Here is a 49,788-nt window from a genome sequence, read left to right as displayed (position 1 = left end):
GGTCGGCATGGGCGCGAATGGGCACCAGCCGGGGGATGGTGCCGTGCAGGGCCGTGCGGCCAAGGGCTGCGGCGGCCTGAGGGGCTGCCCCGTCTGGTGCAGCACTCCAGCTCCGGCGTGCAACCCCCATCATTCCGGCTGCCAGAGAAGCCGCAAACAGGTCTCTACGTTTCAAGCTGTATGTTCCTGATGTGTGTTTTAACTGGCGGATCAGGTGGCCAGCATAAGGGAGTTGTGTGTGCATGCGCTACCCCTGCTGCGGCAAAACAGGAGGTAGAGGCACATAAAAGTGCCCGGCAGGGTGGCTGCTCAGGCCGTGCGCTGTGTGGCCAGAGAGGCCGCCAGCGCCATAATAGCCGCCTGAGCTGAGGAAAAAATGGTGCCGCAATCACCAAGGACTGTTGCAATCATCAGGTTAACGGGCAGCCCAAAATCTTCCACCACCATTGCGTTTTCATCGACCAGCGTGGCGTGGCCATCGCGCAGGACCCTGTCCATGCTGCCTCCGCAGGCCAGCACGCGCTCGGGGTAGGAGGCCATGGGGGTGGCTGTGCTGGCGTAGCCAAAAACGGGCAGGCCAAGGGCATGGGCATATCCGATTTCAAACGCTGTGCCGTCATCCACATTGGGGCCACGGAATGGGCTCAGATCGGCAATAACACCGCAGCTTTGGCGTATGAGCGCCATATTGGCGCGGGCAATGGCCGTGGCAAGGGCTTTTGGGCTGGCATGGGCCTGCGGGTCCAGTGCTGCGTCCAGCGGGTAGAGGCCGCGCAGGCCCGCGCGGGCGCAGCTTGCCACCAGTGCTGCCCCGTGTGCGCGTGCATCGGGGCGGAAGACGCCTGGCCCTGCCAGATAAACAGCAGGCTGGGCTGCCGTGGGTTGCTCGGTCTGGTGGTGGTGTGGTCCGTGGTCTGGCATGGCGTGCGGTCCTGCTGGCGGTGGTGTCCGGGTTATGGTTGTCAGATTTTGCGCCTTCTGTCAGGCGCAAAGGCCGTGGGGTGGGTGCGAGTGTGCGCGGTGCTCTGGCCCGTTCGCTCCGTGGCAATGGGGGCGTGCTTTTTTTGTTTAGGGGGGGATGGCGCAAAAGCGGGCTATCGTATGGTGTCATACAGGCCACACCAGAGCGGGAGCCGCCCAGGACCATGCTGCATAGTTTTCAGTCAACCCGTGGGATGGTCACATCCCCCCACCATCTGGCCAGCCAGAGTGGTCTGGAGATCCTCAAAAAAGGTGGCACGGCGCTGGAGGCGGTCACCGCCATGGCCGCAACATTGTGCGCGGTTTACCCCCATATGACCGGCATGGGGGGGGATGCGTTCTGGCTGATCTCCTACCCCGATGGGCGCACGGAGGTGCTGGAGGCCTGCGGGGCCGCTGCCCTGCACGCCAGCGCTGCCGATTACACGGCGGCAGGGCATACCAGCGTGCCATGGCGCGGGGGATGGGCTGCCAACACCATGGCTGGTACCGTCTCGGGCTGGCAGGCGGCACTGGCGCGCAGTGCGGCGCTCCAGCCTGCTCTACCGCTGGATGCGGTGCTTGAAGATGCCATCTGGTATGCCAAAAACGGTTATGCCCTGAGCCTGAGCGAGGCCACCCTGCTGGCTGAAAAACAGGACGAACTCATGGGTAACCCCCATTTTGCCGCGGCATATGCGCCCGATGGGTGTCTGCCGCGTGCGGGGGATATCCGCAAGAACCCAGCATTGGCCGAGACCTTGCAAAGCCTGCTCCACAATGGGCTGGAGAGCTTTTACACCGGGGATGTCGGGCGCAGGCTGCTTGATGACCTGACCCATGCGGGCAGCCCATTACGTGCGGAGGACTTTGCCCACCACGCGGTGGCCACTCCCGCCGCCCTGCATGCGCGCGTGGCGGGGGCACAAGTGTATAACGCCCCCCCGCCAACACAGGGTGTGGCCTCCCTTGCCATTCTCAAACTGTTTGAAAAACTCAAAGTGCAGGAGGTGGACGGCTTTGCCTATGTGCATGCGCTGGTGGAGGCGACCAAACATGCCTTCCTCTTCCGCAACGCGCATGTGGGTGACCCGCGCTGGATGACTGAGAGCGCGCAGGGTTTCCTTGATGATGAGGCCCGCCTGAGTGCCATGGCCGCCAGCATTGACCCCCACCGCGCCATGCCATGGCCTGCTCCATCGCAGATGGGGGATACAACATGGATGGGGGCTGTGGATCGCTCGGGTGTTGCTGTCAGCATGATCCAGAGCCTGTATTTTGAATTCGGGTCCGGTGTGTTTCTGCCGCAAACAGGGCTGCTGTGGCAGAACCGTGGGGCGTCCTTCCAGCTGGAGGAAGGGGCGTGGAACGCCTTTGTTCCCGGCCGCAAACCGTTCCATACCCTCAACCCCGCTCTGGCCCGGTTTGATGATGGTCGGGTCATGGTGTACGGCACCATGGGTGGCGAGGGCCAGCCGCAGACACAGGCTGCCGTGTTCACACGCTATGCCATGTTTGGTGTGCCCATACAGCAGGCCGTCACCGCGCCGCGCTGGCTGCTGGGGCGCACATGGGGCAGCAACAGCCATTCGCTCAAGCTCGAAAGCCGGTTTGATGCAGGCGTGCTGGCCCGGTTGGAACAGGCCGGGCATGAGGTGGAGCGCGTTGCCCCCTTTACCAGCATGATGGGCCACGCAGGCGCTGTGGTGCGCCATGCCAATGGCCTGTTTGAGGGGGCGGCAGACCCGCGGAGCGATGGATGCGTGGCGGCGTTTTAGGCCGCCTCTGCACGGGTATGCACGACTTTGCCATTGACCCATGTTGCGCGGATGGCCCGGTCATCGCCCAGGACCATCAGGGTAAACAGGCGTTCGGCTAATGTGGTGGCGCGGGCGCTACGCTGGGCCATAAGCGGTGTGGCTTGGGGGTCCATGACGCACAGATCAGCCTCCATGCCCGGAGCAATATGGCCGATCCGGTCATGCAGGTGCAGGGCGTGTGCTGCCCCCGCCGTTGCCAGCCAGAGTGCTTGTGCGGCAGAAAGACGCGTATCCCCCGCCATGAGAGACACCTTGTAGGCCTCCCCCATTGTGGCCAGCAGGGAGAGTGATGTACCCGCCCCAATATCCGTCCCTAATGCCACATGCACGGGGCGGTCAGGCCTGAGTGCATCAAACAGGCGGAAGGCCCCACTGCCGAGGAACAGGTTGGATGTGGGGCAATGGACAAGTGTGCAGCCGGAGTGGTGGCAATGGGCAAAGTCATGCTCGCTCATGTGGATGGCATGGCCGAATATGGCGCGTGGCCCATCCAGCCCTGCTTTTGCATACACATCCAGATAGGAGCTGTGGTGGGGGAACAGGCTGCGCACGGCGGCTATTTCGTCCAGATTTTCGGCCAGATGGGTCTGCATGTACAGCCCCGGCGTGCGGCGTAGCAGGTCGCCTGCCAGTTCAAGCTGTTCGGGGGTGCTGGTTATGGCAAAGCGCGGGGTTACGGCATAAAGCTGGCGGCCCGTGCCATGCCAGCGCGCAATGAGTGCGGCAGACTGGTCGTACCCGCTTTGGGCTGTGTCCTGTAGGTTGGGGGGGCAGTTGCGGTCCATCAGCACCTTGCCCGCGATCATGCGGGTGCCAAGGCGTGCGGATTCCTCAAAAAACGCATCGACCGACTGGGGGTGCACCGTGCAGTACACCGCAGCCGTTGTGGTGCCGTTGCGCAGCAGCTCGGACAGGAACAGCCGCGCGGTCTGCCGGGCCACGTCCATGCTGGCGAACTGTGCCTCGGTGGGGAAAATATACTGCTCCAGCCAAGGCAGAAGCTGCTCCCCCCATGATGCAATGGCCGAAATCTGGGGGTAGTGCACATGCGCGTCTATAAAACCCGCACTGATCAGGCAGTCGGGGTAGTGGGTCAGGGGGGTGTTCTCCCCCAGATGTGCGCGCACAAGAGCATAGGGGCCGCAATGGGTAATGCGCCCGTGCTCCATAATGATCAGTCCATCCTCCTCCAGCACCAGCGCATCGGCTGCGGGGGCGGCAAACGGGTCCGCGCGGAAGGTTACGTAGCTGCCTCGTATGGCGTGGCGGGCGGGGGTGTGGGGCATGGCGGGGGCTTTCGGGCCGTTAGAACTGGTCGGCAAAAAAGTTTTCAATCTCGGTAATAATGAACCGTGCCGCAGTGGACAGCTGGCGGGAGCGGTCCACGCACAGGGCCAGTGTCAGGGGGGGGAGCTTGCGGTTGGCAATGGGGGTAAAGGCCAGTTGGCCCTTCTGCACCTCGTCATAGGCATCAAGATAACTCAGAATACCAACGCCTGCCCCTTCGAGCACCATGGACTTGATCATCTGGATATTGTCAGCCTTGGCCACGGTTGCGACCTTGACCCCTGTTTCCGCCTCCAGCACACCAATGGGCCGCCACAGGGCCAGCGGAGGGGTGGGGATGATCATGGGGTATTCGGCCGCAAGGCTGAAGCGTGCCTCCTTCATGTCCGCAATTTCGTGGGAGGGTAGGCAGACGAAGCCGAGCGGAATTTCCTTGTGGGTGCGCACACTCAGCTCACGCATGTGGCCGGGGTTGAACATGAGCGCAAAATCCGCATGCCCCTTGACCAGCAGTTCCCCCATGTCATGGCTTTTGCGCACATGCACGCTGACCATAATGCCCGGGTGCGTCTGGCGCAGCCTGCCCAGCAGGGTGGGCAAAAAGCCTTTGGTCAGGGCGTCGGGGATCAGAATATCCGTGGAGCCCTGCCGCAGGCCCTTGAGGTTATCAAGCTGGGTTTGCAGGGCGTTAAGGTCCCGCGACCAGCGGCGGCAGGAGGTCAGCAGCAGTTCCCCCGCCGTGGTCAGGCGCAGGCCCGATGGCAGGCGCTCGAACAGTTGGGTGCCCAGAATTTTTTCGCCCTGCAACACCTGCCGGTCTATGGCGGAGGCGGCAATATGCAGCTCGTCAGAGGCTTTTCTGATCGAGCCATGCTGGGCAACGGCCATAAAGTACCGCAAGAAGCGGGAAAAAACGGGCATCAGCTTTTGCTCTCTTTTTGCGAACGCACCATGCTGAATTAAGTCATATACAAGAACGATACGTGTGTGAAACAGTAAGTCTGATTTTATTTGCCGCGATCAGGAACCACGCAGGATTCCCGATGCGCATAACGTGGACTGATAAACAGGTATGGAACAGCTTAACAGACGCGTCCGGGACGACCTTGCCAAAATCCAGTTTGCCTCGGGCAACTGGTGTATTCCCCACCAACACAACGGCAAGGATGTGCTTGACGTTGCCATTATTGGTGGCGGGCAGGGCGGGCTTGCCACGTGTTTCGGGCTGCGGCGGCGCGGGGTGACCAACACCTGTGTGTTCGATCTGGCCCCACAGGGGGAGGAAGGGCCGTGGGTGACCTTTGCGCGTATGATTACCCTGCGCACACCCAAGCATGTGGTCGGGCCTGACCTTGGTATTCCCAGCCTGACCCCCCAGTCCTGGTTTGAGGCAAAATATGGCGAGCAGGCATGGCGTGATCTGGACAAGATTTCCCGCCATGACTGGCAGGAGTATCTGGTCTGGCTGCGCACGGTGCTGGACCTGCCGGTCCGCAACGAACACCGGCTGAGCGACATTGCATGGGAAGACGGTCTGCTCAGGCTGACCTTTGACTGTGCCGGGGGTGCCGAGCAGGTGGTGTGGGCGCGCCGCGTTGTGCTGGCAACGGGTATAGAAGGGGGTGGCGCGTGGCATGTGCCCGACTTCATCAGCCAGGGGGTGCCCAAAAGCCGGTATGCCCATACCTGCGAGCAGATTGATTTTGAGTCCCTGCGCGGCAAGCGCATTGGTGTTCTGGGTGCCGGGGCCTCGGCTTTTGACAATGCCGCCACCGCACTGGAGCACGGAGCCGCCAGCGTGGACCTGTGCCTGCGCCGTAAGCAGATCCCCACCATCAACCCGTACCGCTGGATGGAAAACGCAGGTTTTCTGAGCTATCTGGCCGACCTGCCGGACCTGCTGCGCTGGCGGTTCATGTACAAGATTTATGACCTGAACCAGCCGCCCCCGCAGGACACGTTCTGGCGGTGCCGCAAGCACACCAATTTTGCTTACCACACCGGCACGCCATGGACTGCCGCGCGGGAGGAAAACGGCGCTGTGGTCGTCACCACCCCGCAGGGTGAGATGACGTTTGACTTCCTCATTATCGGTACAGGCTTTATTATTGACCTGACCAAGCGGCCCGAGCTTGCACGTATGGCCAGCCGCATTGCCTTGTGGAAAGACCGGTTTGAAGCCCCGGCCGATGAGCAGAGCGCTCTGCTGGGCAGCCACCCGTACCTGAGCAACGCGTTCCAGTTCCAACCACTCGATGCAAACGACCCGCTCGCCCCGATGATGCAGTGCATCTACAACTTTACATTTTCCGCCATGCCCAGCATGGGCCTTGCTGGTGCAACCATTAGCGGCATGCGCTTTGGGGTGGAAAAACTGACCACCTGCATCGGGCGCAGCCTGTTTGTGCAGGACGGCGCACTGCACCTGCAAAGCCTGCTGGACTATAATGTGGATGAATTGACCAGCTTTGATCCGCCAGAGCAGACCTGAGAAAAAACAAGCGTAAAACGGGATAAAAATGACTCAGACATACCCGCGTGACATGATCGGTTATGGCGCTGCCCCGCCCGATGCACAGTGGCCCGGTGGCGCACGCATAGCCGTACAGTTCGTGATTAATTACGAGGAAGGTGCAGAAAACTGCATTTTGCACAAGGATCGCGGGTCCGAGGCCTTTTTGTCCGAAATGGTGGGTACAAGCTCCGTTGTAGGCGCGCGCTGCATGCAGATGGAAAGCCTGTATGAATACGGCAGCCGTGCGGGCTTTTGGCGGCTGCACCGCCTGTTTGCGGGTGCGGGCCTGCCAGTTACGGTTTTTGGCGTAGCTATGGCGCTGGCGCGCAACCCGCAGGTGGTTGCCGCCATGCAGGCCAGCGGGTGGGAGATTGCAACCCACGGTCTGCGCTGGATAGATTACCAGAATGTGCCCGAGGACGTGGAGCGCGCCCACATGCGCGAGGCCATAGCCCTGCACACGCAGGTTACGGGGGCCGCCCCCCTTGGCTGGTATCAGGGGCGCACCAGCCCCAACACCGCCCGGCTGGTGGTGGAGGAAGGCTGTTTTTTATACGATGCAGATTCCTACGCCGATGACCTGCCGTATTACGACCGGCAATACGGTAAACCCCAGCTTGTGGTACCCTATACGCTGGACGTGAATGACATGAAGTTTGCCGCCCTGAACGGCTTTACCGAAGGTGAGCAGTTCTTCCATTACCTGCGGGACACGTTTGACATGCTCTACCGTGAAGGGGGGCGTATGATGTCTGTCGGTCTGCACTGCCGCCTTGCTGGCAAACCCGCGCGCGCGCTGGCTGTTGCCCGGTTTTTGGAGCACGTGGCCGCCCATACGGATGTGTGGGTTGCCACCCGGGCCGATATTGCCCGCCACTGGCAGAAGGTCCACCCCGCATGATTACACTGGCAGACGTCAACACCATGCCACAGGCCGCCTTTGTGGAGGCATTTGGCGGGGTGTACGAGCACTCCCCCTGGGTTGCGCAAAAAGCTGCCCTCAGCCGCCCCTTTGCTGATCTTGGGGCTATGTGTCAGGCATTTTCAGCCGCCATGCATGGCGCGGGTGAGGCCGAGCAGTACGCCCTTGTGCGTGCCCACCCCGAGCTGGGGCATCGCCTTGGGGTGGACGCGGGGCTGACAGCGGCCTCCGCGCAGGAGCAGGGCGGGGCAGGGCTGGACCGGTTAACGCCAGAGGAATACGCGCGTTTTCGGGCTTTGAATGATGCGTACACGCAAAAGTTCGGCATGCCGTTTGTTATTTGCGTGCGCAAGGTTGGCGGGCATGCCAAAGAGGTTATAGCTCAGGCCATGGAGCGGCGGCTTGCCAGCACGCCCCAGGCCGAGCTGGCCGAGGCCCTGCACCAGATTGACGCCATAGCCGCGTTACGTCTGCACGATAAGGTGGTGGCATGAGCTCTCTTTCAACCCATGTTCTCAATACGGTTTCGGGGCGTCCGGCACAGGGCGTAACCCTGCGCCTGCGCGGTGCGCAGGGCATACTGTTTACAGGTGTGACCGACGCGGATGGCCGTTGCCCTGCACTGCGGTCGCTGGAACTTGCTGCTGGGGCATACTGCCTTGAGTTTGAGGTGGCGGCCTATTTCCGCCAGCAGGGCACACCGCTGGCTGACCCGCCGTTCCTTGACTGTGTACCCATTCATTTTGGCCTTGGCGGCAGCGGGCATGCCCATGTGCCCCTGCTGGTCGCCCCATACGCCTATTCGACTTACAGGGGGAGCTAAGTCCATGCAGCCTGCCAGCAAAACGCAAAATGCCGTTCATCCCGTGGACCAGATGCTTCCGGTCTGGAAGCTGGGGTTCTATGGCCTGCAACATGTGCTCACATTCTACGCTGCGGCGGTGATTGTGCCTGTTCTGCTGGCAGGTGCCATGGGTCTGCCCCGCGCCGCCCTTGAACACCTGATCGAGGCTGACCTGTTTACCTGCGGTATTGCCTCTTTTATCCAGTCAGCCGGGCTGGGGCGGTATATCGGGGTCAAGCTGCCGTTGTTGCAGGGGGTCACCTTTGTGGCCGTAACCCCCATGATCGCCATTGGCGTGGCGGCGGGCGGGGGCGTGCAGGGTCTGCCCCAGATTTTTGGGGCTGTCATTGCTGGGGGTATTTTTACCTTTTTGGCCGCCCCGTGGTTTGGCAGGCTGGTCAAATTCTTCCCTCCCGTGGTCACAGGCTCGGTCATTCTGGTTATCGGGCTGGCGTTGCTGCCGGTGGCCGCGAACGACATTGTCAACGGGCAGGGCACGGGGGTCATGCAGAACCCGGTCAACATGCGCAATGTGGCGTATGGTCTGGGTACGCTTGCGTCCATTCTGCTCATTCAGCGTATGTTCAAGGGGTTTGTCGCCAGCATTGCCGTGCTGTTCGGGCTGGTGGCGGGGACATTGACCGCGTGGTTTCTGGGGGATGCCAGCTTTAGTGGTGTGCTGTCCGCCCCGTGGGTAACCGTGGCCCAGCCTTTTTACTTTGGCATGCCCACATTCCATGTGGTGCCTGTGCTGTCCATGCTGGTGGTCATGATCATTACCATGCTTGAGACCACGGGCGATGTGTTTGCAACCGGCTCGATTGTGAAAAAGGACATTACCTCGGAGGACATTACGCGTGCGATCCGGGCCGATGGTCTGGCCACCATGATCGGGGGCGTGCTCAACTCCTTCCCCTATACCTGCATTGCCGAGAATGTGGGCCTTGTGCGGCTGACCCGTGTAACCAGCCGCTGGGTTGTGGTTGCGGCTGCCGTGATCATGATGGGGCTTGGCTGCCTGCCCAAGCTGGCGGCCATTATTGCCAGCGTGCCATTGCCCGTACTGGGCGGGGCTGCGCTGGCCATGTTTGCTGCTGTGGCCGTGGTGGGTATTCAAACCCTTGTCAAAGTGGATTTTGATAACCTGAACAACACGGTTATTGTGGGCACCAGCATCGGGCTGAGCATGCTGGCTACAGCCCAGCCGCATATTGCCGACCATTTTCCCGCATGGATGCAGGTTATTTTTGGGAGCGGCATTACACTGGGGGCCATGTCCGCCATTGTGCTGCATCTGGTGTTCAATTTTGGCAATCTGTGTTCCACGGAGCAGTCTGTCGCGCAGGATACCGTCATACTGGAGACGCCGGTGTGGAACGTAGTGGGCATGCAGGACAAACCTCAGGTGGGGGGTAATCCTGCGGGGCATACCCCTACGCCCTAAGCACGACCCGGCCGCACGGACATGCAGCCAGAGACGTAAAAAACAGCAGGCCGGGAGAGCACGCATGCGCCAGCACATCCGCTTTTATGTGGGGGATACACTCCACCATCTCTCTGACCTGCCGCCGGAGATGACCCTGCTGGACTGGCTCCGCGAGCAGCAGAGCCGCACAGGGACGAAGGAAGGCTGTAACGAGGGAGACTGCGGTGCCTGCACCGTGCTTGTCGGGCGGCTGGAGCAGGACAGGCTGGTGTGGCGTGCGGTCAATGCCTGCATCCATATGGTATGGATGCTCGATGGCGCGCAACTGCTGACTGTGGAGGACCTGCGCACGGCCAGCGGTACGCTGCACCCCGTGCAGCAGGCCATGGTGGACGAGCACGGGTCGCAATGTGGGTTCTGCACACCGGGGTTTGTCATGTCCATGGTCGCATTGTCCACGCGCGCGGATCTGGCGGAGCTGGAAGGCACACTGGATGGCGAGCGCGTGATAAACGAGGCCCTTGCAGGCAATCTGTGCCGCTGCACGGGCTATGCACCCATTGTGCGCGCCATGAAAAAAGCCGCCGCCCACTGTGCCCGCAATGGTGAACCCATAAGTGCGCGCCAAGAGGAACTGACCGCACGCCTGCGCGCCTTGCAGGATGGTAAAACGGTGGAACTGCGCAGCCCCAAAGGGCGCATAACGCTGCCCGCCAGTGTGGACGCACTGGCTACGGCCTATGCGCAGGACCCGGCGGCCGTGCTGGTTGCTGGTGGCACGGATGTGGGGTTGTGGGTGACCAAACGGTTGCGCCAACTCCCCCATATTATTGCCGTGCGGTCTGCACAGGACCTGCACAACATCCACACCCGCCCCGATGGCGCATTGTGGATAGGGGCTGCGGTCACCTATACCGAGGCCATGCCCCACCTGCTTGCACACCTGCCTGCGGCAGAGCAGACGCTGCGGCGCATCGGCTCAACACAGGTGCGCAATGCCGCCACGGTATGTGGTAATATTGGCAATGCCTCCCCCATTGGGGATGGCCCGCCCATTTTTATGGCGGCGGGGGCGCAGTTGCACCTGCGGTGCGCAGGCGTACGGCGCGTTGTGCCGCTGGAGGCGTTTTTTCTGGACTACGGCAAGCAGGATATTCAGCCCGGCGAGTTCATAGAAGGGGTTCTGGTGCCGCCACTGGCGCAGGGGAGCGTGTGCGCGGTGTATAAGGTTTCCAAGCGCTTTGATCAGGATATCTCGGCTGTGCTGGGGGCGTTTGTGCTGGTTATGGCCACGGACGGCACCATACAGCAGGCCCGTCTGGCCTATGGGGGGATGGCGGGCATACCCTGCCGGGCCAAAAAGGCAGAGGCCGCCATGCTTGGCCAGCCCAGAACACAGGCGACCCTGCGCGCCGCTCAGGCTGCCATACAGGAGGATTTTACCCCCCTGTCAGACATGCGCGCCAGTGCATGGTACCGCTCCACTGTTGCAGCCAATCTGCTGGCCCGCCTGTTTGAACCTGCGCCAGCCAGCAGCACAGAGGGCATGACCACAGGGGCTCCAACATTACAGAACTGGCAGGAACTGGCGGATGGTTGAGGTACAGAACACGGTGCAGGCTCAGAGCAATGCAACGCTGCCCCACGGTTCCGTGCCGGTTGCTGGGGGGGCATCTTCCTCCTTGCGGCACGAAAGTGCGCATCTGCACGTAGCGGGGGAGGCGCGGTATGTGGATGACGTGCCACTCCCCCCCAACGCCGTGCACGTTGCTCTGGGCCTGAGCCGGAGTGCTCACGCGCGTATCCTGAGCATGGACCTGAGTGCGGTCGAGGCCCACCCTGACGTGTTGTGCGTGCTGCGCGCACAGGACGTGGCGCATAACCAGATCAGCCCCGTGGGGGCGGGTGACGAGCCACTTCTGGCCGAAGATCATGTGTTTTTTTATGGCCAGCCCCTGTTTGCCGTGGTGGCCCAGACCCGCCATGCCGCCCGCCACGCAGCAGCCCTTGCGCAGGTCACGTACGAGGACAAGCCCGCCGCCCTGAGCATAGAGCAGGCACGTGCCCAGGGCGGCGCACTGGTCTGCCGCGCGCTGGAAATGACACGCGGAGACGCCCCGCAGGCTCTGGCCCATGCCCCACACAGGCTTGCGGGCCAGCTTGTGGTTGGCGGTCAGGAACATTTTTATCTGGAAGGGCAGGCCGCACTCGCCTGCCCGGGGGAGGATGGGGAGATGCGCGTGTGTTCCTCCACCCAGCACCCGACGGAAACCCAGCATATGGTGGCCCATGTTCTGGGCTGCCCCAACAACCTTGTGACCGTGGAAGTGCGGCGCATGGGCGGTGGTTTTGGCGGGAAGGAAACACAGGCCAACATTGTGGCCTGCCTTGCAGCCCTTGCCGCCGCCCGCACGGGCCGCCCCGCCAAACTCCGCCTCGACCGTGATGACGACATGATGCTCACAGGCAAACGCCATGACTTTGTGATCGATTATGATGTGGGGTTTGACGCACAGGGCCATGTGCTGGGGGTGGATATGGAGCTGGCCGCCCGTTGTGGCTGGTCGGCCGACCTGTCCGGCCCGGTTACGGACCGCGCCCTGTTCCATGCCGATAACGCCTATTACTACCCCGATGTACGCCTGCGTTCCCTGCCATTGCGGACCAACACACAGTCCAACACGGCTTTTCGTGGGTTTGGCGGCCCGCAGGGGGTTGCCGCAGCCGAGCGGATTATGGAGGAAATTGCCTTTGCCACCGGGCTGGACCCGCTGGATGTCAGGCTACGCAATGCCTATGGCACAACCGAGCGGAACCTGACCCCGTACCATATGACCGTGGAAGATTCCATTACCACGGAGGTGCTGAGCCAGCTTGCCATAGATTGTGATTATCGTAAGCGCCGTGAGCAGATAAGGGCTTTTAACAAGACAAGCCCGCATATGCGGCGCGGTATTGCCATTACGCCGGTTAAGTTTGGTATTTCCTTTACCGCCACGCATTTCAATCAGGCGGGGGCACTGGTGCATGTCTATACCGATGGCTCCGTGCAGGTGAACCATGGCGGCACGGAAATGGGGCAGGGCCTGCACACCAAAATGGTGCAGATTGCCATGCGCGAGTTCGGGCTTGCGCAGGAGCGTGTGCGCATTACCGCCACCACCACTGGCAAAGTGCCCAATACCTCAGCAACCGCGGCGTCCAGCGGTGCGGACCTGAACGGCATGGCCGTGCTGGCGGCTGTGCGCACAATCAAGGACCGGCTGGTAACATTTGCCGCCAGCCACTGGCAGACCCCGCCCGAACAGATACAGTTTACCGCCCAGGGCGTTGTGGTGGGGGCAGCACTGGTGCCGTTCGCAACGCTGGTCAATGCGGCGTATATGGCGCGTATCTCCCTCTCCTCCACGGGGTTTTACAAAACGCCTAAAATCTCGTGGGATGCGGCAACCGGGCGGGGGCGCCCTTTTTACTACTTCGCTTATGGTGCCGCCTGCGCAGAAGTGGCGGTGGACCTGCTGACAGGCGAGAACCGCATGGAGCGGGTGGATATTCTGCATGATGCCGGTCTCTCGCTTAACCCTGATATTGACATCGGGCAGATAGAGGGCGGCTTTGTGCAGGGCGCTGGCTGGCTGACCATGGAGGAACTGTTCTGGGATACGGCAGGCCAGTTGCGCACACATGCCCCCAGTACCTACAAAATTCCTGCCTGCTCTGATCGGCCCCGTATTTTTAATGTGCGCCTTATGGAAAACGTCCCCAACAGGGAGGACACCATCTTCCGCTCCAAGGCGGTGGGGGAGCCGCCTTTTGTGCATGGTGTGGCCGTGTTGCATGCCATTTCCGATGCGCTGGCCAGTGTGGATGACTACCGCACCTGCCCGGGGCTGAATGCTCCGGCAACGCCTGAGCAGATTTTGCGCGTGGCCGAACGCCTGCGCCAGCGCCGTGCGGGGGCAGATGCACAGGCTCGCGCCTGACGCCCTGCTCCGCCAGTGGCGGCTGGCCCCGCAGCCCCTTGTTGTGGCGCGTGTAACCCTGACGCGCGGCTCCACCCCGCGGGAGGAAGGGGCCTTTATGCTGGTAGGGCAGGCTGTTGTGGCAGGCACTGTGGGGGGCGGTGCGCTGGAACTGGCGTGTGAGCAGCACGCCCATGCCATGCTCTGCTCGGGCGAGGTGGTGCGCGAACACCAGATTGTGCTGGGGGGGGCAAATGTCAGCCAGTGCTGTGGTGGCCGTGTGGCTGTCAGGCTGGAGGTGCTGACCCCGGAGTTATGCACGGAGCTGGAGGACCGGCTTGCCCGCCAGAGCAACCAGCGGGTCAGCCTGTTCCTGTTTGGGGCCGGGCATGTGGGGCGCGCACTTGCCCACGCACTTACCCCCCTGCCGCTGCGACTGGTCTGGGTGGACCCGCGTGCGCATGAATTTGGTACCGTGCCCAGCGGGGTGGATGTGCGCGTAACATCCGACTGGGCCGGGGTGCTGGCTACGGCACAACCGGGGGCGGGGGTGTTGGTGCTCACCCCATCGCACACGCTGGACGCACTGATTGTGGAGGCGGCACTCCTCCAGCCCGGTCTGGCCTATGTGGGGCTGATCGGCTCGCGCGCCAAGCGCCTCCGGTTTGAAAAATCGCTCGCAGAAGTTGGAGTTTTGCCAGAGCATCTGTCAAAACTGGTCTGCCCCATAGGGGACCGGGGCGTGCGGGACAAACGCCCCGAGGTTATTGCCGCCCTTGTGGCGGCCGAGGTGGTGGAAAAACTGCTCCATCCCTCACCCCGGCAGCAGGTCTTTACAACGCAGGCGGGTGATCCCCCCCTTGCGTTACAGGGATAACGGGCAGAACAAGGGCGGAGGGGTGTTTGCTGTCATGCAGAATGGTTTGTGTGGCGACAAGCATGCGGTCGGACTGGCCAAACACCTCCCCGGTATTGGGGTTGGGTGCAAACTGCGGATAATCACTGGAGGAAATTTCCAGTCGTATGCTGTGACCTTTTAAAAACAGGTTGCTGGTTGGCCAGACTTTTATCCGGTATTCGTACACTGCGCCGGGGGTGATCAACTCCGGGGTGGAGAGTGAATTGCGAAAACGTGCGACCTGAATACCATTGTTCAGGTTAAGGGCCGTGCCATCGGGGGCGACATCCACCAGTTTGGCGGTAAAGTCCGTATCTGTTGCGGTGGAGGTGGCAAACAGGTCAACCGTAATCGGGCCGGTTACGGCCAAAGGGGCATCCAGCGGTTTGCTGGTATAGACCAGTATGTCCGGCCGTTGCTCAACTTGTGACTGGTCGTATTGTCCCTGCGGGCCAAAGCTCCACTCGCAGCAGGAATGTCCACCTACGCTGGGTACGGGGTTGTGTGGGTCATACACAAAGGTGTCGGTCTTTGTTGTGCTGTGTTTGTCCTGATGCTCAGGTGTCAGGCTACCATCGCCCATAACCGAGGATGCGCTGCGACCACTGCCCAGATACCACTTCTGGTACTGTGTTCCGGCAATGGGCCAGGAGGAGGCTGTGTGCCAGCGGTTCTCGCCCATGGTAAAGTAGTCCACGCGCGGGCCGGTCTGCACACCGTTGTCCATGCCTTTTAAAACATGGTCAAACCACAGGAGCATCAGTTCGTTCACCGGGCTGTTGGCCACGGGGCCAATGGCCTTGAGCCGTGGGCTGACACTGGAATCCGGGCGGCCCCAGCCAATGTGGTCCCACGGCCCGATGACAATGCGCTGGTTGGCGCGTGCAGCCGCCGAGCCACCTTGGGCTTGCATGCCGTTAAAGTTTTCCAGCGCGCCGCTCAAAAAGGAATCATACCATCCATCAAACGCCAGTACGGGCACGGTCACCTTGGCATAGCGGGATTTGATGTCGAACGCCTTCCAGTATGCATCAGATGTGGAATGTTTGACGGCATCGTAAAAATACGGGGCAACATTTTCGCCGTCCACCGTAAAGGGCGTAAAGGTGGCATAGGGGCGCTGGCGCATAAGTGCTGCCGCATTGTGGCCCTGTGCCGCCAGTTCTGCCGCCAGTTTTTTGTCCCCCCGGTTTTCTGCTGCGGAGGAGGCAATATCCTCCATCATCCACGGTTCAATAAACGCCAGACGGAAGGCGCCGTCCTCGTAAGTCCAGCCATCGCCGTAATCCGAGCCGGTGTTGGAGGGAACAATGGTGGCAAGTGATGGAGGTGTGGCGGTGGCGGCCAGCCACTGGGTCGCACCCACATAGGAGGACCCATACATGCCAACCTTGCCGGTGGAGCCGGGCAGGCGTGCGGCCCATTCCACGGTGTCATACCCATCATCACGGTCATTGCGATATTCGTAGAACACGCCATCGGATTTTCCCTGACCGCGAATGTCCTGCACCGCTACAATATAGCAGTGGGATGCAAACCAGTCGGGGGAGTGGAAGCGCGACGGGTCCGTCTGTGCGCCAGCCTTGCCATACTGCGTGCGCATGAGAAGAACAGGGACTTTGTCCTTTGTTACAGGCGTGTACACATCTGCGCGCAGGACAACACCATCACGCATGGTGGCAGCGACATCCGTCTGTTTGTGGACTGCGCAAGCCCCGCGTCCAATGGTGTCGGGTAACGTGCCTGCATGGGCATGGCTGACCGCAAGAGCGGCCAGCCCGCACCCCAAGAAAAGCAGAAACCTGTGCATGGGTGTTCTTTCGTACAATGTATCGGTACCGAAATGGTTGACCGTAAACGGACGAAAGAGCAACCTTAATATTACAACATTATACCATCTTGTGCCGGTCAGGCGGCCTGCTGCGTGTTGTGTGGGTAGCGCCCGGCAAGGCCTGCCTGCTCCAGTTTGCGTGCAAGGCTGAACAGGGCTGCCTCACGCCCGGGGGCGGCAACCAGTTGTAACCCAAGGGGCAGTGTGCCCGTGTTGCTCAGGGGCAGGCACAGCACGGGCAGGCCGGGCAGGCTGAGTGGCTGGGTGTACAGGCCCAGATTGGCACGGGCGGAGGCGGGCTTGCCCCCAACCATGATGGTCGGGTTATCCAGCAGAGGGGCCTCACACATGACGGATGGGGCAATCAGCACATCCACCTGCTCAAACGCAGCATGCACCTGCTCACGGAACCAGCGGCGGAAGCGCTGTGCCTGCACATAGGTGCTGGCGGGGAGCATGGCACCAGCCAGCAGCCGGTCACGGGTTGCAGGGTCGTAATCCTCTGCTGCAGCACGCAGGCGGGGCAGGTGCAGTGTCCCCCCTTCGGAAGCGGTGATGACAAAGGAGGCGGCCCGCGCTGTGGGTGTTTGTGGCAGCTCGGTGGTGCCCGTAAGCCCAAGGTGTGCGCAAACCCGGCTTATGGCGGCTGCCAGTGCGGGGCTCAGGTTCTGGGCAAACCAGCCGCCCAGACAGGCGACGCGCAGGTCCTGCGGTTCGGGCTCGGCAGGGGTATCTGCCATGATGTAAAAAATATTCCGCAGGTCTTCCAGCGTGCCGGTAAAATGGCCCACCACGTCCAGACTGGCGGAAAAAGGGTAGGCCCCTGCGCGCGGCAGGCGGCCAAGTGTGGGTTTGAGCCCCCATACCCCGCAAAGGGATGCGGGTACACGGATGGAGCCGTTGGTGTCTGTCCCCAGTGTAAAGGGCAAAAAGCCTGCGGCCACAGCGGCAGCAGACCCGCCGGAGGAGCCACCGGCCATGCGCTGCGTATCATGCGGGTTGCGGGTTATGCCGTAATGGGCATTATCCGTGGCAAAACCGTAGGCAAATTCATCCATGTTCAGCGTGGCTACGGGAATGGCCCCGGCTGTGCGCAACCGGGCGACAAGGGCTGCATCCTGTGCCGCAGGGGGGGTGTTACGCAGCACAATGGAGCCTGCGGTGGTCACATGGCCCTGAATATCAAACAGGTCCTTGACCCCGAAGGGCACACCGGCCAGCGGAGGGAGCGGCTCCTTACGCGCAACCATGGCATCGACCGCGTGGGCCTGCTGCATGGCCTGCTGGGCAAACAGATGCGTTACGCTATGAATGGCGCTGTCATGCTGGGTTATGGTGTTGAGCACGGCCTGCATGGTGGACGCAGCGCTGCGTTTGCCACTGCGGATGTCATGCGCAATGCTCTGAGCACTTGCAAAGCGGGTCATGGCGTGTAATCCCCCGCAGGTTCGCACGTATCGGGTAATGGAAAGTCCCTTATAAGGGCAGCATAGTTCTGCAACACTCTGGTGTTGGCAATAACACCGGCAACACAGGCAGGGGGGAGCGCAAGCTCCATAGCCTGTGCGCGGGCGGCAACAAGAACCTCGTCAGAGAAGGGAGGCGAAGTCACGGCGTGCTCCTTTCCTTACAGCGTGGGGCGTTCTGTTTCTGGCTGCTCGGCCATGATGGACACATGAGCTGCCAGAATTTTCCAGCCATCGGGTGTGTTGATCCATGTCTGCATCTGCCGCCCTGTGCGGGTGGAGCCGATGCGGCGGAATTCCAGACTGACAACCCCTGCATGGGTGCCAATGGGGGTTATGGTGCGGCGCAGCACGGTGCGTGCGGGTGAGCCCCCCGTGCGGTTACGGCGGAAGGCGGCAATTTCCTCCGCGCCGTAAAGGTTTTCTCCCACACCGTAGCGCACGGTCTGCGGACCCTGCCAGAACAGGGCATCCAGCGCCTCGACCCTGTTTTCGGCCAGTGCGTGTTCGTACTGGTCGGAGCAGTGGGTCAGCGCCACGATGGTCTGGGCATCATCGAGTTGCATGCGCTTTGCCTCCTTGTTGTTATGGACTGGCCTTTTACGGCCAGTCCGCCAGTGCCGCGTCCACCGCAGCACCGCGTGGCAGGGCATGGCCCTGTGCCGCAAGGCAGGCTTCCAGCGCGCCAAGGGTCAGCAGCACCTTATGTTTGACGGCGTTGTACCCCATGGTGCCAATGCGCCAGACGCGGCCTGCCAGCGGGCCAAAGGCCGTGCCGATTTCTATGCCAAAGTCATCGCGCATGCGGGTGCGTATAGCCTCGCCGTCCACACCGTCTGGAATCCATATGCCGGTCACATTGCTCATGCGGTGTGCGTCATTGCCAAAAAGGCGCAGGTTCATGGCGCGCAACCCCGCAATCAGGCACGAACTGGCCTGTACGTGGCGGGCAAAGCGGGCCTCCAGCCCTTCTTCCAGGGCAATACGTGCGGCTTCCCGCGCGCCGTAGAGCATGGTTGTGGCCTCGGTATGGTGGTTGAGGCGCTTTTCCGACCAGTAGTCCATGACCATGGCCAGATCAAAGTAATTGGACAAAATGCGTGCACGGCTGCCGTTGTGCACACCCTCGGCGCGAATACCCGCCTCCACGTGGCGGCGGGCCATAATGTGCTCGGCCGCCCGGTCGGATATGGTAATGGGGGCGGAGCCGGGGGGGCCTGCCATGCATTTTTGCAACCCGCCGGAGACCACATCAATCCCCCATGCGTCTGTCCTGACCGGCATGCCCCCCAGTGTTGCGGTTACATCCGTGTAGGACAGCACACCGTATTTGCGGCACAGTGCGCCCACGCCATCGAGTGGCTGTGCCATGGTGGTGGAGGTGTCCCCATGAATACAGGCAAAAACTTTGGGCTTGTGGGTTTTTAGCGCGTCCTCGATCTGGGCCAGTGTGGCCACTTCCCCCCATGGCAGGTCCAGCGAGCAGATGGTGGCGCCAATACGCTCGGCTATTTCGGACAGGAGCAGGCCAAAGCGCCCGGCCCGGACAAGCAGAATTTTGTCGCCCGGTTCCACCAGAGAGACCAGAGCCGCCTCAATGCCCGCGCGCGCCGTGCCGTCCACCAGAAAGGTCCACTGGTTCTGTGTCATGAAAATCTGACGGTACAGAGCCATGGTTTCGTTCATGTACTCTGTCATTTCCGGGTCGAACTGGCCCAGCATGTCCGCAGACATGGCGCGCAGCACGCGCGGGTGTGCGTTAATGGGGCCGGGGCCCATTAACATACGCTGGGGCGGATCAATCTGCCGGAAAAAAGAGGAACTCATGCAGAAAACTCCGTTGGTGTTGGGGCCGGGGTGGCGGCAAGTGCCTGTATAAAGTCGAGCATGACCAGCAGGGCCGTGTGTGCATCATCATGCCGCACGGCTTCGGCCGGGTTGTGACTGATCCCTTTATGGCAACGTAGGAACAGCATGCAAACCGGGGTGAGTGCTGCCATGACCATGGCATCATGCCCCGCACCGCTGACCAGCCTGTGTGCGGGCTGGCCGGTAACATGGGCAACGGATGTTGCCAGACGCGCGGTCAGCTCCGGGTCGCACGGGGTGGGGGCCAGATCGTTCTGGAGTTCAATACGCAGTGCCACGCCACGGGTATCTGTAATATCTTGCAAGGCTGTGCGGATTTTGGCAGCGGCCCGGTCGCGCACGTCCGCCGTACCTGCGCGGATGTCCAGACTGAAGGTGACCTGCCCGGGCACAACATTGCTGGCCCCCGGCCCCACGTGTAGCTGGCCAACCGTTGCCACCAGATCGGCCGGGCCACTGGCGCCAATGCGTTCGATTTCCACAAGGGCCTGTGCGGCGGCGGCCAGTGCATCCTTGCGCAGGGACATGGGCATGGTGCCTGCATGGCCCGCCACCCCCACCATACTCACCTTAAAGCGGTATTGCGCGGCAATGGCCGTGACCACGCCAACGCTCATGTCCGCCGCCTCCAGCACCGGCCCCTGCTCTATATGCGCCTCCAGATAGGCGACAACCTGTTTGGGGGTGTAGGCGGCCTCCCTGTAGCGGGCGGGGTCAAGCCCTGCGTGGTGCAGCACATCGGCCAGTGTGCTGCCGCTGGCGTCCACCGCGTCCAGCGGGAGGGTGTCCAGCGTGCCAGCCACCGCGCGGGAGGTCAGCATGGAGGCGGGAAAGCGCGAGCCTTCCTCGTCCCCAAAGCCGATCACCTCTATGGCAAATGGCAGGCGTTCACCCCGCTCGGCCAGATGGGCTACGACTTCTATGCCCAGCATAACACCCAAAGTGCCATCATACCGGCCCGCGTTACGCACGGTATCCAAGTGTGAGCCAATAAGCAGCGCGGGTGCGCCGGGTAACTGCCCCTCGTACCGGCCGATCAGGTTGCCTGCGGCGTCCGTGCGCGTGGTCATGCCTGCGGCGTGCATCCACTGGGCAACCTGCTGGCAGGTGCTCCTGTGCGCATCGGACAGATACGCGCGGAACAGACCGTCCTGCGTGTCGGAAAAAGGGTGCGCGCCCAGATGGTCACACCGGCTGACCGGGCGGGAGACCACTGTGGCGGCCTCTGGCAGGCCGGTGGGGAAGGGCGGGGTTTGGGAGATTTTTTTCGTCCTTGGTGTGGTGGGCCGGGTAGGGTTTGCCAAAGTGGCTGGTCTGCTCAGGCAATTATAGACGGGTTTGTTCCGTTCTCCCAAAAGCAAAAAAAGCAATTTCGCGTTGCAAAATTGAGCGCGGCCCCCGTGCTGAAAAAAGCAATGAGAAAGTGCTTTTTTTTATTTTGTGAGAAAGGGAACTCATAATTATATATCGGAAACGTATCGTTTTTGGGCAGTGTTCTAAATCCATCCCCCCGCTCAGGCATGTTCACCAAGGGGGCCGACCGCGAATAACGCCTTTATGTCGCTTCATTCTGTTTTTTGGGAGACTACGCCATGCCTTCCCGATTTTTTTTCGTGCGTCGCCCTGTCGGTTCCGCGCTGACATACCGGCAGCGCCTTGCCACCCTGACCTGTCTGGCCAGTGTTGCTGGCCTTTGTGCAAGTGGTGCAGAGGTAGGGCAGGCGCGTGCCGCCGCCAGCCAGAGCGCGCCAGTGGCGGGCAAGGTCGGGCATGGTCCGGCCAAAGCGGGCAAAACCGCCAAAGCGCGGAATAGCTCGCTCCAGTCCTCCCGCGCGGAAGAGATTTCAGTCGCCTCCAACCGTACCGCCCGCTCCGGTGGTGGGGGCATGATGCGCCTGGAAGTGGCGCCCCATGCTGTGCAGACCGTTACCAAAGACTACATCAACATGCGCAGCCCCACATCCACCCCGCTGGATCTGGTCAAGAACCTGCCGAGCCTGAACGTGATGACCCCCGATGCATCGGGTATGCAGGGGGGGGCCATTCAGTCACGCGGGCTGACTGATCTGGACATGGGGCTTATGGTGGATGGCGCACCTGCGGCTGCGGCCAAATACATGACCGAAGACATTGATTCGGAAAATCTGGACGAGGTGAGCGTAACCCCCGGTAGTGCATCACGCGACCTGCCCACCATGTCTGCTGCGGGCGGGGTTCTGAACTCACGCACCCATCTGCCGTCGAGCAAAATGGGCGGCATGGTCGATTTTTCCTACGGGACCAACAACCTCTCGCGCGAGTTCATCCGTCTGGAATCGGGCGAGATCGGCAAAACCGGGATCAAGAGCTACTTCTCCTTCTCCAATACGCATGACCGGAGCTGGATGGGGGCTGGCACCAACCAGCGCAAGCACATCGACTTTGGTGTGCGCAAAGACTGGGAGAACGGGTCCAACGCCCATCTGTTCCTGTCATGGAACTCTGAAGACTTTGTTATCGACAACTACCCGACCGCAGACCAGTTTTACGCCTACAAGCACACAGGCAATGGCTATGGTCGCTCGGCTGATCCGGGGAATGTCAACTACTGGAAAAACAATAACGACCACTGGAACCAGATTTTTCTGACAGCTCCGGTGCATGTTGTTCTGCCCCACAAAATGACATTCGACATCCAGCCCTATTTCAGTATGGGGCAGGGTTGGGATGCATCTCCGGGGGGTGTTATCGGCACAACAAACCCGGCAACCAATAAAACGGTTACAGCGAGCTCCGGTGGTACGGCACTGCAGTCTGGCAATCTCACAAACTTCTTTTTGGAAAACGAAGCCCGTCAGGTCGGGGTTGTGGCCAAGCTGGGGTATGACATTGACCGCCACAACCACCTGAGCTTTGGATACTGGTATGAAAACAACCAGACCATTCAGGCTTACCCCCAGAGCCTGACCATGGCCAATGGTGCTGCCGCCAGCCCCAACTGGGCCCAGTATCAGGTTAACACGCCCATGTATGGCCAGACCGCAGGGTATGAGCTGCACTCGCTGTTTATTCAGGATCAGGCACGGTATCTGGACAACCGTCTGGTTATGAACGCGGGCTTTAAGTTTGTCATGTCCAATGCGTGGAACAAAGGCTGGAGCGGCAATGACCGGAACCTGATTTCGGGCAATAGTTCTGGTTCAAACACGACCGCGCCGCTGCCGCAGTTGTCTATTAGCTACCAGATCAATGACAACAACCAGATTTACGTGAACGCGGAAGGTGATTACCGCCAGCCCAGCGCGACCGACATGGGGTGGATGAGTGCCAGTGGTCCAATGCTGAAAAACCAGTATTCCATCAAGGAAGAGCTGGGGTATCGCTACCACAACAAATACGTCATGGTGGACATGTCCCTGTTCAACTACAATGTGACAAACCGCATTGTGGACCAGTATATGGGTATGAACCAGTTCAGCCCCATGTCCATTGGTAACCAGACCATGCGTGGGTTTGACCTTATGGTGGCGGGCACGTCCATCCACGGCTTCAGCCCCTATGCGTCCATCGAGTATCTGCACGCTACGCAGGACAGCGATGTAAAGGACCCGTACGATAATACGTTGATCCATTCCAAGGGCTCGCAGGCCATTATGGCGCCCCGTGTTATGGCCAACTTTGGTTTGACCTATACGTATAAAGGATTTTTTGCCAACGGTGCCGTGCATTATACCGGGCCGCAGTCCGTCTCCATTGCCAATGACCAGCGTATTCCGGGCTATGTGACCAATACGCTCTCTCTGGGGTATCACTTCAAGCCGTTTAGTTTCCTCAAATCCCCCACGTTCAAGCTCAACTTTACCAATCTGACCGGCTCCATTGTCCGCACGGGTGCCATGGGTGCGGTTTACCGTGGCAGCGACCTGAACTCGCATCCGGTTTGGAGCGGGAGCAACGCTGCGGCTGCAGGCTATGGCAACTCCTTTATGGTGGAGCCGCGCTTTACCATGGTAGGTTCTGTTTCCACGTCTTTCTGAGTTTACGACAACAACACCCGGCTTGCCGGGTGTTACAGGAGTTTGCATGCCACGCCGCACCCTGCTGACAAACATAACCAGACTTGTGTGTATGGATGATGCACGCACCGAACTGGAAAACGGGTGGGTTCTGGTAGAGGGGCGGCAGATTGTAGCACTCGGTGGGGGGGCGGAGGCGCCTCCGCAGGGTGCCGAGCACATTATAGACCTGCAAGGCCATGTTGTGCTGCCGGGCATGGTCAACACCCACCACCATATGTACCAGTCGCTCACACGGGCTGTTCCGCAGGCGCAGGATGTCTCGTTATTCGGCTGGCTTAAAACGCTTTATCCGATCTGGGCGGGGCTGACGCCGGAGATGGTGCAGGTGTCCACCCGCACGGCCATGGCGGAGCTGCTGCTTTCAGGTTGCACCACAACCAGTGACCACCTCTACATTTTTCCCAACGGGTGCAGGCTGGACGACCAGATCGAGGCCGCCTTTGCCATGGGCATGCGCTTTCATGCCTGCCGTGGGGCCATGAGCGTGGGCGAGAGCAAGGGCGGCCTGCCCCCCGACACGCTGGTGGAGCGCGAAGCTGACATTCTGCAGGACACGCAGCGGCTGATCGAGACGTACCATGACCCCGAACCGCTCGCCATGCTGCGGGTGGCGGGCGCTCCATGCTCGCCTTTTTCGGTCAGCCGGGAACTCATGCGCGACATGGCGGCACTGGCGCGCGCGACCGGTACCATGCTGCACACACATCTGGCAGAAAACGACCATGATGTCAGCTACAGCCGCGAGCGTTTTGGCCAGACACCGGCAGAATATGCCGAAGGTCTGGACTGGCTCGGGGCCGACGTGTGGCATGCACACTGCGTTAAGCTGGATGCGGATGGTCTGGCCCGCTTTGGGCGCACCCACACGGGGGTCGCCCACTGCCCGTGCTCCAACATGCGGCTGGCCTCGGGCATTGCGCCAGTGCGGCAGATGCAGGCCTCTGGCATACGCGTGGGGCTGGGGGTTGATGGCTCGGCCTCCAACGATGGTGCCAGCATGCTGGGAGAAACACGGCAGGCCATGCTGCTCTCCCGCCTGTTGCCACAAACCCCGCAAACACCGGGGATGATGAGCGCGCGTGATGCTCTGGCCCTTGCCACGCGTGGCGGAGCCGCCGTGCTGGGGCGCGATGACATAGGCCAGCTTGCGGTGGGTATGGCGGCGGATATTGTGGCGTTTGACGTGCGTGGCCTTGCCCATGCAGGCGCACAGACAGACCCGGTGGCAGCCCTTGTGTTCTGCTCACCGACGCAGGTGTCCATGAGCATGGTCAACGGCAATATTCTTGTGCAGGACGGCTATTTTTCCAGGCTTGACCTGCATGAGCTGGTCGGGCGGCATAATGCGCTTGCCGCCCGCCTGTGCGCTGGAGCCTGACAGCGGGGCGCTAAAAACCATCTCCCCTTCCATTTGAGGCTCAAAGGAAGGGGCAGGTCGGGCGCGCGGTGGTCAGGCCTGGGGTGTATCGGCTGCGGAAGGGTGGAGGGTTTTGTGGAGCTGCTCCATATCCAGCGCGTTTTCCCACCGTGCGACCACAATGGTCGCCACGGCATTGCCCACAAGGTTGGTCAGTGAGCGGCACTCGGACATAAAGCGGTCAATACCCAGTATAAGTGCCATACCACCCACAGGCACACTCGGCACAACAGACAGGGTTGCGGCCAGAGTAATAAACCCAGCCCCGGTTACACCCGCAGCCCCCTTGGAGCTGACCATGGCCACAAGCAGCAGGGCAAGCTGCTCGCCAAAACCCAGATGCACATCCGTTGCCTGAGCAATAAACAGGGCGGCAAGGGTCATGTAGATATTGGTGCCATCAAGGTTGAAGGAATAGCCCATGGGTACCACCAGCCCCACAATACCGGGCTTGCACCCGGCCTGCTCCAGCTTGCTGATAAGCCCGGGCAGTGCGGACTCGGACGAGCTGGTGCCCAGTACAATCAGCAGTTCCTCCTTGATGAACATCAGAAGCCGCAGAATGCTGAACCCCGCCAGACGGGCCACAACCCCCAGAATAACCAGCACAAACAGACCGGCAGTAAAATAAAAGGTCAGCACCAGCCCAAGCAGATGCACAATGGAGCCAAGGCCAAACTTGCCAACGGTAAACGCCATGGCGCCAAAAGCACCAACAGGGGCCAGATACATGACCAGCCGCACAACGCCGAACACCATTTCCGTCAGGCTGCGGAACAGGTTGAGCACGCTCTCCCCCGCCTGACCCATCTGCGCCATGCTGATGCCAAACAGGATGGCGACCAGCAGAACCTGCAAAATCTCGCCCGAGGTAAACGCTCCTGCCGTGGTGGAGGGGATGATCTGGAGCAAAAAGTCGGTAAAGGAGTGGCCATGTGCTGCCTGCACAAACTGCTCGACCGAGGCGCTGTCCAGACTTTGCGGGTGGATGTGCATGCCCGCGCCGGGGCGCACGATATTGGCGACCACCATACCCACAGCAAGTGCAAGCGTGGAAAAGCACAGAAAATACAGCATGGCCTTGCCCGCTACGCGGCCTGTCTGCTTCAGGTCCGCCATGCCGGCAATGCCAGTGCTGACGGTTAGAAAAATAACCGGTGCAATGACCATTTTAATCAGTTTGACAAACCCGTCCCCCAACGGTTTGAGCAGTGTTGCAACAGAGGGGAACAGGGCACCCACAAGAATGCCCGCGGCAACGGCTGCGAGAACCTGAAGATAGAGGAACCGCTGGTGTGAACTGGAGAGAGGGGCTGTAGAGGGAAGCACGCTGGTTATCTTTCTGTTTTTATTGTTCTTGTCTTGGCGTCCATGATGGGCGTTGGCGAAAACTTATTGTGTTATATCAAGCATCTTTGTGCATGTGCGCGGTAGGCTACTCCCTCTTGTTGCGGTTTGGAAAGGGTTGCCCCCATGCGGGGGGTATGAAAAAACAACAAAGTTGTGTGTTCTTGCCGCACAGACCTGTGCAGGGCAGGGTATTCGGGCGTTTTGCGCGCTCTGCCGGGCAGAGCGGCTGGAGTTTTGTGGAAAGGGAGTGCCGTGCGTCGGATCTGTGTGTTCTGTGGGTCAAGTCCGGGGCGGGGGAGTGCTTACCTGCATGCGGCCGAGCAGCTTGGCCAGCTTATGGCCAAGCGGGGTATAGGGCTGGTTTATGGCGGTGCCTCGGTCGGGCTTATGGGGGCGGTGGCCAATGCTGTTCTGGCTGCTGGCGGGCAGGTTACGGGTGTTATCCCACAGGCACTGGTGGCGCGCGAGGTCGCACATAACGGGCTGGAAGACCTGCGTATTGTTGGCTCCATGCATGAGCGCAAGGCGCTTATGGCGGACCTGTCCGATGCTTTTGTGGCGCTACCCGGCGGTATTGGCACGCTTGAGGAACTGTTTGAGGTCTGGACATGGACCCAGCTTGGCAACCACGCCAAACCGTGCGGGGTGCTGAATGTGAACGGTTTTTACAGCACATTGGGTCTGTTTTTGGACCATGTGGTGGAGGAGGGTTTTCTCAAACCGGTGCACAGGAGCATGTTGCAGGTGGCCAGTACACCCGCCACCCTGCTGGACGGGCTGGCCACGTGGCACCCCCCGCAGGACACAAAGTGGATTACGCAGAGTGAACGCTAGATTTGTTGCAGTAATGCATCGGATTGATGGGTATTTATGGTAATAATCTGATGTAAAACGGATTTTTCTTTCATAATATCTTAACGGAACTTTTGTTAAAAAAAGCTTTATCCTGCGCCAATCTTTTTCTGCGCAGGGTGCTTTTATGTCAGATACAATGCTGAGTCCTCCGGTTGGAGGACGTCCGAATATGCGTAAAGGGGAGCATCAGGCTTTCCGCATGTTCTTTTTGGGAGTGATTGCAGCAGCTCTGGCGTTTGTTGGTTACAGCGTGCTGGCAGACCTGCACGCTGTTGGCACCAGTGGCATAGCAACCGGGGCCTTCGCCCTGCTGGCGCTGGCGTTGCTTATTGCTCTGGGCTTTGAATTCGTAAACGGCTTTCATGACACCGCCAACGCGGTCGCAACCGTTATCTATACCAACAGCCTGCCCCCACTGGTGGCGGTGGTCTGGTCTGGTATGTGGAACCTGCTTGGGGTTCTGACCTCCTCCGGCGCTGTGGCGTATAGTGTTGTTACGCTGCTGCCGGTGGAACTTATCCTTCAGGTTGGCAGTGGTGCTGGCCATGCCATGATCTTTGCCCTGCTGCTGTCCGCCATTGTGTGGAACCTGGCAACATGGGCGCTGGGTATTCCCAACAGTTCGTCCCACGCGCTGGTTGGCTCCATTCTGGGTGTGGGGTTTGCAAACCAGCTTATGTCTCCTTCGGGGAGCGCGCTGTATGGCGTGGACTGGACGCAGGTTAAAAAGGTTTTCTCCGCCCTGCTGTTCAGCCCCCTGTGTGGCTTTATCCTTGCTGCGGGCCTGTTTATGGTCCTGCGCGTTGTGGTACGCAACGCCGCCCTCTACCGCGCACCAGAGGGTGATGCCCCTCCTCCGCTGTGGATCCGCAGCCTGCTGATTGGCACCTGCACGGGTGTGTCCTTCTTCCACGGCAGCAACGACGGGCAGAAGGGCATGGGCCTGATCATGCTGATCCTGATCGGCGCCGCCCCGACCGCCTACGCCCTGAACCGCGCCATGCCAGACAGCATGATGCCCGGCTTTGTGGAAACCGCACAGCAGGCCTCCCATGTGTTTGAGAGCCATGCCCAGCCCATGCTCCAGCAGCCTACGGCGGAACAGGCCCGCGCTCAGGTGACCGATGCGCTGCGCGTCAAATCCGTTGACCGCCCGGAAGTGTATGGTGCCCTGTCCGTTCTGTCTGCTGACATTGCGCAGGCTGTGGGGGGTTACCACTCCTTGCATGAAATTCCTGCAGCAACCGTGCCTAACGTGCGTACCGACATGTATCTGGTGGCGGAAGCCATTCACAACATGGGCAAATCCGCGACCTTCACCAAAGCGGAAGATGGCCAGCTTGCCCAGTTTATGAAGCAGCTTAACGCAGGCACGCGCTTTATTCCCGTGTGGGTTAAAATTGCCGTCGCACTGGCTCTGGGCCTTGGCACCATGGTGGGCTGGAAGCGTATTGTTGTGACCGTGGGCGAAAAAATCGGCAAAAGCCACCTGACCTATGCTCAGGGTGCTTCGGCTGAGTTTGTCGCCATGGGCACCATTGGTCTGGCCGAAGGGTATGGCCTGCCGGTTTCCACCACGCATATCCTCTCCAGCGGTGTTGCTGGCACCATGGCCGCCGGTGGCGGCGGGTTGCAGTGGGGCACACTGCGCGCCATGGGCATGGCATGGATTACCACCCTGCCTGCCGCCATGCTGATTAGCGGCGTGCTGTATGTGGTGTTCCGCCACATTTTCTAAAACATCTGCTCTGGTGTGGGGAACACCCCATGCCAGAGCCTCTTTCTCTTCCAAACTGCGAAGGCAAGATCATGTCTGATGCCAATGCGACGAGCCTGACAGCCGCCGAGCGTGAACGCGAGCGGATGCGGCAGGAAATTATTGACGATCTGGATGAAGAGATCGAACTCGAATTGCAAGAGGAGGGGTTGGGCGGTGAATCTTCACCATCCGATCGCAGCTTCCGCCATACCTATTTTAGCGAACTGGTGCGCCTGCAAGGCGAGCTGGTGCGTTTGCAGGACTGGGTAAAAGCCACCGGCCACCGGCTGGTTGTGCTGTTTGAAGGGCGCGATGCCGCAGGCAAGGGCGGCGCGATCAAGCGCATTACCCAGCGCCTTAACCCGCGTATCTGCCGCGTGGCGGCACTGCCAGCCCCGACTGACCGCGAAAAAACACAGTGGTACTTCCAGCGCTATGTCGCCCAGCTTCCCGCTGCGGGCGAGATCGTTCTGTTTGACCGGAGCTGGTACAACCGTGCCGGTGTGGAACGGGTCATGGGGTTCTGCTCCGATGAGGAGTATGAAGAATTCTTCCGTTCCGTGCCTGAGTTCGAGCGCATGCTGGTGCGTAGCGGTATTCAGGTTGTCAAATACTGGTTCTCCATCACTGATGATGAGCAGGAAGCCCGCTTCCGTGCCCGGATTGAAGACCCGCTCAAGCAGTGGAAGCTCAGCCCGATGGACCTGGAGAGCCGCCGCCGCTGGGAACTTTACACCAAGGCGAAGGAAACCATGCTGGAGCGTTCCAGTATTCCTGAAGTGCCGTGGTGGGTTGTGCAGGCTGTGGACAAAAAGCGGGCACGGCTGAACTGCATCAGCCATCTGCTTGCACAGGTGCCTTACCAGCCCGTGGAACACCCCGAGGTGGCTCTGCCCCCGCGTGTGTACCACCCGGACTATGAGCGCCAGTCCACGCCAGAGAACATGATTGTTCCTGAAATATACTAAATCTGTTTAAAAAACAGATCAGGTGTTCTTTAAGTCCTCCCCGTCCTGCGGGGAGGATTTTTTTTGAAAACAGCGCTCAACAGCGTCTATCAGGGCGCGCCCGCTGGCCTCGTCGCGCGAGGGGGCGCAAAAGTCCGGCCCCAGTGTTATGCGGTAGCGCATGGGCAGGGGTGGACGCCGCAAAAACGGCCACCCCTGCGACAGATAGGGGGATTGTGTTTCTATCAGCACAACCTGCACATCAGCACGCATACGCTGGGCTATGGCGGCAAAACCGGGCTGTATTGGCCCTGCCTGCGCCCCTGCGCGTGAGCGTGTTCCTTCGGGGAACAGCAGAAGCTGGCAGTCCTCCCGCAAGGACTGGGAGGCAGGGCCAATAATCTTGAGCAGGCTGTCATGTCGCACATAGCCTGCGGTGCGTAATGTGCTGCCCAGCACCCCGCGTTCCCAGATGGACGCCTTGGTAACGCACACCATGTGGGGCAGGGCGGAGGCCAGAATAAGGCAGTCCAGCCGGGAGGGATGGTTGGCAACCAGCACAAGGTTCCGGCGCTGGGCAATGGTGGTAAGAGCCGCCATGTCGCAGTCCAGTATGCCAGCCCGGTGCAGGTAGCCTACGGCCAGTCTGGCCATGGTGCACAGCCAGCGCCGGGCCATGCGCCTGCGCCGTGGCCCTTCTGGCATGCTCAGGCGCAGCACGCAGGTGCCCGCGTCCAGCGCTGCAAAAACGCCGCCTGTCACCAGCAGGGAAGTATAAAAACGCACGGGAGCGCTTATGGATTGAAGCAACGGCATGGCGGCACGCAACAGACCTGCTGGAACACAGAACGGGTGGTCAGGGTATAAACGCCCGTCAGGGGCTGGGTTTGTCGCCCGCCATGATCTGGCGCAGGCTGGCTGTCATTGTGGGCTGGTCGGCGTTGGCGGCTATGGTGCCACGGTAGCGGGTCTGCGGGTCCATGACCACAAACTGCGGGGACATGCGCATGGCGTAGTCCCACTCAGGGTCGGTCATTTTTTCCACCGGCGCATGGTATTCTTTTGCAAGGTCGGCCAGTGCAAAGGGGGCCGCCGTGCCAGCGACCACACGGGGGCTTATCTGCTCGCCATACTGGCGCAAGCGCTCGGCGTCATCACGATCAGGGTCGAGGCTTACAAAAATAATGACCATTTTGCGCTTGCCCGGGTCAACCTCGTCCATGGCGGCGGACATGGTGCGCAGGGCGGGTGCGCAGGCATCATCCCCGCAATGGGTGGCGCCGAACAGCACCAGCATCCACTGGCCAGCAAAGCTCTTGTCCGTCATGGTGCCGGTGGTGGCATCCATCAGGCGGAAGGACCCGCCAACGGGGTTACCGTAGGAGTTCAGGCTGATGCTGTGTTTGAGCGCCAGATTGGTGGCTACAAAGCTACCAGCCCCGGCAAGGGCCAGAATGCCAGCGCCAATCAGAACGGCGCGCTTTCCTGCTGGTGTCATGGGTTAATGTGCCTCCGCCCAAGTCTGGGCTATACCTGTTTCGACCACCAGCGGCACGCTGAGCTGCGCTGCCGCCTCCATAATGCTTTTTGCTTTTTCCGCCACGGCCTGAGCCTGTGCGTCGTCCACCTCAAACAGCAGTTCGTCATGGACTTGCAAAAGCATGCGCGCACTGTCCAGCCCTGCGGCGGCAAGGGCTGCGGGCAGGCGCACCATGGCGCGTTTAATAATATCCGCAGCTCCGCCCTGTAAGGGGGCGTTAATGGCCTGCCGCTCCGCATACTGGCGGCGCACGGCACTTTTTTCGTGAATGCCGGGTACGTAGCAGCGCCTGCCAAAGGGGGTCAGGACATAGCCATTGGCGCGTGCTTCCGCCTTGATCCGCTCCATATAATCGCGGATGCCGGGGTAGCGGGCAAAATATGCATCAATGTAGCTTTTGGCCTCCCCTGCGGGAATGCCAAGCTGCTTGCCCAGCCCAAAGGCGGAAATACCGTAGATAATGCCAAAATTAATGGCCTTGGCGCGGCGGCGGGTCAGGGCGTCCATGCCCTCAAGCGGGATGTTGAACACCTCGGAGGCCGTGCGGGCGTGAATGTCCTGCCCCAGTTCAAACGCCTCACGCAGGGTCGGGATGTTGGCTACATCGGCCAGCAGCCGCAATTCAATCTGCGAATAGTCGGCCGAAATGAGCTTGCGCCCCGCAGGGGCCACAAAAGCCTGACGGATGCGCGTCCCTTCCTCCGTGCGGACCGGAATGTTCTGCAGGTTCGGGTCGGAGGAGGACAGGCGGCCCGTGGTGGTGATGGCCATCTGGAATGATGTATGGACCCTGCTTTCCTTGCTGGTCTGCTTGAGCAGGGCATCGGTGTAGGTGGACTTGAGCTTGGCAAGCTGGCGCCATTCCAGCACACGCACCGGCAGGTCGTGCCCCTGATCGGCCAGGTCCTGCAACACGGAGGAATCCGTGCTCCATGCGCCTGCCTTGCCGCGCTTACCGCCTTTGAGCCCCATCTCATCAAACAGGATTTCGCCCAGCTGACGGGGGGAGGCAATGTTGAACTCCCGGCCCGCAGCAGCATAAATGCCCTGTTCCATGTTTTTCATGCGGGTTTCAAAATCGGTGGACAGGCGGGTCAGCTCCGCGCGGTCCACGGCAATGCCGCATTTTTCCATGGCAGCGAGCACCTGCACCAGCGGGCGCTCCATCTGCTCGTACAGGGTCAGTGCGTGGTTTGTGCGCAAGGTGGGGTGCAGCACATGCCACAGGCGCAGGGTGACGTCCGCATCCTCGGCGGCGTAGGTGGTGGCTTTTTCTACGGGGACCTGAGCAAAGGGTATGCGGTTGCGGCCTGTGCCAGTCATGGCGTCGTAGGGTATGGGCGTGTGGTTGAGGTGCAGGGCCGAAAGCTCGTCCATACCCTGCCCATGCAGCCCGGCTGACTGGCTGTAGGAGATCAGCATCGTGTCATCCACCGGGCCGATGCTGGCGTGGTCTATGCCCGCATGGTCAAGCACCAGCAGGTCGAACTTGGCGTTCTGGAAGACCTTGAGAACGCTGTCATCCTCCAGCAGGGGGCGCAGCAGGTCCAGTGCCCGGTCAGGGGCAAGCTGTTCGCCGGTCGGGGCCTCCAGCGTACCCTCGTGCTGTAGGGGGACATAGCAGGCCTTGCCGGGGGCGGTGGCAAGGGAGAACCCCAGCATGGTTGCGGACAGTGGGTCCAGCCCGTCTGTTTCCGTATCCACGGCGCATAGTCCGGCTTCCTGTGCGGCGCTGACCCATTTTTGCAGGGCTTCAGCCGTGCGTACGGTCTCGTACTCCGTATAGGGTGCGCTCAGCAGGTCGGCAGGGCCGGTGGAAGGGGCTGGGGCTGCCTGTGCGGGGGTATCCTGCCCGTTTGCGCTGGCATGGGCGGAGGCACGGGCTGCGCGGTGCGCGTGTGCGCCAGAGGTGCTGCCCATACCCATGCGCGTCAGCACGGAGCGGAAGCCCATGCTGTCCAGCCAGTCAGCCAGTACCAGCTTGTCCGGCTCCCGCGTACTCAGGTCGGCTACCGGCACGGGCAGGGGCACATCCGTTGCCAGCGTAACCAACTGGAGCGAGAGGCGGGCCGCCTGCGCGTGTTCGATCAGCATGTCCCGCTTTTTGGATTTTTTCATCTCCGGGGCGGCGCTGAGCACGTCTTCCAGCGTGCCGAATTCGTTAATCAGGGCTGAGGCGGTTTTGGGGCCAATGCCGGGTACACCGGGGACGTTATCCGTCGGGTCGCCCATAAGGGCCTGCACATCCACCACTTTTTCGGGCGGCACACCAAACTTGGCTTCCACTTCCGCCGGGCCGATGGGGGTCTGCTTGATGGGGTCGAGCATGCACACGCCCTGACCTACAAGCTGCATCAGGTCCTTGTCGGAGGAGATGATGGTGCATGTCCCCCCCATCTTGCGCACGGCAACTGCGTAAGAGGCAATCAGGTCGTCTGCCTCCCAGCCCGGTAGCTCTATGCCCGGGACGTTAAAAGCCTGCGTGGCGTCGCGGATCAGGCCGAACTGGGGACGCAGGTCCTCGGGTGGTTCGGGGCGGTGGGCCTTGTACTGGGGGTAAATATCGGAGCGGAAGGTCTGGCGGCTGGCATCAAACAGCACGGCCAGATGCGTACCCACATGGTCGCGCAGCAGGCGGGCGAGCATGTTGGTAAAGCCATACACCGCATTGACCGGCACCCCTTCGGGGCTGGTCATGGGGGGGAGGGCATGAAAAGCGCGGAAAATAAAGCCGCTGCCATCCACAAGAACCAGATGCGGTGTGTCTGTCATGGCTGGGGGAACCGTGTGCAAGAAAGGGCGGACAGGAAAGCAAACATGGTTTTGGGATATGCCGCTTGGGGCGCGCTGTCCAGCATGTCTGCCGTGGTGGCGGGTTTTACATAAAAACACCCCGGCCTGGGGCCGGGGTGCGTACAGGGTGGTCTGGGGGGGCGGGGCTTACGCCACCGTGCGGATCCAGTCATGCGGGTCGGCTGTGCGGCCGAACTGGATGTCGCACAGGGTCTGGCGCAGCTTGGCGGTAACGTCCCCCACCGTGTTGTTGTTGATGGTGCAGCTATCGGTCTTGCTTTTGAACGCACCAATGGGGGAGACAACGGCAGCCGTGCCGCAGGCAAACACCTCACGCAGCTTACCCGATTTGGCATCGGCAAAAAGCTGGTCGAGCGCGTAGCGCTCTTCTTTTACGGGCATCCCCGCATCGCGCGCCAGAGTCAGCAGGCTGTCACGCGTAATGCCGTGCAGAATGGTGCCACCCGCCAGAGGGGGGGTGAGCAGGGTGCCATCTTCAAACACCATCATCACGTTCATGCCGCCCATTTCTTCAAGCCAGCGGCGTTCTTCTGCGTCAAGGAACAGCACCTGCTGGCAGCCGTGCTCCTTGCCTTCCATCTGTGCGGTCAGGCTGGCGGCGTAGTTGCCCCCACATTTGGCTGTGCCAGTCCCCCCGCGGGAGGCGCGCACGGTATCTGTTTCCACCCACACGGAAACGGGGCCTGCATCCTTGGAGAAATATTCCCCCGCAGCACAGGCAATGACAATGAACTTGAACTCGGAGGCAGGCTTGACCCCAAGGGCTGCTTCCGTCGCGATCATGAACGGGCGGATGTAGAGCGTGCCCACCTCGGGTGCGGGCACCCAGTCGCGGTCGATTGTGACCAGTTGGGTCACGGCTTCCAAGAACAGGTCTTCGGGCAGTTGCGCCATGGCCATGCGCTCGGCGGATTTTTGGAACCGGCGGGCATTGGCTTCGGGGCGGAAGAGCTGCACAGCCCCGTTGGGGGTGCGGTAGGCCTTCATGCCTTCAAAAATTTCCTGCGCGTAGTGCAGCACGGAGGCCGCAGGGTCGAGCATGAGCGGCTGACGGGGCAGAATTTCAGCCGAGTGCCAGCCCCGGCCTTCGGTGTAGGTGACAACGGCCATATGATCGGTAAACGCGCGGCCAAAGCCGGGGTTGGCTACCAGGCTTTCGCGCTCGGCGGCAGGGGTGCCATCCGTTTTGCGGGTGATCTTGAAGGCGATGTTGTCAGATACGGTGGTCATGGTGCTCTCGCGTCTTCCGCGGCGCTGGTATGGGGACCAGAGGCCTGGTTGCTCCGATATACGGTTTTGTTCTGTTGTTTCAGGCGCGCGGCAACGCAGCCTGCCGGTCGCCCGGTCGGGCTCTTTCCTATCATGTCCGCCGTGTCTGTGCCAGATAGGTGCAAACGTGTGCGCATGTGGTGCGTTCGTGTGTGTTGTGCGGCTGTGGCAGGGCTTGGCGGCTGTGCCGTGCTGGTCTGGTTTTTTGCAAGGTGGTGTTCCAATGCCCCATTCCTCCATACGGCAGGGTTACGCAGCGCTGCCTGCGCGTTTTTATTCCCGCACACAGCCCACACAGGTGGCTGCCCCCCGGCTGATTGTGCTGAACAGGCCGCTGGCTGACGCACTGGGACTGGACGCAGCGTGGCTGGCTGGCCCGCAGGGGCTGGCCATGCTGGCAGGCAACCAGATGCCACAGGGCATGGACCCGCTGGCCACCGTGTATGCGGGGCACCAGTTTGGCCATTTCTCCCCCCAGTTGGGGGATGGCCGCGCCCTGCTTTTGGGGGATGTGACTGACCGGCAGGGTCTTGTGCATGAAATCCAGCTCAAAGGGGCGGGCCCTACGCCGTATTCACGCAGGGGGGATGGGCGGGCAGCCCTTGGCCCCGTCCTGCGTGAATACCTGCTGAGCGAGAGCATGGCAGCCCTTGGTCTTCCCACCACCCGCGCTCTGGCCGCGGTGGAGACGGGGGAGCATGTTTACCGTGAAACACCATTGCCCGGCGCCATAGTGGCCCGCGTTGCCCGCAGCCATGTGCGGGTTGGCACATTCCAGTTTTTTGCCGCAACGCAGGACGAGGCAGGCCTGCGCGCTCTGGCTGATTTTACCATTGCCCGGCTCTACCCGCAGGCCGCACAGGCCGAGCGACCCTATGTGGCGCTCCTTCAGGCGGTTGTGGCAGCGCAGGCTGCGCTGGTGGCACAATGGATGCTGGTTGGCTTTATCCATGGCGTGATGAATACGGACAACATGGCCATCTCGGGCGAGACCATAGACTACGGCCCCTGCGCCTTTATGGATGTGTATAACCCCGCCACCGTGTTCAGCTTTATTGATAAGCGCGGCCGCTATGCCTACACCAACCAGCCCACCATGGCGTTATGGAACCTGACCCGTTTTGCCGAGGCCCTGCTGCCTTTGCTGGCGGAGGAGGACACACAGGCCATAGAGCTTGCCCAGCAGGCTCTGGCCGAGTTCCATCCGCGTTTTCATGCGGTCTATTTTGCGGGCATGCGGGCCAAGCTGGGGCTTGTGGGCGAACAGGACGAGGATGAAGCCCTGTTCAAAACCCTGCTGGACCAGATGGCCGATCACGGGGCGGACATGACCAACAGCTTCCGCGCGTTCAGCCACGCCGGGGTGCTGTCGGGGCAGCAGGCTCCTGCGGGTCTGCCTGCCGGTATGGCAGCGGGGCTGGCCCCATGGCTGGAGGCATGGCGGGCGCGTGTGGCCAGCGCCGGTGGTGCGGACTGGGCGGCCCGTGCGCAGGGCATGCGGCAGGTCAACCCGTGCTATATTCCGCGCAACCACAAGGTGGAGGCCATGATAAAGGCCGCCGTGCAGGAGCGGGACTACACAATGTTCCATGAGATGCTGCACCTGCTGGCCACCCCCTATGTGGAGCAGCCGGGCATGGAGCGGTACGCCACTCCCCCGCGTGCGGAGGAAGTTGTCCCCTACACCTATTGCGGCACGTAAGGGCGGCTTACACCACACCCGTGGTGCTGATGAAGCGTTGCCCGTTGGCCCCCTCATCCACCCGTGCTGCAATACGGTAGACGGTGCGCAGGTGCTCCGGGGTCAGCACATGTGCAGGCTCCCCGCTGGCCAGAATACGCCCGCCGTGCAAAAGGCAGGCCAGATCGCACTGGTTGAGCGCCATGTTCAGGTCATGCAGCACCATAATGGTGACCAGCCCGCGCTGTGCCGTCTCGCGCCGGAGCAGGGCCATGATGGTCTGCTGGTAGTAAGGGTCAAGCGCGCTGAGTGGCTCGTCCAGCAGCAGGGCGCGCGGTTTGCGGCCAAGGGCCTGCGCAAGCCCCGCAAGCTGGCGTTGCCCGCCAGAGAGTTCATGCAGGCTCCGTGTGGCAAGGTGGGCAATGCCTACGTCGTGCAGGCAGGCCATCGCGGCGTCTATGTCTTTGGTTGTGTCCGCACCATTTTGCCGACCCGTGGCGTGGCGTGCGGCCAGCATGGCGTCCAGCACGCTCAGGCGCACGGGTTCGGGCAGGGCCTGCGGCAGGTATAGGCAGTGCTGCGTGCGCTGGGCCAATGGCAGCGGGGTCAGGTCCACCCCGTCCAGCAGAACGGTGCCGGTCGCGCGGAGCAGCCCGCCCATGGCGCGCAGCAGGGTGGACTTGCCGCTGCCATTGGGGCCAAGCACGGCGCTTACAGCTCCGTGGGGGAATGGCCCTGCATCCACATGCTCCAGCACCGGCCTGCGGCCATAACGCACCCCCAGCGCGCGGACGTGTAGCCCCTGTGGCGGGGTATGGGTCATGGCGTATCTCCCCCGCGGCGCAGAACAATGGCCAGAAAGAACGGTATGCCCACCAGTGCCGTGACAATGCCGGTCGGCACCACCACCCCCGGCACCAGAAGCCGCGCCACAAGGGCGGAGAGGGAGAGAATAAACGCCCCGCTCAGCATGCTGGCAGGCAGGTAAAAGCGGTGGTCCTCCCCCACCATGCGGCGGGCAATATGGGGGGCTACCAGCCCGATAAAGCCAATAACGCCAACAAAGGCGACCGCTAACGCGCATAACAGGCTTATGCGTAGCAGGCACATGCGGCGCAGGTGCTGCACGTCCACCCCAAGGCTTGCGGCTCTGTCCTCGCCCATGCGCAGTGTGGTCAGCGGCCATGCCGCGCGCATGGAAAACGGAAAAACACACCCCAGTGTTCCTGCCAGCAGGGCCAGTGTGCCCCATGTGGCGCGTGTCAGGCTGCCAAGGGTCCAGAACACCAGATTTTGCAGTGCGTCCTCGCTCGCCACAAACTGCATGAGTGCCACCAGCGCCTGAAACGAAAATACAAGTGCAACGCCGCACAGAATGACCGTACCTGTCCCGCCCCGGCGCAGCCGCACCAGTATGTCCAGCAGCCAGACGGAAAGTGCCGAGCAGACAAACGCGCTCCCTGCTGTCAGCCACATGTCGGGCACGTGGCTGATGTGCCAGCCCAGAACAATGGCAAGCGATGCGCCAAATGCCCCCGCGGCAGACAGGCCCAGCGTAAACGGGCTGGCCAGCGGGTTGGCCAGAATGGTCTGCATTTCCGCCCCGGCCAGCCCCAGTGCGGCACCTACACACGCAGCCATAAGCGCATAGGGCAGGCGGATCTGCCATACGATCAGGCGGGTCTGCTCCTCCACCCCGGAGGGGGCGAGTATGGCGTGCAGCAGCGTGGCGGGGGAGAGTGCGGCAGGCCCCACCGCGCAATCCACCAGCACGGACAAGGCCAGTGCCGCCACAAGCCCTGCCAGCACAAGGCTGTGGCGGCGCATGGTGGTGCGGTAGGTCTGTACAATTGTGGCGTTGGGGTGGTGCTGCATGGGCGCACACTATCCCGCGCTATATAGCGCAGGGCAAGGGGGCTTGGTCCCCGCCGGGCCAAAATGCTGCGGTGTTCCCCCTGTGGCTCTCCCGGCTTGACGCAGGGTGCGTGAGCGGGCTTTGTACGCGCACCCATCCACCCTAGCAACGTGAGTGAGACAGACGGGCTTTGGCACAGACAGTTCCAGCACAGGGCGGGGCCGAACCCGGCTTTGCCCCCACCCACGGCACCACCCTTGCTTTTACCGTGGACGCGCAGCAGGCGGGCGAGCGGGTAGACAGGTTCCTGTCCACCTGCCCCGGAGCGCCCTCGCGCTCACGCATCAAGGGGTTGATCGAGGGCGGGCATCTGCTGTGCAATGGTGTGGTGCTGCGTGAGCCCGCCATGCCGGTCAAACCCGGTATGGTGGTGGTGCTGGACCTCCCTGCCGCAGCCCCGGCTACCCCGCAGGGCGAGTCCATGGAGTTTGCCATCCTGTATGAGGATGACGACCTGATCGTGCTGGACAAGCCAGCCGGTCTGGTGGTCCACCCCGCACCGGGGAACGAGACCGGCACGCTGGTCAACGGACTGATCGCCCATTGCGGGGACAGCCTGCAGGGCATTGGGGGCGAGCGCCGCCCCGGCATTGTGCACCGGCTGGATAAGGATACATCGGGCGTGATGGTGGTGGCCAAGACGGAAAAGGCGCATCTCGCCCTCTCCGAGGATTTTGCCGCCCGCCGTATAGACCGTGCCTATCTGGCGTTCTGCTGGGGTGTGCCTACCCCGGCAGAAGGGGATTTTGAAGGCGCGATAGGCCGTGACAAGCGTGACCGCAAACGCATGGCGCTGGTGACGCATGGTGGCAAATGGGCGCTAACCCATTACCGCACGCTCAAGGTGTTCAGCGCATCGGCAGCACTCGTGGCCTGCAAGCTGGCTACCGGGCGCACGCACCAGATCCGGGTGCATTTTTCGGCCAATGCTCACCCGCTCATGGGGGACCCGCTTTACCTGCGGCGCGTGCCTGCGGCGGCCCGTGGCCTGTCCCCTGCGGCACGGGGGGCGGGGCTGGACTTCCCCCGTCAGGCACTCCATGCGGCGCGGCTGGGCTTTACCCACCCCAGAACAGGGGAAAAACTGCTGTTTGAAACCCCAATGCCGCCCGACATGCACGAACTCGAACAAAGCCTGAGCGACTCGTAACCGGGCGGGACTGACCCCGAGTCCCGTTTAAAGAGGACCGCACAGGTCCACTAACTGTGGCGGTTTTGCTACCATGCGTAGCTGTTTTCTTGACAGGGTGTATTTTTCGGGCGCACCCTCTTGCTCCATACCGCTTTGTGTACCGTACGGCGGGAAGGGGCCTTGGGTGTCTGTTGCTCATGCAGAGGGCAGGTGCTGGGGCTGCCACTATTTTCCATCGGGTACTGGAACTTGCCGCTACTTATTGGGTGCGCCTGTTGACGGGACAGGAACCAAACGCACCCGTGGGAGTTTCCAGCTCAGGAAGGAGTACTCAAATCATGGCCTCCGTCATTGATGTTGGGCCTGAAGGCAATCTTTCAAGGTACCTTCAGGAAATTCGTAAATACCCCCTGCTTACGCCGGAAGAGGAACTCTCCCTCTCGCGCAAATGGCGCGACAAGGGGGACGTCAAGGCCGCCCACCGGCTGGTCACCTCCCATCTGCGGCTGGTTGCCAAGATTGCCATGGGGTACCGGGGCTACGGCCTGCCAATTAACGAACTGATCAGCGAAGGCAACGTGGGTATGATGCAGGCCGTGCGCCGCTTCGACCCCGAAAAAGGCTTCCGTCTGGCAACCTATGCCATGTGGTGGATCCGTGCGGCCATTCAGGAATACATCCTGCATAGCTGGTCGCTGGTCAAAATGGGGACTACCGCCGCCCAGAAAAAGCTGTTCTTCAACCTGCGCCGCCTCAAGGGCCAGATGCAGGCGATTGATGATGGCGATCTCAAACCCGAACAGGTCAACAAGATCGCCACAACCCTTGGTGTGTCCGAGCAGGATGTGGTGGACATGAACCGCCGCATGGCTGCCCCCGACCATAGCCTGAACGCGCCGCTCAAGGCTGATCAGGAGAGCGAGTGGCAGGACCGTCTGGTGGACGATCAGGTCAATCAGGAAGAAGTTTACGCCGAGAACGAGGAAATGTCGGGCCGCAAAGCCCTGCTGACCACAGCGCTTGAGACGCTGAATGAGCGTGAACGCCGTATTTTTTCCGAACGCAGGCTCAAAGATGACCCGGCAACGCTGGAAGAGCTGGCCCACGACTACGGCATATCCCGCGAGCGGGTACGCCAGATTGAAGTGCGGGCGTTTGAAAAAGTGCAGGAAGCGATGAAGAAGGAAGTCGCGGCCCGCCGTAGCGCTACATCGGGGGACTAAGTTCCCCCTGGTGTGGGCTGCAAGGGGCAGCGGTTGCGTGCTGTAACGGCTATCCGGTGGTGATAAAACCGATGTGCCGGTGCATGCAGCACTTCGCCCACAGGGTTGTGGGGTCAGGCGTGGGCGACGTCCTGCACAAAAAACGTGGCGTCCGTGCGCCCGTTCCAGCTTTCCGCCCGCAGGTACCCCGCCAGATGGAGGGAAGGGCGCGTTGCGTCCTCCAGCACCTGTGCCAGAGGGTTCCCTTCCGCTTTGAATAAAAGAGCTTTGAGCCTGCTGCCATTGCTGGCGCGGATCAGCACCCGCAGGGTGTTGCCATCACGCCCGATGCGGTCTGTGCGTACAATAGTGGCATTGGGCAGGGCAAGCAGCGGTTCGGGGTTGCCCGCGCCAAAGGGTGCAAGGGCGGCCATATCCCCCGCCAGTTCCGCCGTAGCGCCACTGACTGCCACAACCGCATCTATGGTCAGGTCCACGGTAGGGGGCAACGCGGCAGCCTGTGGCAGGCGGGTGTTGAGAAAGGTGTGGAACTCGGCCAGCCTGCCCGCATCCAGCGAGAACCCGGCCGCCATGGCGTGCCCGCCCCCGGTCTTGAGCATACCTGCCTGACGTGCGGCAATAATGACGGTGCCAAGGTCCAGCCCGGGTACCGAGCGACCGGAGCCTTTTATGCTGCCGTCCTCCTGCTGTGCGCCAACAAGAGCGGGGCGGTTAAAGCGTTCTTTTATGCGCCCGGCCACAATGCCGACAACACCGGGGTGCCAGTCCTGCCCGGCCAGCAGAATAACGCCGTGGCCAGCGTCCCTCTGTTCTGCGGCCTGCTCCATGGCGCGGTTCAGAATATCGGCTTCCACGTCCTGCCTGCGGCGGTTGACCGCATCCAGCCGCTCAGCCATCTGCTTTGCGTCATGCACATCGGGGCAGCGGAGCAGGCGTAGGCCAAGGGCTGCTTCGGCTATGCGGCCACCGGCGTTGATGCGTGGCCCCAGTGCAAACCCGCACGAAAACGCATCCGGCGCCTTGCTCACCCCTGCAACTTCCAGCAGGGCGGCAATGCCCACGCGCTGGCGCGCCGCCATGATTTTAAGCCCCTCAGCCACAAACAGGCGGTTGACCCCCTGTAAGGGCATGACGTCACACACCGTGGCCAGTGCTACAAGGTCCAGCAGTGGGCGCAGGTCGGGCTGGGGGTGTTCGGCGGTAAAAAAGCCGTTCTGGCGCAAGGTGCGTCTGGTAGCCACAGTTGCCAGAAAGCTCAGTGCCGCAGCGCAGATATGCCCAAGCCCGGAGGTACAGTCCACCCGGTTGGGGTTTACGGTTGCCAGAATGTCGGGCAGCGCATCCTCGGACTTATGGTGGTCGAGCACCACCACATCGGCCTTGCCTGCCAACTGGTTGAGAATGGGGGCGGATGCCGTGCCACAGTCCACGCAGACCAGCAGTGTGGCCCCTTGTGCCACCAGAGCCTCGAGTGCGGGCAGGTTGGGGCCGTAGCCCTCGGTCATGCGGTCGGGAATATGGGTTAGAACAGAACAGCCGAGCTGCTCAAAAAAAGCGGCCAGCACGGCACTGGCGCAGGCCCCGTCCACGTCATAGTCACCAAAAACACCTATGGTCTCCCCCGCCTGTACGGCCTGCGCCATGCGGGCCGCAGCCTTGTCCATATCGGTCAGGCAGGAGGGGTCGGGCATAAGCGCGCGGAGCGATGGCGCCAGAAAGTGGGGAGCATGCTCGGGGCTGACCCCGCGCATGGCCAGCAGACGGCCCACAATTTCGGGTATGCCAAGCTGCTGGGCCAGTGCGGCCCCCAGCCGGTTGGTCGCGGGGTTGTCTGCTCCCTCCCGCCATGACCAGCGCCGCCCGTTTACGCTGTGCTCCACATTGAGCACAGCGGGTGTTGGGACGGGGCTGGGTGTTTGCGCATCGGGCGGTGTGGCGGTGGGGAGCATGGGGTTAAAAAACGCCTGTTATTGGGGCGTCCATGTTTTGGTTTTGAAGTTGTGGTGCCCCTCGATAAAGCGGGAGGTCCCGGATTTGGAGCGCATGACCAGCGAGTGCGTGACGGCCTGATGCGGGTACTGCCGCACGCCGCGCAGTAGCGCACCTGTGGTTACGCCTGTTGCGGAGAACAGCACGGAGCCTGCGGCCATGTCGTGCAGGTCCAGCTTGCGGTCGGGGTTTTTGCCGGGGTTCATCTTCTGTGCGCGCGCACGCTGTGCGTCGTCCTCGAACAGCAGGCGGCCCTGCATCTGGCCTTCTACGCAGCGTACGGCAGCAGCCGTCAGCACCCCTTCAGGCGCGCCGCCGGAGCCTACGTAAATATCAACCTGACTGCTGTCCAGGCAGGCGGCAATGCCGCCGGCTACGTCACCATCGCTCAGCAGGCGTACGCGCGCACCTGCGGCGCGGGCGCGGGCGATCATTTCCTCGTGCCGTTCGCGGTCGAGTGTGCAGAGCAGGAGGTCCTGCACGCTTTTGCCACGGGCCTTGGCAAGGTTCTTCAGGTTGGTTTCAATTGTGTTTTCAAGGTCCACAACGCCTGCGGGCAGGTTGGGGCCAACCACGATCTTGTCCATGTACACGTCCGGTGCGTGCAAAAAATTGCCGCGCTCAGCCAGTGCCACCACGGTAATGGCGTTTGGCATGTCCTTGGCGCACAGGTTTGTGCCTTCAAGCGGGTCCACGGCAATGTCCATGGCGGGGCCGCCGGAGCCCACTTTTTCACCAATATAGAGCATGGGCGCTTCGTCCATTTCGCCCTCACCAATGACCACGGTGCCGTCAATGGCCACGGTGTCAAAGGCAATGCGCATGGCTTCCACCGCAGCGCCATCTGCATCGTTCTTGCGGCCACGGCCCGTCCAGCGGGCAGAGGCAAGGGCCGCTGCTTCGGTTACGCGTACCAGCTCAAGAGCCAGATTGCGGTCGGAAACAACAAAAGGGGAGGGGCCAATGGAATCAGACATGAGAAAGCGGGATCCTTAATTGCACAATCGGTCAGAGGGTGGAGCGGGGCTGGCCAAGGGGTCTCAGGCAGCCTCGATCCGGATCACGACTGTGGAGTCTGTCACAACACTCAGGGCGTCAATCCGGGTGATAGCGTCCTGCATGGCCGCCTCGGATGTCCGATGTGTGACCAGAACAAGGGGAACATAAGGCGTGCTGTCATTTTCCGCCGGATGCTGGAGCATGCTGCGTAGCGAGACACCACAGTCACGCAATATGGCGGTAATGTCGGCAATAACGCCGGGGCGGTCCTCCACCATCAGGCGCAGGTAGAATGCCCCTTCACCACTGGAGATGGGGCAGGCCCGCAGCGGGGGCTGGCTGCTGCTCTGCACGCCCCATACGGCAATGGTGTTGCCACGCGCAATATCCACCAGATCCGCCGTGACCGCACTGGCCGTGGGGCCTGCACCGGCTCCGCGTCCCTCGATCATGATCCGGCCGACAAATTCGCCTTCCGCCACCACGGCGTTGAACACGCCATCCACCTGCGCAAGGGGGGCATGCTGGGGTACAAGGCAGGGGGTTACGCGGGCATGCAGCCCGGCGTCAGTCATGCTGGCAAGGCCGAGCAGTTTGATGCGGTAGCCAAGAGCGCGGGCAAAGCTCTGGTCCACAGCGCCAATGCTGCGGATGCCTTCCACATGCACGCTGTCAAACGCCACGGGCTGGCCAAAGGCAAGACCTGCCAGAATGGTCAGCTTGTGGGCGGCGTCCAGCCCGTCCACATCGGTGGAGGGGTCGGCCTCTGCATAGCCAAGGTCCTGCGCGTCCTTGAGCACGGTTGCAAAGTCCTTGCCCGTCTCGCGCATGACGGTGAGGATGTAGTTGCAGGTGCCGTTGAGAATACCGCCAACGCGCAGCAGACGGTCTGCCGCCAGCCCTTCTCGCACGGTTTTAATGGCGGGAATGCCGCCAGCAACCGCTGCTTCAAACAGCAGGGGGGCGTTGTTGTCCGCACTCAGGCGGGCAAGGGTGGAACCATGCAGGGCCAACAGCGCCTTGTTGGCCGTAACCACCGGCTTGCCTGCGGCAAGGGCGGCTTCCACCAGTGCGCGGGCCGTGCCTTCTGCCCCGCCAATCAGCTCCACCACCACGTCCACGTCCGGGTCGTTTACCAGATCGGTTGCGTTGTCGTACCAGCGCAGGGCGGACACATCCACCCCACGGTCGCGCGTGCGCTCACGCGCGCTGACGGCCACAACCTCCAAAGGACGGCCAGCGCGTGCGCTCAGCAGGTCCGCATTGGCGCGCAACAGTGTAATAACGCCCGCGCCAACCGTGCCGAGCCCGGCAATGCCAAGACGAAGAGGAGAAGAAGAGGGAGAGGATGTCACGGTACAACAGACTCCGGTTTTTGGGCTGGGTTGGAAGAGGGAGGGGCTTTGACGCCGTGGGCCGCCATAAAGCCCTTGATCGAACGCAGGGCCTGACGCAGGCGGTGAGTGTTCTCCACCAGCCCGATGCGGACGTGGTCATCGCCGTATTCACCAAAGCCAAGGCCCGGAGCCACGGCAACGCCTGCCTCCTCAAGCAGGAGTTTGGAGAAGGCAACACTCCCCATCTCGCGGAAGTGTTCGGGAATGGGCGCCCATGCAAACATGGACCCTTCGGGGGAGGGAACATCCCACCCGGCCGAATGCAGGCCCTTTATCAGCACGTCGCGGCGCTCCTTGTACAGGTTGCGCAGGTCGGCCACGCAGTCCTGCGGCCCGTTCAGTGCCGTGACCGCCGCAACCTGAATGGGGGTGAACGCCCCGTAATCCAGATAGGATTTGATGCGCGTCAGGGCAGAAATCAGCCGTTCATTACCTGCGGCAAAGCCCACGCGCCAGCCTGCCATGGAGTAGGTCTTGGAGAGTGAGGTAAATTCCACCGCAATGTCACGCGCGCCGGGTACGGCCAGAATGGATGGGGGCACCAGATCGCCAAAATAGATTTCCGCGTAAGCCAGATCAGACAGAATCCAGATTTCCTCACGCCGGGCAAAGGCGACCAGCTCCTTGTAAAAATCCAGATCAGCCAGATACGACGTGGGGTTGGACGGAAAGTTGACAATCAGCGCCGTGGGCTTGGGCACGGAGTGGCGGACAGCGCGTTCGAGTGCGCGCAGCATGTCCTCGTTCGGGGTGGCGGGGATGGAGCGCACGGACGCCCCGGCAATAATAAACCCGAACTGGTGAATGGGGTAGGACGGGTTAGGCACCAGAATGGTGTCCCCCGGGCTGGTAATGGCGGAGGCCAGATTGGCCAGCCCTTCCTTGGAGCCAAGGGTCACAATCACTTCGCTGTCGGGGTTGAGCTTTACGTTAAAGCGCCGGTCATAATACCCCGCCACGGCCTTGCGCAGGCCGGGAATACCCCGGCTGACCGAATAGCGGTGCGAGCGCGGGTCGTTTACCGTTTCAATCAGCTTGTTGACGATGTGGGGCGGGGTGGGGGTGTCCGGGTTGCCCATGCCAAGGTCAATAATATCCTCGCCCCGTGCGCGCGCTGCTGCCTTGGCCTGATTGACAGAGGCAAACACGTAAGGCGGCAGGCGGCGGATGCGATGGAACTCTTCGGTCATGGACTTTGGGTGCTCTGAAAGGACAGGGGGCATGGCCCCTGTTGGATGGTAGGGAGAGGGCATAGTAATCGCCAAAACGGAACAGGCAACTCCTGTGGATGCAAAACCGCCGTGCGGGTGTGTTTTTACCGTCCGCTGGCAGGCCGCTGCCGGGTGGTGGTGGGGTGTTTTATGGGGGTGTCAGCACTTTTGCCCCGGTTCCAAACGCATCTCCGCGCACGGTTATGGCGCTGGGGGGAACACCTCGTTTGGCAAGTTCCGTGGCAAGGCGGTTGGCGCGCAGCAGGCCAAGGCGCACGGCATCGGCCTGATCCTGAGCGCTCATGGAGGCGGCATCGCCAAACCCGCGAATGCTCAGCGGGCCGTGAGGGCTTTTCTGTATCACCTTGTCCAGCGTCTGCTCCTGCCCGCTGGAGAGCTGGTCGGACTGGGGCAGGAAGTGGAAGGCCGTACCCCGGATATCTGTCAGGTCATAGTTGGGGCGTTTGGCGTCGGGGATGTTGGCATCCGTTGGGACGTCAAAACCGGGGAAGGTGGGCGCCGTAGGCGGGCTTTGCGGTATTTGTGGAATCTGGTCGGGGCGCAGGTCGGGAATGTCTGCTTTTTCATGCACCTCGGGCATGGCCACCTCGGCTTGTGCTTGCGTTTTTGCCGTGGTGGCGCTGCTCAGCCCGGTTATGCCCGGAAGGCTCGGCTTTGGCAGCTTTGGCGGTGTGGGCAGCGCCGTGGGGGCCGGTGGGGGTGGTGTGTCCGCCGCATCCATGATTGCGCCGTTCACCCCTTCAGGCAGGGTCGGCTGGGTGGTTTTTTGGCCAGTGCCAGTGCCAGTGCCAGTGCCAGTGCCAGTGCCAGTGCCAGTGCCAGTCGGGCCGGGTGGGGGCGGAATATCAGGAATGATCGTGCCGTTGGCGGCTACGGTCCGGTAGGCAAGGTTGCGCTCGCGGGCCAGTTGCTCGCTCAGCAGCACGCGGGCCTGCGGGGAGGGTAAGTCGGGGGCTTGTGTGGGGGTCAGGCCCACTATGGGGTAGGGGTCATACTGCCCCGGTGGTGGTGGGCGCTGTGTGGCAATAACCCCGCCACGCAGGGTGCGCGTCCACTCCAGCGTTGCGTCCACTGCATCGCGGTGTTCGCAGCCTGTTATGGCGCTGCCGCAGGCCATAAGAGCGACCACGCGGGCAGCCTGCGTAAAGCGGGCGTGCCGGGGGGTATGGGTCCGGCCTGTCGGCTTACGCTCCAAGGGGGGCTGCTGCATGGCGAGGTGACTGCTCCAAAACCTGATACAATTTGCACCCTACCTTACCCTTTTCCCTCCTCCGTGGCGAGAGAGCGCATGATTGCCCCTTGGCAGGCACGTTCGGGCAGCGCAGGATAAGGACATGAACACTGATACGGAACAATGTGCGGAGACAGCAATGACGGGCCTCTTCTCCCGTAACGCCATCAGGCTGGACGATGAACCGGAAACCCCCGAAACCCCGGAAAAAGAGGAAGGCAAAGCCTCTGGTGCCCCGCAGGGTGAGCTTGAGCACAAGCTGTTCAAGCAGCGGAAGGTGCTTATTTTTGGTGGCATAAACGACAAGGTCGCGCGTGACGTAACCGGCCGCCTGCTGGCTCTGGCCGGTGAGTCCGACAAGCCGATTGATGTGTACGTCAACTCCCCCGGCGGGCATGTGGAAAGTGGCGACACAATCCATGACATGATCCGCTTTGTCGATTCGGTTGCTCCGGTCAACATGATCGGCACGGGTTGGGTGGCATCTGCTGGTGCGCTTATTTTTGCCGCCGGTCACAAGGACCGTCGATTCTGCCTGCCCAACACGCGCTTCCTGCTCCACCAGCCCATGGGCGGTGTGCGCGGCCCCGCGACTGATATTGATATCGAAGCGCGTGAAATTATTAAAATGCGTGAACGCCTGAACCACCTGTTCGCGCGAGAAACCGGACAGGCCTACGAAAAAATCGTCAAGGACACGGACCGTAACTACTGGATGTCCGCAAAAGAGGCGATTGATTACGGTTTAGTGACCAAGATCATTTCTAAGCTGGGTGATCTGCACTAACACGGGGGCATCGCCGCCATTCTTCATTGGGGAGTGGCGGCATGTTTCAGGTTTATTGGACCTTCCGGCGTTCCAGCCACTCAGGGCCGGTTGCACAAAGGGGAGGTCCCCAGATAACGGGTTCCTCACATGGGTTCTCTGAGCGATATTTATTCCCGTCTGCCCGAAAGCATGGACGACCTTCCGGCTCCGCCCAATGCAGAGGCTGTGGTTGAGGCGGATTTTCGTGCACGCCACTGGCTGAGCCCCGTCCGTGGGCCGCTCAAGCCCGGGTCGGACGCACACAAGCGTGCACTGGCGGAAATGTTCCGCGATACGTTTAATCCCTACAAGCCATCCGTCATCGACTGGCCCAAACTGGACCCCGAGACCCTGCACCGCGTGACCTCCCTG

At 61.5% G+C, this 49,788-nt stretch carries 40 protein-coding genes (1 of these 40 only partly in view); 19 read left to right on the top strand and 21 right to left on the bottom strand.

Going from position 1 to position 49,788, the window contains the following annotated elements; all coding sequences use genetic code 11:
* Positions 1-309 precede the first annotated feature (309 nt).
* Entirely contained in the window at positions 310-921 is a 612-nt protein-coding gene (locus HK26_RS02185) for a nucleoside 2-deoxyribosyltransferase (RefSeq protein ID WP_086638289.1), read from the bottom strand.
* Between the two features lie 224 nt (positions 922-1,145).
* Here HK26_RS02185 and HK26_RS02180 point away from each other — a divergent pair, with 224 nt between their 5' ends.
* Positions 1,146-2,738 (top strand): gamma-glutamyltransferase family protein, encoded by a 1,593-nt coding sequence (locus HK26_RS02180; protein WP_086638299.1) that lies wholly within the window; start codon positions 1,146-1,148, stop codon positions 2,736-2,738.
* On the opposite strand, the gene guaD is transcribed toward HK26_RS02180, so the two are convergent.
* Positions 2,735-4,066 (bottom strand): guanine deaminase, encoded by a 1,332-nt coding sequence (gene guaD / locus HK26_RS02175; RefSeq protein WP_086638288.1) that lies wholly within the window; start codon positions 4,064-4,066, stop codon positions 2,735-2,737. The two genes, HK26_RS02180 and guaD, sit on opposite strands and share 4 nt — an antisense overlap.
* Before the next feature lie 19 nt (positions 4,067-4,085).
* Positions 4,086-4,988 carry a LysR family transcriptional regulator gene (locus HK26_RS02170; RefSeq protein ID WP_086638287.1) on the bottom strand — a complete coding sequence of 301 codons (903 nt, stop codon included), beginning with the start codon at positions 4,986-4,988 and terminating at the stop codon, positions 4,086-4,088.
* Positions 4,989-5,139: 151 nt separating this feature from the next.
* Between HK26_RS02170 and HK26_RS02165 the strand changes: the two genes are divergently transcribed.
* The 8 genes from HK26_RS02165 to xdhC all read left to right on the top strand — a co-directional run bounded on the left by HK26_RS02165 (position 5,140) and on the right by xdhC (position 14,613).
* Positions 5,140-6,558 carry an FAD-dependent oxidoreductase gene (locus tag HK26_RS02165; RefSeq protein WP_086638286.1) on the top strand — a complete coding sequence of 473 codons (1,419 nt, stop codon included), beginning with the start codon at positions 5,140-5,142 and terminating at the stop codon, positions 6,556-6,558.
* A 28-nt stretch (positions 6,559-6,586) separates the two neighbouring features.
* A complete protein-coding gene (puuE, locus tag HK26_RS02160; RefSeq protein ID WP_086638285.1) occupies positions 6,587-7,483 on the top strand; it encodes an allantoinase PuuE in 897 nt (298 codons plus the stop codon).
* Positions 7,480-7,998: a 2-oxo-4-hydroxy-4-carboxy-5-ureidoimidazoline decarboxylase gene (gene uraD / locus HK26_RS02155; protein WP_086638284.1), complete on the top strand. Its 519-nt coding sequence runs from the start codon at positions 7,480-7,482 to the stop codon at positions 7,996-7,998. Before puuE ends, uraD begins: the two co-directional genes overlap by 4 nt.
* Entirely contained in the window at positions 7,995-8,327 is a 333-nt protein-coding gene (uraH, locus tag HK26_RS02150) for a hydroxyisourate hydrolase (RefSeq protein WP_086638283.1), read from the top strand. Before uraD ends, uraH begins: the two co-directional genes overlap by 4 nt.
* 4 nt (positions 8,328-8,331) lie before the next feature.
* Positions 8,332-9,792, top strand: coding sequence for a nucleobase:cation symporter-2 family protein (locus HK26_RS02145; protein ID WP_086638282.1), 1,461 nt, complete (start codon positions 8,332-8,334; stop codon positions 9,790-9,792).
* A 64-nt stretch (positions 9,793-9,856) separates the two neighbouring features.
* The gene (gene xdhA / locus HK26_RS02140; protein ID WP_086638281.1) at positions 9,857-11,374 is read left to right on the top strand and encodes a xanthine dehydrogenase small subunit; all 1,518 of its coding nucleotides are present in this window, start codon (positions 9,857-9,859) and stop codon (positions 11,372-11,374) included.
* Positions 11,367-13,757: a xanthine dehydrogenase molybdopterin binding subunit gene (xdhB, locus tag HK26_RS02135; RefSeq protein WP_086638280.1), complete on the top strand. Its 2,391-nt coding sequence runs from the start codon at positions 11,367-11,369 to the stop codon at positions 13,755-13,757. The genes xdhA and xdhB overlap by 8 nt, the downstream gene beginning before the upstream one ends.
* Positions 13,738-14,613 (top strand): xanthine dehydrogenase accessory protein XdhC, encoded by an 876-nt coding sequence (gene xdhC, locus HK26_RS02130; protein WP_086638279.1) that lies wholly within the window; start codon positions 13,738-13,740, stop codon positions 14,611-14,613. The genes xdhB and xdhC overlap by 20 nt, the downstream gene beginning before the upstream one ends.
* Here the strand turns inward: xdhC and HK26_RS02125 are convergent.
* The 6 genes from HK26_RS02125 to HK26_RS02100 form a co-directional block, all read right to left on the bottom strand.
* A complete protein-coding gene (locus HK26_RS02125) occupies positions 14,570-16,444 on the bottom strand; it encodes a CocE/NonD family hydrolase (RefSeq protein WP_086638278.1) in 1,875 nt (624 codons plus the stop codon). The genes xdhC and HK26_RS02125 overlap by 44 nt on opposite strands.
* Positions 16,445-16,542: 98 nt before the next feature.
* Positions 16,543-17,892 (bottom strand): AtzE family amidohydrolase, encoded by a 1,350-nt coding sequence (locus HK26_RS02120; RefSeq protein ID WP_086638277.1) that lies wholly within the window; start codon positions 17,890-17,892, stop codon positions 16,543-16,545.
* Positions 17,889-18,077, bottom strand: coding sequence for a DUF4089 domain-containing protein (locus HK26_RS02115; protein WP_086638276.1), 189 nt, complete (start codon positions 18,075-18,077; stop codon positions 17,889-17,891). Before HK26_RS02115 ends, HK26_RS02120 begins: the two co-directional genes overlap by 4 nt.
* Positions 18,078-18,092: 15 nt before the next feature.
* Positions 18,093-18,497 carry an oxalurate catabolism protein HpxZ gene (gene hpxZ / locus HK26_RS02110; RefSeq protein WP_086638275.1) on the bottom strand — a complete coding sequence of 135 codons (405 nt, stop codon included), beginning with the start codon at positions 18,495-18,497 and terminating at the stop codon, positions 18,093-18,095.
* A gap of 34 nt (positions 18,498-18,531) precedes the next feature.
* Positions 18,532-19,758, bottom strand: a complete 1,227-nt coding sequence (locus tag HK26_RS02105; RefSeq protein WP_086638274.1) for a pyridoxal-phosphate-dependent aminotransferase family protein — start codon at positions 19,756-19,758, stop codon at positions 18,532-18,534.
* The gene (locus tag HK26_RS02100) at positions 19,755-21,032 is read right to left on the bottom strand and encodes an allantoate amidohydrolase (protein WP_086638298.1); all 1,278 of its coding nucleotides are present in this window, start codon (positions 21,030-21,032) and stop codon (positions 19,755-19,757) included. Before HK26_RS02100 ends, HK26_RS02105 begins: the two co-directional genes overlap by 4 nt.
* 360 nt (positions 21,033-21,392) lie before the next feature.
* Between HK26_RS02100 and HK26_RS02095 the strand changes: the two genes are divergently transcribed.
* Both HK26_RS02095 and HK26_RS02090 read left to right on the top strand, forming a co-directional pair.
* Positions 21,393-23,816, top strand: a complete 2,424-nt coding sequence (locus tag HK26_RS02095) for a TonB-dependent receptor (protein WP_086638273.1) — start codon at positions 21,393-21,395, stop codon at positions 23,814-23,816.
* A gap of 46 nt (positions 23,817-23,862) precedes the next feature.
* Positions 23,863-25,236, top strand: a complete 1,374-nt coding sequence (locus HK26_RS02090; RefSeq protein ID WP_086638272.1) for an 8-oxoguanine deaminase — start codon at positions 23,863-23,865, stop codon at positions 25,234-25,236.
* 72 nt (positions 25,237-25,308) lie between these two features.
* On the opposite strand, the gene HK26_RS02085 is transcribed toward HK26_RS02090, so the two are convergent.
* The gene (locus HK26_RS02085; protein ID WP_025828046.1) at positions 25,309-26,604 is read right to left on the bottom strand and encodes a dicarboxylate/amino acid:cation symporter; all 1,296 of its coding nucleotides are present in this window, start codon (positions 26,602-26,604) and stop codon (positions 25,309-25,311) included.
* A 273-nt stretch (positions 26,605-26,877) separates the two neighbouring features.
* Between HK26_RS02085 and HK26_RS02080 the strand changes: the two genes are divergently transcribed.
* The 3 genes from HK26_RS02080 (at position 26,878) to ppk2 (ending at position 30,207) form a co-directional block, all read left to right on the top strand.
* Complete coding sequence (locus tag HK26_RS02080; RefSeq protein ID WP_086638271.1) at positions 26,878-27,459, top strand: LOG family protein; 582 nt, start codon at positions 26,878-26,880, stop codon at positions 27,457-27,459.
* 145 nt (positions 27,460-27,604) lie between these two features.
* Positions 27,605-29,218, top strand: coding sequence for an inorganic phosphate transporter (locus HK26_RS02075; protein WP_086638270.1), 1,614 nt, complete (start codon positions 27,605-27,607; stop codon positions 29,216-29,218).
* A 71-nt stretch (positions 29,219-29,289) separates the two neighbouring features.
* On the top strand, positions 29,290-30,207 hold the full coding sequence (gene ppk2, locus HK26_RS02070; protein WP_086638269.1) for a polyphosphate kinase 2: 918 nt from the start codon (positions 29,290-29,292) through the stop codon (positions 30,205-30,207).
* Between the two features lie 18 nt (positions 30,208-30,225).
* Here ppk2 and HK26_RS02065 read toward each other — a convergent pair whose 3' ends face one another.
* The 4 genes from HK26_RS02065 to HK26_RS02050 all read right to left on the bottom strand — a co-directional run bounded on the left by HK26_RS02065 (position 30,226) and on the right by HK26_RS02050 (position 35,770).
* Positions 30,226-31,002: a lysophospholipid acyltransferase family protein gene (locus HK26_RS02065; protein ID WP_086638268.1), complete on the bottom strand. Its 777-nt coding sequence runs from the start codon at positions 31,000-31,002 to the stop codon at positions 30,226-30,228.
* Between the two features lie 58 nt (positions 31,003-31,060).
* The gene (locus HK26_RS02060; RefSeq protein ID WP_086638267.1) at positions 31,061-31,684 is read right to left on the bottom strand and encodes an SCO family protein; all 624 of its coding nucleotides are present in this window, start codon (positions 31,682-31,684) and stop codon (positions 31,061-31,063) included.
* 3 nt (positions 31,685-31,687) lie between these two features.
* On the bottom strand, positions 31,688-34,498 hold the full coding sequence (gene polA / locus HK26_RS02055; RefSeq protein ID WP_086638266.1) for a DNA polymerase I: 2,811 nt from the start codon (positions 34,496-34,498) through the stop codon (positions 31,688-31,690).
* A 168-nt stretch (positions 34,499-34,666) separates the two neighbouring features.
* The gene (locus HK26_RS02050) at positions 34,667-35,770 is read right to left on the bottom strand and encodes a branched-chain amino acid aminotransferase (RefSeq protein ID WP_086638265.1); all 1,104 of its coding nucleotides are present in this window, start codon (positions 35,768-35,770) and stop codon (positions 34,667-34,669) included.
* Between the two features lie 262 nt (positions 35,771-36,032).
* Between HK26_RS02050 and HK26_RS02045 the strand changes: the two genes are divergently transcribed.
* Positions 36,033-37,511, top strand: a complete 1,479-nt coding sequence (locus HK26_RS02045) for a protein adenylyltransferase SelO (protein ID WP_086638264.1) — start codon at positions 36,033-36,035, stop codon at positions 37,509-37,511.
* Positions 37,512-37,518: 7 nt separating this feature from the next.
* Here HK26_RS02045 and HK26_RS02040 read toward each other — a convergent pair whose 3' ends face one another.
* Together HK26_RS02040 and HK26_RS02035 are read right to left on the bottom strand one after the other, a co-directional pair.
* Positions 37,519-38,313, bottom strand: coding sequence for an ABC transporter ATP-binding protein (locus HK26_RS02040; RefSeq protein WP_086638263.1), 795 nt, complete (start codon positions 38,311-38,313; stop codon positions 37,519-37,521).
* Positions 38,310-39,365 (bottom strand): FecCD family ABC transporter permease, encoded by a 1,056-nt coding sequence (locus tag HK26_RS02035; protein WP_086638262.1) that lies wholly within the window; start codon positions 39,363-39,365, stop codon positions 38,310-38,312. Before HK26_RS02035 ends, HK26_RS02040 begins: the two co-directional genes overlap by 4 nt.
* Before the next feature lie 248 nt (positions 39,366-39,613).
* Between HK26_RS02035 and HK26_RS02030 the strand changes: the two genes are divergently transcribed.
* Both HK26_RS02030 and rpoH read left to right on the top strand, forming a co-directional pair.
* Positions 39,614-40,555: an RluA family pseudouridine synthase gene (locus tag HK26_RS02030; RefSeq protein WP_257640820.1), complete on the top strand. Its 942-nt coding sequence runs from the start codon at positions 39,614-39,616 to the stop codon at positions 40,553-40,555.
* 320 nt (positions 40,556-40,875) lie between these two features.
* Positions 40,876-41,760: an RNA polymerase sigma factor RpoH gene (rpoH, locus tag HK26_RS02025; RefSeq protein WP_086638260.1), complete on the top strand. Its 885-nt coding sequence runs from the start codon at positions 40,876-40,878 to the stop codon at positions 41,758-41,760.
* 113 nt (positions 41,761-41,873) lie between these two features.
* Here the strand turns inward: rpoH and recJ are convergent, their stop codons facing one another.
* From recJ to HK26_RS13395, 5 genes are all read right to left on the bottom strand, one after another.
* Positions 41,874-43,709, bottom strand: a complete 1,836-nt coding sequence (gene recJ, locus HK26_RS02020; protein ID WP_086638259.1) for a single-stranded-DNA-specific exonuclease RecJ — start codon at positions 43,707-43,709, stop codon at positions 41,874-41,876.
* Between the two features lie 18 nt (positions 43,710-43,727).
* Entirely contained in the window at positions 43,728-44,726 is a 999-nt protein-coding gene (glpX, locus tag HK26_RS02015; protein WP_025828071.1) for a class II fructose-bisphosphatase, read from the bottom strand.
* A 63-nt stretch (positions 44,727-44,789) separates the two neighbouring features.
* Entirely contained in the window at positions 44,790-46,103 is a 1,314-nt protein-coding gene (locus tag HK26_RS02010; protein WP_086638258.1) for a homoserine dehydrogenase, read from the bottom strand.
* Positions 46,100-47,335: an LL-diaminopimelate aminotransferase gene (locus HK26_RS02005; protein WP_086638297.1), complete on the bottom strand. Its 1,236-nt coding sequence runs from the start codon at positions 47,333-47,335 to the stop codon at positions 46,100-46,102. Before HK26_RS02005 ends, HK26_RS02010 begins: the two co-directional genes overlap by 4 nt.
* Positions 47,336-47,504: 169 nt before the next feature.
* The gene (locus tag HK26_RS13395; RefSeq protein WP_257640817.1) at positions 47,505-48,587 is read right to left on the bottom strand and encodes an OmpA family protein; all 1,083 of its coding nucleotides are present in this window, start codon (positions 48,585-48,587) and stop codon (positions 47,505-47,507) included.
* Positions 48,588-48,711: 124 nt separating this feature from the next.
* Here HK26_RS13395 and HK26_RS01995 point away from each other — a divergent pair, with 124 nt between their 5' ends.
* Both HK26_RS01995 and HK26_RS01990 read left to right on the top strand, forming a co-directional pair.
* The gene (locus HK26_RS01995) at positions 48,712-49,395 is read left to right on the top strand and encodes an ATP-dependent Clp protease proteolytic subunit (protein ID WP_180539269.1); all 684 of its coding nucleotides are present in this window, start codon (positions 48,712-48,714) and stop codon (positions 49,393-49,395) included.
* 129 nt (positions 49,396-49,524) lie between these two features.
* On the top strand, positions 49,525-49,788 hold the beginning of the coding sequence (locus tag HK26_RS01990) for a ferritin family protein (RefSeq protein ID WP_025828075.1). It continues 750 nt past the right edge of the window; the window shows 264 of its 1,014 coding nt (coding positions 1-264); it begins with the start codon at positions 49,525-49,527; its stop codon lies beyond the right edge, outside the window.

This window comes from Acetobacter okinawensis, assembly GCF_002153655.1.
GTDB lineage: Bacteria > Pseudomonadota > Alphaproteobacteria > Acetobacterales > Acetobacteraceae > Acetobacter > Acetobacter okinawensis_A.
This window is presented reverse-complemented; position numbering and strand designations above follow the sequence as displayed.

Excerpts from the sequence above, each read along its gene's own strand:
- xdhB (WP_086638280.1), top strand. The coding sequence starts at position 11,367 with ATGGTTGAGGTACAGAACACGGTGCAGGCTCAGAGCAATGCAACGCTG.
- HK26_RS02125 (WP_086638278.1), bottom strand. The coding sequence starts at position 16,444 with ATGCACAGGTTTCTGCTTTTCTTGGGGTGCGGGCTGGCCGCTCTTGCG.
- HK26_RS02040 (WP_086638263.1), bottom strand. The coding sequence starts at position 38,313 with ATGACCCATACCCCGCCACAGGGGCTACACGTCCGCGCGCTGGGGGTG.
- puuE (WP_086638285.1), top strand. The coding sequence starts at position 6,587 with ATGACTCAGACATACCCGCGTGACATGATCGGTTATGGCGCTGCCCCG.
- HK26_RS02065 (WP_086638268.1), bottom strand. The coding sequence starts at position 31,002 with ATGCCGTTGCTTCAATCCATAAGCGCTCCCGTGCGTTTTTATACTTCC.
- glpX (WP_025828071.1), bottom strand. The coding sequence starts at position 44,726 with ATGTCTGATTCCATTGGCCCCTCCCCTTTTGTTGTTTCCGACCGCAAT.
- HK26_RS02145 (WP_086638282.1), top strand. The coding sequence starts at position 8,332 with ATGCAGCCTGCCAGCAAAACGCAAAATGCCGTTCATCCCGTGGACCAG.
- HK26_RS13395 (WP_257640817.1), bottom strand. The coding sequence starts at position 48,587 with ATGCAGCAGCCCCCCTTGGAGCGTAAGCCGACAGGCCGGACCCATACC.
- xdhA (WP_086638281.1), top strand. The coding sequence starts at position 9,857 with ATGCGCCAGCACATCCGCTTTTATGTGGGGGATACACTCCACCATCTC.
- HK26_RS02035 (WP_086638262.1), bottom strand. The coding sequence starts at position 39,365 with ATGCAGCACCACCCCAACGCCACAATTGTACAGACCTACCGCACCACC.
- xdhC (WP_086638279.1), top strand. The coding sequence starts at position 13,738 with ATGCACAGGCTCGCGCCTGACGCCCTGCTCCGCCAGTGGCGGCTGGCC.
- HK26_RS02005 (WP_086638297.1), bottom strand. The coding sequence starts at position 47,335 with ATGACCGAAGAGTTCCATCGCATCCGCCGCCTGCCGCCTTACGTGTTT.
- polA (WP_086638266.1), bottom strand. The coding sequence starts at position 34,498 with ATGACAGACACACCGCATCTGGTTCTTGTGGATGGCAGCGGCTTTATT.
- HK26_RS02090 (WP_086638272.1), top strand. The coding sequence starts at position 23,863 with ATGCCACGCCGCACCCTGCTGACAAACATAACCAGACTTGTGTGTATG.
- HK26_RS02050 (WP_086638265.1), bottom strand. The coding sequence starts at position 35,770 with ATGACCACCGTATCTGACAACATCGCCTTCAAGATCACCCGCAAAACG.
- HK26_RS02060 (WP_086638267.1), bottom strand. The coding sequence starts at position 31,684 with ATGACACCAGCAGGAAAGCGCGCCGTTCTGATTGGCGCTGGCATTCTG.
- HK26_RS02075 (WP_086638270.1), top strand. The coding sequence starts at position 27,605 with ATGTCAGATACAATGCTGAGTCCTCCGGTTGGAGGACGTCCGAATATG.
- rpoH (WP_086638260.1), top strand. The coding sequence starts at position 40,876 with ATGGCCTCCGTCATTGATGTTGGGCCTGAAGGCAATCTTTCAAGGTAC.
- ppk2 (WP_086638269.1), top strand. The coding sequence starts at position 29,290 with ATGTCTGATGCCAATGCGACGAGCCTGACAGCCGCCGAGCGTGAACGC.
- HK26_RS02105 (WP_086638274.1), bottom strand. The coding sequence starts at position 19,758 with ATGAGTTCCTCTTTTTTCCGGCAGATTGATCCGCCCCAGCGTATGTTA.
- guaD (WP_086638288.1), bottom strand. The coding sequence starts at position 4,066 with ATGCCCCACACCCCCGCCCGCCACGCCATACGAGGCAGCTACGTAACC.
- recJ (WP_086638259.1), bottom strand. The coding sequence starts at position 43,709 with ATGCTCCCCACCGCCACACCGCCCGATGCGCAAACACCCAGCCCCGTC.
- HK26_RS02120 (WP_086638277.1), bottom strand. The coding sequence starts at position 17,892 with ATGACCCGCTTTGCAAGTGCTCAGAGCATTGCGCATGACATCCGCAGT.
- HK26_RS02185 (WP_086638289.1), bottom strand. The coding sequence starts at position 921 with ATGCCAGACCACGGACCACACCACCACCAGACCGAGCAACCCACGGCA.
- hpxZ (WP_086638275.1), bottom strand. The coding sequence starts at position 18,497 with ATGCAACTCGATGATGCCCAGACCATCGTGGCGCTGACCCACTGCTCC.
- uraD (WP_086638284.1), top strand. The coding sequence starts at position 7,480 with ATGATTACACTGGCAGACGTCAACACCATGCCACAGGCCGCCTTTGTG.
- HK26_RS02095 (WP_086638273.1), top strand. The coding sequence starts at position 21,393 with ATGCCTTCCCGATTTTTTTTCGTGCGTCGCCCTGTCGGTTCCGCGCTG.
- HK26_RS02165 (WP_086638286.1), top strand. The coding sequence starts at position 5,140 with ATGGAACAGCTTAACAGACGCGTCCGGGACGACCTTGCCAAAATCCAG.
- uraH (WP_086638283.1), top strand. The coding sequence starts at position 7,995 with ATGAGCTCTCTTTCAACCCATGTTCTCAATACGGTTTCGGGGCGTCCG.
- HK26_RS01995 (WP_180539269.1), top strand. The coding sequence starts at position 48,712 with ATGAACACTGATACGGAACAATGTGCGGAGACAGCAATGACGGGCCTC.
- HK26_RS02180 (WP_086638299.1), top strand. The coding sequence starts at position 1,146 with ATGCTGCATAGTTTTCAGTCAACCCGTGGGATGGTCACATCCCCCCAC.
- HK26_RS02170 (WP_086638287.1), bottom strand. The coding sequence starts at position 4,988 with ATGCCCGTTTTTTCCCGCTTCTTGCGGTACTTTATGGCCGTTGCCCAG.
- HK26_RS02045 (WP_086638264.1), top strand. The coding sequence starts at position 36,033 with ATGCCCCATTCCTCCATACGGCAGGGTTACGCAGCGCTGCCTGCGCGT.